At 70.7% G+C, this 55,037-nt stretch carries 57 protein-coding genes and 1 pseudogene (2 of these 58 cut by a window edge); 20 read left to right on the top strand and 38 right to left on the bottom strand.

The window, feature by feature from the left end; translation table 11 throughout:
* From EIZ45_RS09775 to EIZ45_RS09785, 3 genes and pseudogenes are all read left to right on the top strand, one after another.
* Nucleotides 1-737, top strand: partial view of an aldehyde dehydrogenase gene (locus EIZ45_RS09775; protein WP_134662326.1) — the 3' portion only. Its footprint begins 634 nt before the window's first position; the window shows 737 of its 1,371 coding nt (coding positions 635-1,371); its start codon lies beyond the left edge, outside the window; the stop codon is at nt 735-737.
* A complete protein-coding gene (locus EIZ45_RS09780; RefSeq protein WP_134662327.1) occupies nt 734-1,810 on the top strand; it encodes an aromatic acid exporter family protein in 1,077 nt (358 codons plus the stop codon). Before EIZ45_RS09775 ends, EIZ45_RS09780 begins: the two co-directional genes overlap by 4 nt.
* 202 nt (nt 1,811-2,012) lie before the next feature.
* A pseudogene (locus EIZ45_RS09785) lies at nt 2,013-3,063 on the top strand (NAD-dependent epimerase/dehydratase family protein).
* A 76-nt stretch (nt 3,064-3,139) separates the two neighbouring features.
* Here EIZ45_RS09785 and EIZ45_RS09790 read toward each other — a convergent pair.
* The 8 genes from EIZ45_RS09790 to EIZ45_RS09825 all read right to left on the bottom strand — a co-directional run bounded on the left by EIZ45_RS09790 (nt 3,140) and on the right by EIZ45_RS09825 (nt 11,327).
* Nucleotides 3,140-3,679: a flavodoxin family protein gene (locus EIZ45_RS09790; RefSeq protein WP_240690575.1), complete on the bottom strand. Its 540-nt coding sequence runs from the start codon at nt 3,677-3,679 to the stop codon at nt 3,140-3,142.
* Entirely contained in the window at nt 3,603-5,039 is a 1,437-nt protein-coding gene (locus EIZ45_RS09795) for a UDP-glucose/GDP-mannose dehydrogenase family protein (RefSeq protein WP_134662328.1), read from the bottom strand. The genes EIZ45_RS09790 and EIZ45_RS09795 overlap by 77 nt, the downstream gene beginning before the upstream one ends.
* A complete protein-coding gene (locus EIZ45_RS09800) occupies nt 5,032-5,970 on the bottom strand; it encodes a glycosyltransferase family 9 protein (RefSeq protein WP_134662329.1) in 939 nt (312 codons plus the stop codon). Before EIZ45_RS09800 ends, EIZ45_RS09795 begins: the two co-directional genes overlap by 8 nt.
* The gene (locus EIZ45_RS09805; protein ID WP_037813133.1) at nt 5,967-6,653 is read right to left on the bottom strand and encodes an SDR family oxidoreductase; all 687 of its coding nucleotides are present in this window, start codon (nt 6,651-6,653) and stop codon (nt 5,967-5,969) included. Before EIZ45_RS09805 ends, EIZ45_RS09800 begins: the two co-directional genes overlap by 4 nt.
* 17 nt (nt 6,654-6,670) lie before the next feature.
* Nucleotides 6,671-8,038: a D-glycero-beta-D-manno-heptose 1-phosphate adenylyltransferase gene (rfaE2, locus tag EIZ45_RS09810; RefSeq protein ID WP_134662330.1), complete on the bottom strand. Its 1,368-nt coding sequence runs from the start codon at nt 8,036-8,038 to the stop codon at nt 6,671-6,673.
* Complete coding sequence (locus EIZ45_RS09815; RefSeq protein WP_134662331.1) at nt 8,035-8,595, bottom strand: SIS domain-containing protein; 561 nt, start codon at nt 8,593-8,595, stop codon at nt 8,035-8,037. The genes rfaE2 and EIZ45_RS09815 overlap by 4 nt, the downstream gene beginning before the upstream one ends.
* Before the next feature lie 20 nt (nt 8,596-8,615).
* On the bottom strand, nt 8,616-10,250 hold the full coding sequence (locus tag EIZ45_RS09820; protein WP_134662332.1) for a carbamoyltransferase C-terminal domain-containing protein: 1,635 nt from the start codon (nt 10,248-10,250) through the stop codon (nt 8,616-8,618).
* A 132-nt stretch (nt 10,251-10,382) separates the two neighbouring features.
* Nucleotides 10,383-11,327: an NAD-dependent epimerase/dehydratase family protein gene (locus tag EIZ45_RS09825; RefSeq protein ID WP_134662333.1), complete on the bottom strand. Its 945-nt coding sequence runs from the start codon at nt 11,325-11,327 to the stop codon at nt 10,383-10,385.
* A 62-nt stretch (nt 11,328-11,389) separates the two neighbouring features.
* Between EIZ45_RS09825 and EIZ45_RS09830 the strand changes: the two genes are divergently transcribed.
* From EIZ45_RS09830 to EIZ45_RS09840, 3 genes are read left to right on the top strand one after another with little or no spacing between them, the layout of a single operon-like run.
* Entirely contained in the window at nt 11,390-12,259 is an 870-nt protein-coding gene (locus tag EIZ45_RS09830) for a polysaccharide pyruvyl transferase family protein (protein WP_134662334.1), read from the top strand.
* Nucleotides 12,256-13,110 carry a glycosyltransferase family 2 protein gene (locus EIZ45_RS09835; protein ID WP_134662335.1) on the top strand — a complete coding sequence of 285 codons (855 nt, stop codon included), beginning with the start codon at nt 12,256-12,258 and terminating at the stop codon, nt 13,108-13,110. The genes EIZ45_RS09830 and EIZ45_RS09835 overlap by 4 nt, the downstream gene beginning before the upstream one ends.
* Before the next feature lie 2 nt (nt 13,111-13,112).
* Nucleotides 13,113-14,003, top strand: a complete 891-nt coding sequence (locus EIZ45_RS09840) for a glycosyltransferase family 2 protein (protein ID WP_134662336.1) — start codon at nt 13,113-13,115, stop codon at nt 14,001-14,003.
* Between the two features lie 62 nt (nt 14,004-14,065).
* Here the strand turns inward: EIZ45_RS09840 and EIZ45_RS09845 are convergent, their stop codons facing one another.
* The 4 genes from EIZ45_RS09845 to EIZ45_RS09855 form a co-directional block, all read right to left on the bottom strand.
* Nucleotides 14,066-15,277, bottom strand: a complete 1,212-nt coding sequence (locus tag EIZ45_RS09845) for a glycosyltransferase (protein ID WP_134662337.1) — start codon at nt 15,275-15,277, stop codon at nt 14,066-14,068.
* Entirely contained in the window at nt 15,277-16,209 is a 933-nt protein-coding gene (locus tag EIZ45_RS09850; RefSeq protein WP_134662338.1) for a glycosyltransferase, read from the bottom strand. Before EIZ45_RS09850 ends, EIZ45_RS09845 begins: the two co-directional genes overlap by 1 nt.
* A 60-nt stretch (nt 16,210-16,269) precedes the next feature.
* Nucleotides 16,270-16,446: a hypothetical protein gene (locus EIZ45_RS46050; RefSeq protein ID WP_158714487.1), complete on the bottom strand. Its 177-nt coding sequence runs from the start codon at nt 16,444-16,446 to the stop codon at nt 16,270-16,272.
* A gap of 82 nt (nt 16,447-16,528) precedes the next feature.
* Entirely contained in the window at nt 16,529-16,978 is a 450-nt protein-coding gene (locus EIZ45_RS09855; protein WP_134662339.1) for a hypothetical protein, read from the bottom strand.
* A gap of 107 nt (nt 16,979-17,085) precedes the next feature.
* On the opposite strand from EIZ45_RS09855, the gene EIZ45_RS09860 reads away from it, so the two are divergent.
* Nucleotides 17,086-19,470 carry a molybdopterin oxidoreductase family protein gene (locus tag EIZ45_RS09860; protein WP_134662340.1) on the top strand — a complete coding sequence of 795 codons (2,385 nt, stop codon included), beginning with the start codon at nt 17,086-17,088 and terminating at the stop codon, nt 19,468-19,470.
* A 4-nt stretch (nt 19,471-19,474) separates the two neighbouring features.
* Here EIZ45_RS09860 and EIZ45_RS09865 read toward each other — a convergent pair whose 3' ends face one another.
* The gene (locus EIZ45_RS09865) at nt 19,475-21,505 is read right to left on the bottom strand and encodes a CocE/NonD family hydrolase (protein ID WP_134662341.1); all 2,031 of its coding nucleotides are present in this window, start codon (nt 21,503-21,505) and stop codon (nt 19,475-19,477) included.
* Nucleotides 21,506-21,577: 72 nt separating this feature from the next.
* Here EIZ45_RS09865 and EIZ45_RS09870 point away from each other — a divergent pair, with 72 nt between their 5' ends.
* On the top strand, nt 21,578-22,468 hold the full coding sequence (locus EIZ45_RS09870; protein ID WP_134662342.1) for an alpha/beta hydrolase fold domain-containing protein: 891 nt from the start codon (nt 21,578-21,580) through the stop codon (nt 22,466-22,468).
* 85 nt (nt 22,469-22,553) lie between these two features.
* On the opposite strand, the gene EIZ45_RS09875 is transcribed toward EIZ45_RS09870, so the two are convergent.
* From EIZ45_RS09875 to EIZ45_RS09955, 17 genes are all read right to left on the bottom strand, one after another.
* The gene (locus EIZ45_RS09875) at nt 22,554-22,784 is read right to left on the bottom strand and encodes a DUF2188 domain-containing protein (RefSeq protein ID WP_134662343.1); all 231 of its coding nucleotides are present in this window, start codon (nt 22,782-22,784) and stop codon (nt 22,554-22,556) included.
* A gap of 15 nt (nt 22,785-22,799) precedes the next feature.
* Nucleotides 22,800-24,071, bottom strand: a complete 1,272-nt coding sequence (locus EIZ45_RS09880) for an acetyl-CoA carboxylase biotin carboxylase subunit family protein (RefSeq protein WP_134662344.1) — start codon at nt 24,069-24,071, stop codon at nt 22,800-22,802.
* A gap of 3 nt (nt 24,072-24,074) precedes the next feature.
* On the bottom strand, nt 24,075-24,635 hold the full coding sequence (locus EIZ45_RS09885) for a hemerythrin domain-containing protein (protein WP_134662345.1): 561 nt from the start codon (nt 24,633-24,635) through the stop codon (nt 24,075-24,077).
* Between the two features lie 157 nt (nt 24,636-24,792).
* Complete coding sequence (locus EIZ45_RS09890) at nt 24,793-25,563, bottom strand: aspartate/glutamate racemase family protein (protein WP_134662346.1); 771 nt, start codon at nt 25,561-25,563, stop codon at nt 24,793-24,795.
* Complete coding sequence (locus EIZ45_RS09895; protein ID WP_037813170.1) at nt 25,560-26,606, bottom strand: leucyl aminopeptidase; 1,047 nt, start codon at nt 26,604-26,606, stop codon at nt 25,560-25,562. The genes EIZ45_RS09890 and EIZ45_RS09895 overlap by 4 nt, the downstream gene beginning before the upstream one ends.
* Nucleotides 26,607-26,663: 57 nt before the next feature.
* Nucleotides 26,664-27,506 (bottom strand): alpha/beta fold hydrolase, encoded by an 843-nt coding sequence (locus EIZ45_RS09900; protein WP_134662347.1) that lies wholly within the window; start codon nt 27,504-27,506, stop codon nt 26,664-26,666.
* Between the two features lie 10 nt (nt 27,507-27,516).
* Nucleotides 27,517-28,176, bottom strand: a complete 660-nt coding sequence (locus EIZ45_RS09905) for an isochorismatase family protein (protein WP_134662348.1) — start codon at nt 28,174-28,176, stop codon at nt 27,517-27,519.
* Complete coding sequence (locus EIZ45_RS09910; protein WP_037813173.1) at nt 28,163-28,816, bottom strand: SRPBCC family protein; 654 nt, start codon at nt 28,814-28,816, stop codon at nt 28,163-28,165. The genes EIZ45_RS09905 and EIZ45_RS09910 overlap by 14 nt, the downstream gene beginning before the upstream one ends.
* A complete protein-coding gene (locus EIZ45_RS09915; RefSeq protein ID WP_037813174.1) occupies nt 28,813-29,319 on the bottom strand; it encodes a (2Fe-2S)-binding protein in 507 nt (168 codons plus the stop codon). Before EIZ45_RS09915 ends, EIZ45_RS09910 begins: the two co-directional genes overlap by 4 nt.
* A complete protein-coding gene (locus tag EIZ45_RS09920; RefSeq protein ID WP_037813175.1) occupies nt 29,316-31,706 on the bottom strand; it encodes a xanthine dehydrogenase family protein molybdopterin-binding subunit in 2,391 nt (796 codons plus the stop codon). Before EIZ45_RS09920 ends, EIZ45_RS09915 begins: the two co-directional genes overlap by 4 nt.
* Entirely contained in the window at nt 31,703-32,581 is an 879-nt protein-coding gene (locus EIZ45_RS09925; protein ID WP_134662349.1) for a xanthine dehydrogenase family protein subunit M, read from the bottom strand. The genes EIZ45_RS09920 and EIZ45_RS09925 overlap by 4 nt, the downstream gene beginning before the upstream one ends.
* A gap of 25 nt (nt 32,582-32,606) precedes the next feature.
* Nucleotides 32,607-34,001, bottom strand: a complete 1,395-nt coding sequence (locus tag EIZ45_RS09930; RefSeq protein ID WP_037813179.1) for an MFS transporter — start codon at nt 33,999-34,001, stop codon at nt 32,607-32,609.
* A gap of 42 nt (nt 34,002-34,043) precedes the next feature.
* A complete protein-coding gene (locus EIZ45_RS09935; protein ID WP_037813181.1) occupies nt 34,044-35,312 on the bottom strand; it encodes an FAD-dependent monooxygenase in 1,269 nt (422 codons plus the stop codon).
* Between the two features lie 1,188 nt (nt 35,313-36,500).
* Nucleotides 36,501-36,887 carry a MarR family winged helix-turn-helix transcriptional regulator gene (locus tag EIZ45_RS09940; protein ID WP_235146808.1) on the bottom strand — a complete coding sequence of 129 codons (387 nt, stop codon included), beginning with the start codon at nt 36,885-36,887 and terminating at the stop codon, nt 36,501-36,503.
* A 228-nt stretch (nt 36,888-37,115) separates the two neighbouring features.
* Nucleotides 37,116-37,379, bottom strand: a complete 264-nt coding sequence (locus EIZ45_RS09945; RefSeq protein WP_167756393.1) for a DUF3703 domain-containing protein — start codon at nt 37,377-37,379, stop codon at nt 37,116-37,118.
* Between the two features lie 124 nt (nt 37,380-37,503).
* A complete protein-coding gene (locus EIZ45_RS09950) occupies nt 37,504-38,907 on the bottom strand; it encodes a CoA transferase (protein ID WP_240690571.1) in 1,404 nt (467 codons plus the stop codon).
* 11 nt (nt 38,908-38,918) lie between these two features.
* Nucleotides 38,919-39,917 carry an acryloyl-CoA reductase gene (locus EIZ45_RS09955; protein ID WP_205669849.1) on the bottom strand — a complete coding sequence of 333 codons (999 nt, stop codon included), beginning with the start codon at nt 39,915-39,917 and terminating at the stop codon, nt 38,919-38,921.
* 91 nt (nt 39,918-40,008) lie between these two features.
* Here EIZ45_RS09955 and EIZ45_RS09960 point away from each other — a divergent pair, with 91 nt between their 5' ends.
* Nucleotides 40,009-40,863: a LysR family transcriptional regulator gene (locus tag EIZ45_RS09960; protein ID WP_134662352.1), complete on the top strand. Its 855-nt coding sequence runs from the start codon at nt 40,009-40,011 to the stop codon at nt 40,861-40,863.
* On the opposite strand, the gene EIZ45_RS09965 is transcribed toward EIZ45_RS09960, so the two are convergent.
* Nucleotides 40,848-41,189: a helix-turn-helix domain-containing protein gene (locus EIZ45_RS09965; protein WP_037813190.1), complete on the bottom strand. Its 342-nt coding sequence runs from the start codon at nt 41,187-41,189 to the stop codon at nt 40,848-40,850. The genes EIZ45_RS09960 and EIZ45_RS09965 overlap by 16 nt on opposite strands.
* A gap of 126 nt (nt 41,190-41,315) precedes the next feature.
* Here EIZ45_RS09965 and EIZ45_RS09970 point away from each other — a divergent pair, with 126 nt between their 5' ends.
* Nucleotides 41,316-42,035: an alpha/beta fold hydrolase gene (locus tag EIZ45_RS09970; RefSeq protein WP_134662353.1), complete on the top strand. Its 720-nt coding sequence runs from the start codon at nt 41,316-41,318 to the stop codon at nt 42,033-42,035.
* A 94-nt stretch (nt 42,036-42,129) separates the two neighbouring features.
* On the top strand, nt 42,130-43,554 hold the full coding sequence (locus EIZ45_RS09975; protein WP_167756394.1) for an MFS transporter: 1,425 nt from the start codon (nt 42,130-42,132) through the stop codon (nt 43,552-43,554).
* Nucleotides 43,555-44,184: 630 nt separating this feature from the next.
* Here EIZ45_RS09975 and EIZ45_RS09980 read toward each other — a convergent pair.
* Nucleotides 44,185-44,757 carry a TetR/AcrR family transcriptional regulator gene (locus EIZ45_RS09980; protein WP_134662355.1) on the bottom strand — a complete coding sequence of 191 codons (573 nt, stop codon included), beginning with the start codon at nt 44,755-44,757 and terminating at the stop codon, nt 44,185-44,187.
* Between the two features lie 92 nt (nt 44,758-44,849).
* Here EIZ45_RS09980 and EIZ45_RS09985 point away from each other — a divergent pair, with 92 nt between their 5' ends.
* The 3 genes from EIZ45_RS09985 to EIZ45_RS09995 all read left to right on the top strand — a co-directional run bounded on the left by EIZ45_RS09985 (nt 44,850) and on the right by EIZ45_RS09995 (nt 47,699).
* On the top strand, nt 44,850-45,524 hold the full coding sequence (locus EIZ45_RS09985; protein WP_134662356.1) for a nitroreductase: 675 nt from the start codon (nt 44,850-44,852) through the stop codon (nt 45,522-45,524).
* Nucleotides 45,525-45,597: 73 nt separating this feature from the next.
* The gene (locus tag EIZ45_RS09990; RefSeq protein ID WP_134662357.1) at nt 45,598-46,716 is read left to right on the top strand and encodes a glutamate--cysteine ligase; all 1,119 of its coding nucleotides are present in this window, start codon (nt 45,598-45,600) and stop codon (nt 46,714-46,716) included.
* Nucleotides 46,713-47,699 carry an iron-containing redox enzyme family protein gene (locus EIZ45_RS09995; RefSeq protein WP_134662358.1) on the top strand — a complete coding sequence of 329 codons (987 nt, stop codon included), beginning with the start codon at nt 46,713-46,715 and terminating at the stop codon, nt 47,697-47,699. The genes EIZ45_RS09990 and EIZ45_RS09995 overlap by 4 nt, the downstream gene beginning before the upstream one ends.
* Nucleotides 47,700-47,743: 44 nt before the next feature.
* Here the strand turns inward: EIZ45_RS09995 and EIZ45_RS10000 are convergent, their stop codons facing one another.
* The 3 genes from EIZ45_RS10000 to EIZ45_RS10010 all read right to left on the bottom strand — a co-directional run bounded on the left by EIZ45_RS10000 (nt 47,744) and on the right by EIZ45_RS10010 (nt 48,930).
* Nucleotides 47,744-47,941 carry a CDGSH iron-sulfur domain-containing protein gene (locus tag EIZ45_RS10000; RefSeq protein WP_037813204.1) on the bottom strand — a complete coding sequence of 66 codons (198 nt, stop codon included), beginning with the start codon at nt 47,939-47,941 and terminating at the stop codon, nt 47,744-47,746.
* Nucleotides 47,928-48,611: a methyltransferase gene (locus tag EIZ45_RS10005; protein WP_134662359.1), complete on the bottom strand. Its 684-nt coding sequence runs from the start codon at nt 48,609-48,611 to the stop codon at nt 47,928-47,930. Before EIZ45_RS10005 ends, EIZ45_RS10000 begins: the two co-directional genes overlap by 14 nt.
* A 91-nt stretch (nt 48,612-48,702) precedes the next feature.
* Nucleotides 48,703-48,930 (bottom strand): DUF2188 domain-containing protein, encoded by a 228-nt coding sequence (locus tag EIZ45_RS10010; protein WP_037813210.1) that lies wholly within the window; start codon nt 48,928-48,930, stop codon nt 48,703-48,705.
* Between the two features lie 108 nt (nt 48,931-49,038).
* On the opposite strand from EIZ45_RS10010, the gene EIZ45_RS47335 reads away from it, so the two are divergent.
* The gene (locus EIZ45_RS47335) at nt 49,039-49,167 is read left to right on the top strand and encodes a hypothetical protein (protein WP_255443129.1); all 129 of its coding nucleotides are present in this window, start codon (nt 49,039-49,041) and stop codon (nt 49,165-49,167) included.
* A gap of 3 nt (nt 49,168-49,170) precedes the next feature.
* On the opposite strand, the gene EIZ45_RS10015 is transcribed toward EIZ45_RS47335, so the two are convergent.
* The gene (locus EIZ45_RS10015; RefSeq protein WP_037813213.1) at nt 49,171-49,608 is read right to left on the bottom strand and encodes an ATP-binding protein; all 438 of its coding nucleotides are present in this window, start codon (nt 49,606-49,608) and stop codon (nt 49,171-49,173) included.
* 251 nt (nt 49,609-49,859) lie between these two features.
* Here EIZ45_RS10015 and EIZ45_RS10020 point away from each other — a divergent pair, with 251 nt between their 5' ends.
* Nucleotides 49,860-51,080: a PP2C family protein-serine/threonine phosphatase gene (locus tag EIZ45_RS10020; protein ID WP_037813216.1), complete on the top strand. Its 1,221-nt coding sequence runs from the start codon at nt 49,860-49,862 to the stop codon at nt 51,078-51,080.
* Here EIZ45_RS10020 and EIZ45_RS10025 read toward each other — a convergent pair whose 3' ends face one another.
* Entirely contained in the window at nt 51,081-51,452 is a 372-nt protein-coding gene (locus EIZ45_RS10025) for an STAS domain-containing protein (RefSeq protein ID WP_051728972.1), read from the bottom strand.
* Between the two features lie 618 nt (nt 51,453-52,070).
* Nucleotides 52,071-52,682, bottom strand: coding sequence for a hypothetical protein (locus EIZ45_RS10030; RefSeq protein WP_037813219.1), 612 nt, complete (start codon nt 52,680-52,682; stop codon nt 52,071-52,073).
* Nucleotides 52,683-52,988: 306 nt separating this feature from the next.
* Between EIZ45_RS10030 and EIZ45_RS10035 the strand changes: the two genes are divergently transcribed.
* From EIZ45_RS10035 to EIZ45_RS10050, 4 genes are all read left to right on the top strand, one after another.
* On the top strand, nt 52,989-53,414 hold the full coding sequence (locus EIZ45_RS10035) for a DUF6292 family protein (RefSeq protein ID WP_240690577.1): 426 nt from the start codon (nt 52,989-52,991) through the stop codon (nt 53,412-53,414).
* Nucleotides 53,415-53,492: 78 nt separating this feature from the next.
* Complete coding sequence (locus tag EIZ45_RS10040) at nt 53,493-53,798, top strand: SRPBCC family protein (RefSeq protein WP_134662361.1); 306 nt, start codon at nt 53,493-53,495, stop codon at nt 53,796-53,798.
* 104 nt (nt 53,799-53,902) lie between these two features.
* Nucleotides 53,903-54,286: a DUF2267 domain-containing protein gene (locus tag EIZ45_RS10045; RefSeq protein WP_037813225.1), complete on the top strand. Its 384-nt coding sequence runs from the start codon at nt 53,903-53,905 to the stop codon at nt 54,284-54,286.
* Nucleotides 54,287-54,447: 161 nt separating this feature from the next.
* Nucleotides 54,448-55,037 carry the 5' portion of a bifunctional 2-polyprenyl-6-hydroxyphenol methylase/3-demethylubiquinol 3-O-methyltransferase UbiG gene (locus EIZ45_RS10050; RefSeq protein WP_134662362.1) on the top strand. Its footprint extends 7 nt past the window's final position, so only the first 590 of its 597 coding nucleotides appear in the window; its start codon is at nt 54,448-54,450; its stop codon lies off the right edge, out of view.

A 55,037-nucleotide genomic window follows, 5' to 3' on the forward strand; every position in this document is an offset into this window, starting at 1 on the left:
TCGGCAGCACCGCCACCGGCCGGTCGATCGCGGCGAGCGCGGCCGCGACCGGGGCGAAAGCGCTGCTGGAGAACGGCAGCAACGACCCGCTCGTGGTGGACGAGGACGTCGCCCCGCGGTGGGCCGCCGAGCAGGCCGCGCTCGGCGCGTTCGCGAACTCCGGGCAGATTTGCGTTGCGGTGGAACGGATTTACGTGCACCGTGCGATAGCCGAGAAGTTCACCGAAGCGCTCGTGGAGATCGCCCGCGGGCGGACACTCGCCCCGCTGGTGGACACCCGGCACCGCGATCACGTGCATTCTCACGTGGAGAACGCCGTATCGCTGGGTGCCGAAATCCGTACCGGCGGCCAGGTCCCGGACGGGCCGGGCGCGCATTACCCGGCAACCGTGCTCACCGGATGCACGAGCCAGATGCGGGTGCTGCGGGAGGAAACCTTTGGCCCGGTCGCGCCGGTGTGCGTGGTGGATTCCTTCGAACACGGGCTGGCCGAGGCCGCGAACGACGATTACGGGCTCGCCGCGACCGTGCTCACCGCGTCGATGGAACACGCGCAGCACGCGTGGCGGGAACTGGCTGTCGGAACGGTCAAGGTCAACGCCGTTTTCGGCGGCGCTCCCGGCGGAGCGGCGCACCCGCGCCGCGGCAGCGGTTCCGGCTATGGCTACGGGCCCGAACTGCTCGACGAGATGACGCAGACGAAGCTCGTCCACCTGGGCGCGCCCGTACGCGCGTGACGCCCAAACTCGACCGCACGCCGCTGGGCTGGGCGGCCCGTGCGATCCGCGTGCCCGGCAGCGAACGGCGTACTGCGTTGCAGGCCGCCAAGGCGACCGTCGCCGCGGTGGCTGCGTGGCTGCTGGCCACGGAGGTGATCGGCCTTTCCCAGCCGTTCCTCGCGCCCTACGCGGCGATTTTCCTGGTGGAAGCGACCGTTTACCGGAGCCTGCTCGGCTGGGCGCAGCAAGTCGGCTCGGTGACGCTCGGGGTGCTGCTCGCCGCCGGGGTCGCGCAAGTGGTGCCCGAACAGACGGTGACGCTGGCTATCGTCGTCTTCGTCGGGTTGCTGGTCGGTTCGTGGCGGCGGTTCGGCGCGTCCGGCGTGTGGGTCGGGGTGACCGGGATGCTGCTGGTCACCTACGGGACCGCGCGAAGTTCGGAGCTGCTCGGCGACCGGCTGCTGGAGACCGCCCTCGGTGCCGCGATCGGGCTGGTGGTGAACGTGGTGATTTTCCCGCCGCTGTACGGCGAACGCGTCGCCGCGGCCGCTGACCGGCTCGCTTCCGCGCTCGCCGGTTTGCTGGAAAACACCGCCGAACTCGTGCGGGCCGACGAGCTGCCGGAAGACCTGGACGAGTGGCTCGGCCAGGTCAGCGACGTGCGCAGTCTGGCGCGGGCGGCCGAGGACGCGTCCGGGCTCACCCGGGAAGGCCGGTTCCTCAACCTGCGCAAGCGAAGCCGGCATTCCGGAACGCAGCACGAGGCGTCGCTGCGGACGCTGGGAGCGTTGTGGCCGCCGGTCGAGCAGCTGGTCGAAGCGGTGCGCACGACGGCGGAGGGGCGGGAGCCGTTCGTCTACCCGTGGCCGAAAGCCCGCGACGCGCTCGCCGATTTGCTGCTCGAACTCGCTGCCGCGGTGCGGGATACCGCGGTCCCTGGGCGCAAGACGGATCTGGAACGCTGCCGGTCGCTGGTCTGCCAGGTCGAGGACCGGCTCGTCTCGTCAGACGACGGCGTGACAGCGACCCTCGGGCTCGGCGCGATGGCACTGCCGGTCCGCCGGTTGCTGCGGCAGCTCGACCAGCATTGATTGGCTCGGCCCGATGACCTCCCCGACGGGAACCGTTCGTCTACCCGTGGCCGAAAGCCCGCGACGCGCTCGCCGATTTGCTGCTGGAACTCGCCGCGGCGGTGCGGGACACCGCGGTCCCTGGGCGCAAGACGGATCTGAAGCGCTTGCGGCAGCTGGACCAGCATTGATTGACCCGGCCCGCTGCGGGTACCCGGCCCCGATGAGCTCCCGACGGATCGCCGTGACCGGCGCGACCGGCAATATCGGCACCGCGACAGTGCGCGCCCTGGCGGCCGACCCGGACGTCGAGGCGATCACCGGCCTCGAACGGCGTCCGGCGGGCATTCCGCCGCCCAAGACGGAGTACGTCGGGGTCGACGTGGCGCACGACGAGCTGGCTCCCGTGCTGCGCGACGCCGACACAGTCGTCCACCTGGCGTGGCTCTTCCAGCCGACCCATCGCCCGGACCTCACGTGGGAGACGAACGTCCGCGGCTCGCTCCGGCTGTTCGAGGCCGCCGCGGCAGCCGGGGTGTCGACGCTGGTCGTGGCGTCCTCGGTCGGGGCCTACTCCCCCGCCGCCGACGACCGCCCGGTCAGCGAGGACTACCCGACGCACGGCTGGCCAGGCGCGGCCTATCCGCGCGAAAAGGCGTACGTGGAAAGGCTTCTGGACTCCTTCGAACGCGAGCATCCGGACATCCGGGTGGTCCGCGTCCGGCCCGGGTTCGTCTTTCAGCGCACCGCGTCGACCGAGCAGCGGCGGTTGTTCGCCGGGCCGTTCGTGCCCGGCAGCCTGCTCCGGCCCGGTCTGGTGCCGATCGTGCCGGACATCCCGGGGCTGCGGTTCCAGGTCGTGCACGCGGACGACCTCGCCGACGCTATCCGGCGCTGCGTGCTGCGGCCGGTGTCGGGTGCGTTCAACATCGCGACCGATCCGGTGGTCGACCCGCGGCTGCTGGCCCGGCTGCTCCGCGCGCGGCGGGTGCCGGTCCCGGCCGGGCTGGTCAAGCCCGCGCTCGCGGCGGCTTGGCGGATGCATCTGGTGCCCGCGACGCCCGGTCTCTTCGACACGGTGCTCCGGCTGCCGGTGATGGACACGTCGCGAGCGCGGTCCGAACTGGAATGGCAGCCGGAGTGGTCGGCCGAGGAGACCGTAAGCGAGTTCCTGCACGGGTTACGCCGCGGGCAGGGCGGGGGGTACTCCGCCGCTGGCTCCGGACGAGCATCGGGGGCACGAGATCGCAACGGGCGTCGGGCAGCGGCCCTGAGTCGCGGGCGCCCGCACGTGAGGGGAACCCTCACGGAATCTGATTCCGTCAGGGTTCCCCTCACGTACCTCCAACGTCACGAAGCCGGATACTGCTGCTTCCCCAGCAGTTCAGCCAGATGCACCGCGTTCCGGACCAGCGTCGCGTTCGTCGACGCGACCGCTTCCGGCGTCTCGTCCAGGTCCTGGTAGTCGCCGCCCTTCATCGCCTCCCCGTTCCAGTACGTGCCGCCCTGGGCCGGGATCGTGAAGCCGATGTCGTTGAGCGACTGGAAAAGATCCGCGGTGATCTTGTGCGCCCCGTCCTCGTTGCCGACCACCGCGACGACCCCGACCTTGCCGAACATCCCCGGCCGGCCCTCGTCGTCGGTCTCGGACTGTTCGGCGTTCAGCCGTTCCACCACGCGCTGCGCGATGCTGGACATGTGCCCGACCCAGGTCGGCGTCGAGATCAGCACGATGTCCGCGGCCGCGACCTTGCGCCGGATTTCCGGCCATTCGTCGCCGTCGCCCATGTCCGCCTCGATGCCGGGGCGCACGTCATGGTCGGCCACCCGGACCAGTTCGCCGGTCACTCCCCGCTCCGCGAACAGGTCGAGCAGCTGCCGGGCGATCAGGTCGCTGCTGGAGCGGTCCGGCGAGCGCTTGAGGGTGCAGCCTAGGGCGAGAACACGCATCAGGAACCTCCACTGGGGTGCCGACGCCGATCCGGGCGAACCCGGCCTCGGCCAGCACGTCGGGATCGAGCACATTGCGGGTGTCGACCACGACCGGCCGGTCGGCCGCTTCGGCGAGCCGGGGCCAGTCGAGGTCGCGGAACTCCGGCCATTCGGTGAGAACGGCCAGCGCGGCCGCGTCTTTCGCGACCAGATAGGGATCGTCCACGACGGTCCCTCCGTCCATTTCGGACTGGACAGCCGGGTCGTACGCGGTGACCTCGGCGCCTTGCCGGACCAGCTCGGCCGCGACCGCGACCGCCGGCGAATCGCGCACGTCTCCGGTGCCCGCCTTGAACGCCAGCCCCAGCACGCCGATCCGGACGCCGTCCAGCGAACCGTCCGGACGCCCGGTCGCCGCCGTCCGGATCGTGCGGACCATGCGCGTGCGCTGCCGGGTGTTCACCCGCACCGCGTCGCGAAGCAGCCCGAATTCGACGCCTGCCGAATCCGCCGCCCGCAACAGCGCGCTGGCGTCCTTCGGCAGGCACGACCCGCCCCAGCCGGGGCCGGGGGCCAGGAAATGCGGGCCGATCCGCGGGTCGAGGCCCATCACCGCGGCCACGTCACGGACGTCCGCGCCGCACTGTTCGCACAGTTCGGCCAGCGTGTTCGCGTACGACGCCTTCACCGCGAGGAATCCGTTGCTTGCGTACTTGGCCAGCTCGGCGCTCGCGCTGCTCGTCCGCACGACTCTGGCTTCGGTCGGCGCGTAAAGCCGCGCAACCCGTTCCGCAGCGGGCGAATCCGGCGGATCGGCGCCGACGACCACCCGGTCCGGGCACCGGAAGTCGTGCACGACATGGCCTTCGCGCAGGAACTCGGGATTGCTGACCACGGGAAGGTCGGCACGGCCGAGATACTCCGGGACGAGCTGCGCGGTCCCGACCGGCACGGTCGATTTCGTCACCACGATCGTGCCCGGCGCGAGCACTCGGCCGAGGTCGCCGAGCGCGCTGCGGAGCGCGCTGAGGTCCGGGGTGCCGTTCTCGCCCGGTGGCGTCGGCAGGCACAAGAACACCACCGTCGACCCGGCGGCCGCGGCGAAATCTCCGGAGAAGGCGAGCGTGCCTTCCCTCAGTCCTTCGGCGACCAGCTCGGTCAGCCCCGGTTCGGCGAGGTCGACTTCTCCGGCCCGCAGCCGGGAAACCTTCGTCTCGTCAATGTCCACAACGGACACTTGATGCCCCATCGCGGCGAAGCAGGCCGCCGTCGTCAGCCCGACGTAGCCCGCTCCGAGGACGCCGATCCGCTCAGCCATGCGACACCCCTTGGCGCAGCACCGACTGAGCGGCCGCCAGCACGCGGTCCGTGCTCAGCAGCAGCAGTCCGGCGTCCGGTTCGGTGCCGTGCGGATCGCCGACGTCGCCTACCCACAGCACGACGTGCTGCGGAGCGTCCGGCGGCGGACCCCAGCACCGGGGCGGCGTCGGGCCGAAGAGCAGGACGGACGGCGTGCCGAAAGCGGTCGCGAGGTGACCGACACCGGTGTCCCCGCACACCACCAGCGCCGCTTCCGCCACGAGCGCGGCCAGCTCGGCCAGCCCGGTCGCTCCGGCGAGCACCGCTTCCGGACCCAGTCCGGCTCGGGTCGCGACTTCCTCCGCCAGTTCGCGTTCGGCCGCCGCGCCGGTGAGCACCACGCGGTGCCCGGCCGCGGCCAGGTCGCGCGCCACCTCGGCGAACCTCTCCGGCGGCCAGCGCCGGGCGGGAAACGCCGCCCCGGGGTGCACGACGACGGCCCCCGGCGCGGGACTCGGCCCGGGCGGCGGGGATATCCGCAGGTCCCGGCGGTCGGCGGAACACTGGCCGTACTCGATCAGCCGGCACCAGCGGTCGACCTCGTGGATGCCGGGCGTCCAGTCCAGGCCCGGGATCTCCGGAAGCGCCGGGTTCCGGTGGGTGAGCAGCGTGTCCGGCAGGACGGCCATCAGGTCGCGGATGCTCTCCGGGCCGTTGCCGTGCAGGTTCACCGCCAGCCGCGGCGGCGGGCCCGGCCAGTGCAGGGTGCCGAGGCCGGGCGTGGGGAGCAGTTCGTCCACGGCGTCGACCAGTGCGACCAGGTCGCGCAGCCATTCCGGCGCGGCCAGCACGAGGCGGTCTTCCGGGTACGCCTGGCGCAGCCCGCGCAGCGCCGGGACCGCGGTGAGCAGGTCGCCGATGCCGAGGGCGCGCAGAGCCAGCACGCTCATGGCCAGGAACCTTCCTCGGAAGCGCACACGACCAGCTCCCGCACCTCCGCGTCCGGCGGCTGGCCGAGGGCGAACACCACCGTCCCGGCGACGTGTTCCGGCCGGTTCAGCTTCGCGTCCGCGGGCGGCCGGTACTGCTCCGTCCGGTCGTCGAAGAAGCGGGTCCACATCCCGCCCGGCACGAGCAGCGTCACGCCGACCCGGCCCGCCAGCTCCGCGGCCAGCGCGCGGGTGAAACCGACGACGCCGAATTTCGAGGCGCAGTACGCGGTCGCGTCGCTGACTGCCTTGATGCCCAGCGTCGAGGAAACCGTGACGATCCGGCCGTGGGACTGCTCCAAATACGGCAGCGCGGCCCGCACCACGGCGACTGTGCCGAGGAGGTTCACGTGCACGACCCGCTCCCAGTCCTTCGCCGGGACCTCGCCGAGCGGACCGCACGCGTCGATCCCCGCGGCGGTCACCACCCCGTCGAGTCCGCCCGCCCGTTCGGCGACCTCGCGCACGGCTTCCTCGGCCGCCGCGGAGTCCGCGAGATCGACCTGCACGTAGTCCACCCCGTCGGCGGGCCGGGCGCGGTCGAGCACCCACGGGGTGCCGCCTTCCGCGCGGACCGCTTCGACCGTCGCGGCGCCGAGACCGGACGCGCCGCCGGTGATCAGGACATTGCCAAGAGAACGCATCAGACTCCCTCGAGGATTCACCGGCCGGCCGCGGCGGCGACCAGCGTCGTCGTCGAATAGCCGGGCAGGGTCGGCACCAGCACGACCTCGCCGCCGTACCGCTCGACCACCGCCCGTTCGGGCAGCTCCGCCTCGGCGTAATCGCCGCCCTTCACCCAGACGTCCGGCCGCAGCCGTTCCAGGATCGCCACCGGGGACGATTCGTCGAAGACCGCCACCGCGTCCACAACGGACAGTGCGGTCAGCAGACGGGCCCGGTCCTGCGCGGACAGCAGCGGACGTCCGGGGCCCTTCAACCGGCGCACGGAACTGTCCGAATTCACGCACACCACGAGTGCGTCGCCGAGAGCGCGCGCTTGGCGCAGCAGGCTGACGTGCCCGGGGTGCAGGAGATCGAAGCAGCCGCCGGTCGCGACGAGCCGCCCGCCAGCCGCGCGGACTCGTTCCGCTACCGAAAAGGCATTTCCGGCCGAGAAATCCGGAGAGTCCTCAATGGACATCCGCCCTTCCTCGACGGACAGTGCGCTAGCCCCGCCTGCGGCGACAAAGCGAGCTGCCGCCTCGACCGCGACGCGCACTGCCTCCGTAACCGAAGCACCGTCGAGCAATCCGGCCGCCACAGCCGCCGCGAACCGGTCGCCCGCGCCGCAGGTATCCGTCGCGCTGCCACTGACCTTCGCACCGTCCGGCACCGAAATCCGCCGCACCGACCTGCCGTCGTCCACCAACGCGCCCCGCGAACCGATCGTCACCGCGACCGCGTCGGCGTTCCAGCGTTCTCGCAGCAGCCCCGGCAACTCGAGCGCGTCCGGCACCACCGCGGTGGCCTCGCTGGCGTTCGGCGTGACCAGACGTGTTCCCGGCACCGGCTCCGCGCCGCGCGGATGCGGGTCCCACACCACCGGAATTTCGGCCGCCAGTTCGGTCAGCACCTCTCGCAGCCGCGGGTTCCGGGTGATGCCCCGGCCGTAGTCGGCCACCAGGATCGCCCCGGCACTGCGCAACGCGCGCTCCGCCCGATCCGGCAGGACGTCGGCGGATGCGGTGCCTTCGCCGGAATCCAGGCGCACCAACGATTGTCCCGCCGCGCGGATCCGGGTCTTCGACACGGTGCTGCCCTCCAGCGGGACCGGCACCAGCGTCACCTCCGGTTCGAGCAGGCCGGCAAGCGTGCGCGCGGAACGATCGTCGCCGAGCGCGGTCACGAGGACCACCTCGGCAGCCGACCGGGCCGCCAGCAGCGCGGCGAGACCCGCTCCGCCGGCGCGCAGCCACCGGCTGGTCACGTCGACGACCGGGACCGGCGCGTCCGGGCACAGCCGCTCGGCGACGCCCTCGGCATCGACGTCGAGGAACACGTCGCCGACCACCACCAGCGGCTTCACGCGGGCACCCCGAGCGCGTCGTCCAGGGCTTCGCACAGCGCGTGCACCAACGCCAGATGCAGTTCCTGCACGGTGGCCACGCTCGGCGCGTCAACCGCCACCGCGTCGTCGCACAGCGCGGCGAGCGGATTCGGAGCCGGTCCGGTGAACGCCCAGGTGGTCACGCCCAGCTCGTGCGCCGCCTTCGCCGCCGCGACGACGTTTTGGCTGCTGCCGCTGGTCGACAGGCAGACGAGCACGTCGCCGGGCCGTCCGTGTGCGCGGACCTGGCGGGCGAACAGTTCGGCTTCGTCGTAGTCGTTGCCGATCGCGGTCAGCGCCGAAGTGTCGGCGTGCAGCGCGATCGCCGACAACGGACGGCGCTCGCGTCGAAACCGGCCCACCAGCTCGCCGGTCAAGTGCTGGGCTTCGGCGGCGCTCCCGCCGTTGCCGCACGCGAGCAACCGCCCGCCGTTCTCGAAAACACTGGCCAGGTAAGCGCCCCATTCGGCAATGCGCGGGGTCGCGAAGCGCAATCGTTGCGCGGCCGAACACAAGTCGGCGAAGTGGTCTGCCATGACGGTGTCTCCTCGAAAAGTCAGCGGCTCCGGTGACGCCGGACCAGGAACGGTCCCAACGCCAGAACATCCACCGGAGCCGAACCGAAACACTCCAACGCGTCGCGCGGGGAATCGACCATCGGCCGCCCCGCGGTGTTCAGGCTCGTATTGACGACGACCGGAAGACCGGTCCGGTCCGCGAATCCGGAAAGCATTCGCGCGGTGCGCGGATCGTCGGCCGGGTCGACGGTCTGCACCCGGGCGGTGCCGTCCACATGGGTCACCGCGGGCAGCCGTTCGCGCCACGCGTCGGCGACGTCGTGCACGAAAAGCATGTAGGGACTGGGGAACGGGCCGCGCGAGAAGATCTCCTCCGCGCGGTCGGCGAGCACCATCGGGGCGACCGGACGGAATTGCTCGCGGCCCTTCACGTCGTTGAGCCGCTCCAGATTCCCGGCACGGCCGGGGTGCGCGAGCAGCGACCGGCACCCGAGCGCACGCGGGCCGAACTCGGCGCGGCCCTGGAACCAGGCCACGATCTGATCGCCCGCCAATGCCTCCGCTACCGCGTCCGAGACGTCGTCCGGACGTTCGTAATCCAGTTTCGCCTTCTGCAGAATGGCTTCCAGCTCGTCGTCCGTCCATTCGCGACCGAGCGCGGCGCCGGACATCAGTTCGATCCGCTCCCCCGCGTCGGCCGCCAGCTGGAGTGCCGCGCCGAGCGCGGTTCCCGCGTCCCCGGCGGCGGGCTGGATCCAGATCGACTCGAAGGGGCTTTCCGCATGCAGGCGGGTATTGGCCACGCAGTTGAGCGCGATGCCACCGGCCAGGGTCAACGTCCGTTGCCCGGTCCGGTCGTGCAGCCAGCGGGCGAGGTCGAGCAGCACTTCCTCCAGCACCTGCTGGACGCTGGACGCGAGATCCGCGTGCCGACGCGTCAGTTCGTCGCCAGGAGAACAGCGCGGCGCGAGGGCGGACCAGTCGATCAATTCAGTGCGAAATCCCCCGTCCCCGGTTACGTAAACGCGCTCGCGGAGATAGTCGAGATGGACCGGTCCGCCATAGGACGCCAGTGCCATCACTTTGTATTCGTCGCTCGACCGCGCGAATCCCAAGTGCTCGGTGAGGTCTTCGTAGAACAGACCGAGCGAATGCGGAAGCTTTTGCGCGGCAAGCTCTTTGAACCGTCCGTCGCGATACTCACCAGCCAGATATGACGTGCTTTCGCCTCGTCCGTCCGCGACCAAAACCGCCGAATCGCCCGGCGGTCCGGCGAGTGCCGCCGAAGCGGCGTGCGCGACGTGGTGCCGGACGAACCGGACCTTCCTCTGGTCGAGTCCGGGCAGTTCGCTGGCGAGGAATTTCGGGGCGCGGCGGGCGAATTCGGTACGCAGTTCCTCGCCGCTGGGGTCGTGTCCGGCGAGGCCGGGTTCGACCAGGTCCGGATCGTAGGAGAACCCGACCGCGTCGAGATCCGCCGCGGTGAGCCCGGCCCGCTCCAGACACCACCGGGCAGCCTGGCCCGGCTGTTCCCACGCCGAGAACGGCACCGCCTGCTTGCCGTGCTTGCGCCGGCTGAACCGCTCCTCCTCGGCTGCCGCGACGATCCGGCCGTCGACGACGAGCGCGGCGGCGGGATCGTGGAACACCGCGTTGATTCCCAGGAAACGCACCCGTTCACCCCTTCTCCGGCGGGGCGGACCCGGTGGCCCGCCGTCCCGGGAGCACTACCCGGCGAAGTCGGGGATAAACGAATCAGCCGCAAAAGCCCAGGACGTCGCTACTCCGCGAAGCGACGCACCCGGTTACGCGGCGGCGGCTTGCCCCCGGGAGAACCATTCGACGGTCCGCCGCAACCCTTCCCCCGCAACGACTCGCGGCTCCCAGCCGAGCACCCGACGCGCGAGCGCAATGTCCGGGCACCGCCGCCGCGGATCGTCCACCGCCGCGTCGACGTGCACGATCCGCGAAGACGACTGGGTGATCGCGATCACCTGCTCCGCGATTTCCCGCACCGAAAGCTCATGCGGGTTGCCGATGTTCACCGGTCCGGAATGGTCCGACCGCGCCAGCGCGAGCAGCCCGTCGACGGTGTCGTCCACAAAGCACAACGACCGCGTCTGCCGTCCGCTGCCTTCGACGGTCAGCGGTTCGCCCGCGAGCGCCTTGGTGATGAACGACGGAACCATCCGCCCGTCGTCCGCGCGCATGCCGGGGCCGTAGGTGTTGAAGATGCGCGCGATCCCGGTGTTCGCATCGGCAGTGCGCCGCATCGCGCTGGTCAGCGCTTCGGCGTAACGCTTGGCTTCGTCGTACACGCTGCGCGGGCCGATCGGATTCACGTTGCCCCAATAGGTTTCGCGCTGCGGATGCTCCAGCGGATCGCCGTACACCTCGCTGGTCGACGCGAGAACGAACCGCGCCCCGCGCGCCGCGGCGAGGGCGTTCTCGGTGCCTGCCGAACCCGCGCGCAACGTCTCGAGCGGCAGTCGCAGATAGTCCCGGGGCGACGCTGGCGAGGCCAGGTGGAACACGACGTCGACGGCCCCGGGAACCGGGAGCGGCTTGGTCACGTCGTGCTCCAGCAGGCGGAACCGCGGATGTCGGGCGACCGCGTCGAGCGAACCGGGACGGGCCGTGGCGAGATTGTCCACCGCGGTCACTCTCGCGCCTTCTTCGAGCAGTTTCGCGCACAGCCGCGCGCCTACGAATCCGGCTCCGCCGGTGACTACCGCGTGGGAGAAAGCCATGCCGCGGCGGATACCCGCGCAGCGCCGCGTTAACCCCGGCGACTCACGGGTAACCGCCGGGCATGCGAGTACTCCTGACCGGCTGGGCGAGTTTCCGGCACGGCGAGGCCACCGCGGGAGACGTGCTGAGCTTACGGGCGGTGAGCGACGTCCTGACCCGAGCAGGGGTCGACCACCTGACCGTGTGGAGCCCCGCGTTCCGCCCCGAAGGCCCGCACCTAGCCGACGCCGCGCCGGACGCGTTCACCCACGTCGTCTTCGCCTGCGGCCCGTTGCGCGGCACGCAACTCCAGGACCTCCACCGCCGTTACCCGCGGTGCCGTCGGCTGGCGATCGGCGTGTCCGTGCCCGATCCGGCCGACCCCGCCGTCGCCGGGTTCGACGTGGTCCTCGCCCGCGACGACGGCGACGCGTGCGCCGCCGACCTCTCGCTGGCCGCCCGGCTCGACTCGCCGCCGGTGGTCGGCGTGGTGCTCGCACCGGACCAGCCCGAATACGGCGCGGACCGGCGGCACGACGCGGTGCACGCGATCCTCGCCGAATGGCTTCGCGACCTCGACTGCGGCCGCGTCCCGCTCGACACCCGCCTCGCCACCGACGACTGGCGGCACTGCGCGACGCCGGACCAGTTCGTGAGCACAGTGTCCCGATTGGATGTCCTGGTCAGCACCCGGCTGCACGGCCTCGCCCTCGGCTTGAAGGCTGGCGTCCCGGTGCTCGCCGTCGACCCCGTCGCGCACGGCGGCAAAGTGACCGCCCAAGCACACGCGCTGCGCTGGCCCGCTGTCCTGCCTGCGGACGCCACCCGCGCCGACCTCGACGAGTGGTTCGAGTGGTGCTGCTCCGCCGAAGCACGCGCCCGCGCCGCCGCGGAACACCCGTTCCCCGGACCGCTGGCCGAACTCGTCGGCGAGCTGAAGGAAATACCGTGAGCCGGACGACCGTCGTCGTGGCCACCCGCAACCGCGCCGAAGAACTGGCGCGCACCCTTGCCCAACTGTCCACATTGGACCCGCTGCCGCCGGTGATCGTCCTGGACAACGGGTCGACGGATCACACGGCTGACGTCGCCGCTTCCTTCGAGCAGGTGCGGGTGATCCGAAGCCCGCACAATCACGGTGCCGCGGCACGCAACCAGGGCGTCATCGCCGCCCGGACGCCGTATGTCGCCTTCAGCGACGACGACTCCTGGTGGGCTCCCGACGCACTCCCCCGCGCCGAAAAGCTCTTCGCCACCCATCCCCGGCTCGGCCTCCTCACCGGACGCACCTTGGTCGGCCCGGAAGAACGCGAGGACCCCATCACCCCGGCCCTCGCACACAGCCCGCTAGGGACTCCGCCGGACGCACCCGGCCCGCTCGTGCTCGGGTTCCTGGCCTGCTCCGCGATCGTCCGGCGGTCGGCTTTCCTGCAGGTCGGCGGGTTCAGCCCGATGCTGCATTTCGGTGCCGAGGAACAGCTGCTGTCCTATGACCTCGCCGCGGCCGGTTGGCAGCTCTGCTACGCGGAGGACGTGGTGGCGCACCACCATCCGTCGCCAGCACGCCCGTCTCCTGGCTGGCGGCAGCGTGCCGAGGCCCGAAACCAACTGCTCATCGGCTGGCAACGACGTCCAGCCCACGTTTGCGCCACCCAACTCCGGCGGCTGCTCGCCCGCGCGCGGCGAGAACCGGCTCTGCTCGCCGCACTCCCCGCCGCAGCGCTCCGGCTCCCGCCCGCACTGGCCCGCCGCCGCGTGCTGCCCGCCGCCATCGAACACCAAGCCCGACTGACGGAAGGATAACCATGAACCGCACGTCCGTCGTGGTGATCACCCACAACCGCCGCGAACAACTGCGCGAAACCCTCCGACACCTGGCCGCGCTGCCGGAGCGGCCACCGATCCTCGTGGTGGACAACGCGTCGACCGACGGCACCGCCGACCTCGTCGCCCGCGACTTCCCCGAACTGCGGCTGATCAAGCTCGACCGGAATCTCGGCGCGGTCGGCCGCAACATCGCCGTCCGCGAGGTGACGACGCCGTACGTGGCGTTCTGCGACGACGACACCACCTGGCAGCCCGGCTCGCTCACCCGCGCCGCCGAGGTGCTGGACGCGCATCCCGGGCTCGGTTCGGTGACCGGGCGCTGCCTGGTCGAACCGGACCTGCGGGAGGACCCGATCACGCCGGAACTCCGGTTTTCGCCGGTGCCCGGCCCGGAGTGGCTGCCCGGTCCGGCGCTGCTCGGGGTGATGGCCGGGCTGACGATGTTCCGGGTGCGGGCCTTCCGCGACGTCGGCGGCTTCTCGCCGCGGATGTGGCTCGGCGGGGAGGAGGAACTGATCGCGCTCGACCTCGCCGCGCTCGGCTGGCGGATGTGCTGGCGGGAGGACGTCGTGATCCACCACGCCCCGTCGAAGCTGCGCGATCCGCGCCGGCGGCGGGGGCTGGGGATCCGGAACACCTTGTGGACGTTGATGTTGCGCCGCCCGTGGCGTTCGGTGTTCCGCCGGGGAGCCGCGGTGCTGGCTTCCGCGCCCCGGGACCGGACGACGGTCGCCGCGGTGGCGGAGTGCCTGCGCGGCCTCCCCTGGGTGCTCCGCGAGCGCGCCGTGGTCCCGGCCGAAGTCGAGCACGGTTTGCGGTTGCTGGAAGCGCCACAACGCAACTCAGCCGCGCGCCGATACACCGGTTAACCGTCCGTGAAGGGCTCCTTGAGGGAATCAGATTCCCTCAAGGAGCCCTTCACGGACAGTGGTCAACGCACGGCGGCCCAGTCGGACTCGCTGACTGGCATGGCTCTTTCGTACGCGCGCACGGTTTCCGCGGCGATCCGGTCCCACGAATACCGCGCCCGGACCCGCTCCTGTCCCGCGGTGCCCAGCGCCTCCAGCTCCGCGGGCTCGTCCAGCAACGCCCGCAACCGAGCCGCCAGCCGGGCCGGGTCGCGCGGCGGCACCAAGCGTCCGGTGATCCCGTCCACCACCGTGTCCGTCAGACCGCCGACCGCGGCGGCCACCACCGGCACCCCGCACGCCATCGCTTCCAGCGGGACGATCCCGAACGGCTCGTACCAAGGCGTGCACAGCACCGCGTCCGCCGAGCGCAGCAACGCTGGCATCTCAGCGCGGCTCACCTGACCCGCCAGCTGCACCCGGTCAGCCACCCCGAGCCGCTCCGCCAGTCGCCGCAGCCGCCGCGCCTCCGGGTCGCGGGAAAGCGCCCCGGACGCCGGTCCGCCCGCGATCACCAGCTCGGTTTCCGGCACCCGCGGCAACGCGGCGATCGCCAGGTCGAACCCCTTGCGCGGCACCAGCCTCCCGACCGAGACCAGCCGCTTCGGCGCGGTCCGCGGCACCACCGGGCCGCCGACCCCGAACCGGTCCAGGTCGACCCCGCACGGCACCACCGAAATCCGCTGCCGCGGCACCCCTTGCCGAGCCAGTTCGAACACCTCGTCCGAGCAGGTCGCGACGATCCGGTCGACCTGTTTGCCGACCATCCGCTCCAACCGCATCCGGTCCGGCGGGCTCGTGTCGGCATCCCCCTGGTGCCGCCGCTTCACCACGCCGAGCGCGTGAAACGTCTGCACCGTCGGCACCCCGGCCTCGCGCGCGGCGAGCACCGTGGCCACCCCGGACATCCAGAAGTGCGCGTGCGCCACGTCCGGCGGCTCCTCCGTCCACCGGTCGCGCAGCCAGCTGCCGAATTCCCCCATGTGCGGCAAAAGTTCGTCTTTCGGCAGGCGGCGCGCGGGACCGGCCGGAACGTGCACCACGCGGTAACCGGCCGGGGTCTCCACGGTCGCGGGCGCGTCCGGGTCGTCGCGTCGCGTGTAGACCGTCACCTCGTGGCCGCCGCGCACGAGTGCCGTGGAAAGGTCGGCCACGTGGACGTTCTGCCCGCCCGCGTCCTCCTCCCCCAGCGCGGCGAGCGGACTGGCATGTTCGGACACCATCGAGATCCTCATCAGACTCCTTCCGCAGCGGGGGCGGTTTCGGTGAGCAGGCGGTCCCAGCGCGCCAGGAACGCGTCGAGACCGAAGTGCGCCAGCGCGTGCTCGCGGGCCGCTTTCCCGGCCAGCACGGCAAAATCGGGTTCGTGCACGAGTTCGCGGAACCTCCGCGCGAGCACCTCGATGTCGGCGGAGCACACCCCTGCGTCCGGGGGCACGGCCGAAGGGGCTTCGGTGGAGGCGACCGCGACGATCGGCATGCCCAGGTGCATCGCTTCCAGCAGTGACAGGCCGAGCGACGTCCAGCGCGCGGTGTGCAGATACACGCGGTGCCGGGCGAGCTCGTCGTGCAGCCGCGGCGGACGCACGTCGCCCTGTCCGCCGGGCAGCCCGTCGGTGCCCATGCCGAACACGTTCACCGGCGCGATTTCGCGGAACGCGGGCAGCAGATCGGCCCCGGTCACCCGGGCGCGGCGGCGCGGTTCGTTGATCATCGCCGCGCCCGCGGGCAGCTCGCCGGTGTAGCGCTCGCCCGGGTCCGGGATGCCGTGCGGGATGACGACCACCGGCGCGATCCCGTTGTCCCACATGAGCGCGTTGTACGAGGTGACGTGCACGATCGGCACCTCGTCCTGTCCCGCCATCGGATGCCGGGACACCGCCGCGCCGTGCCGCGGCGCGTTGTGCTCGACGTACACCATCGGCACCCGCGAGCCCAGCTGCGGCCGGACGAACGCGGCTTCCTCCGGCCGCTGGAGCACGACCACGTCCGGCCGGGCGTCCGCGAGCCGGTCGACCGGGACCTCGGTCACCCCCGGCCAGTCCCGCCCCGCCAGACCCAGCCCCCACGGCGCGCCCTCGGGGCTCGCGGGGACGAAGTACTCGTGCCGCCCGCGGACGAACGCGTCGGTCCACGACCCGTGGACGTGCCAGAGCAAGATCCTCATGCGCCCTGGCTTATCCGCGCGGATTCGACGTTAAACGAGGGGATGCGCGGGGTACCCCGGTCAGCTCTCGCCGCGGAAATTGTCGCCCAGCTGGGGGTGGCCGCGCTTCGAGCGGCCTTCCTCGTCCTCCAGCGGGCTCTCCGGCTCCGGCCGGCGGGGCACCTGCTCCTCGTCGACTTCGGTGCGGCGCGGGTTCGCCGCCTCTTGTTCCGGTTCCCGGTGACGTTCGTCAGTCATGCCGCCTCCAGCACGGTCTTGAACCAGCCGTCCGTCGTTGCTGCGCGAGGCCTGGCTCGGCGCGTCGCCGGGCACCCACAGGTCACCAGTCCGGGCGGCGCACCGCGGGGAGCCGGTCCAGCGTCGCCGTCACCGCCGCGGCCACCCGCGGTTCGGTGAGCGGAGCGCCGGCCGGGCCGCGCGGGAGCACCTCGACCTCGACCCCGGCCTCGCGGGCCGAGGCGACGTGCGTGCCGTGCGCGGCGAACCACTCGCGGGACTCGCGGCCGTCGCCCTCCGGGTCCGGCCCGACGAGCAGGACCGACCGCACCGCCTCCGGGTACCGGTCCGCCAGCCGCAACGCGACCGGCACTAGCTGGCCGCCCGCCAGCACATCGGCCAGCGGTTTGGCGCCAGCGGCCTCTCTGAGCAGCACGGAAGCCCGGCCGGGAGGACAGGGCACGATCCGGTGGTCCGGTGCCGCCTGCCCCCAGCCGGGCGGGACCTCGGCCTTCGCGGCTTCGTCCAGGACTACGAGCATCCGTTCAGTCATCAGCGCCTCCTCCCGGTCGCGTACCCGAGGGGACGCGCGCGAAACCCGGGGGTTTGGCCGCCGCCTTCCGGGGTACCCGCGCGGGTCGGGCGAGAGAGGGAGACAGGGTGCGGGACGGAATCGCCGAACCATGGGGCACGCGCACGCCGTACGGTCCGGGCGAGGACTGGCCGGTGCGGGTCGACTGCCATCTCGCCGACGGGCTCGAGCCGGGCGACGTCGACCGCTGGGTCCGCACCGCCGCGGTCCTGCATTCCAACGGCGACGGTCTCGACATCGCGGTGAAGGACGGCCGGATCGCCGGCGTCCGCGGCCGGGCCGACGACCGCGTCAACCACGGCCGGCTCGACCCCAAGGACCTCTTCGGCTGGCAGGCCAACAACGCACCGGACCGGCTGCTTACTCCGCTGGTGCGGGACAACGGGGTGCTCCGCGAATCCACGTGGGACGAAGCGATGGACCGGATCGTCCAGCGCAGCCGCGCACTGCTCGACACCGAAGGCCCCACCTCGCTCGGCTTCTACACCAGCGGACAGCTTTTCGCCGAGGAGTACTACACGCTGGCCGCGATCGCCCGCGGCGCACTCGGCACGAACCACCTCGACGGCAACACCCGGTTGTGCACCGCGACCGCGGGCGAATCGCTGAAGGAAAGCTTCGGCTGCGACGGCCAGCCGTCCTCCTACACCGACGTCGACCACGCCGATGTCATCGCCCTGTTCGGACACAACGTCGCCGCGACGCAACCGGTGCTGTGGTCCCGCATCCTCGACCGGCTCGCCGGTCCGCGACCGCCGCGGCTGCTGTGCGTCGACCCGCGGCGGACGCCGGTCGCGGAAGCCGCCGAACTGCATCTGGCTCCGCTGCCCGGCACGAATGTCGCGCTGATGAACGGAATCCTGCACGAGGTCATCCTGCACGGCTGGTGCGACGAGGCGTGGATCGACGAGCACACTGTCGGCTACGACGATCTCCTCAAGGTCGTCCGCGACTATCCGCCCGAGCGCGCGGCGTCGATCTGCGGAGTGCCTGCCGACGAAATTCGTTCCGCAGCGAGACTGGTCGGCACGACTGACCGGTTGCTGTGCACTGTGCTGCAAGGGTTTTACCAATCGAACCAGGCGACCGCTGCCGCGGTGCAGGTGAACAACCTGGTGCTGCTGCGCGGAATGCTGGGCAAACCAGGCTGCGGCGTCTTGCAGATGAACGGCCAGCCGAGCGCGGAGAACACCCGCGAATGCGGCGCCAACGGCGATCTCACCGGGTTCCGGAACTGGAACAACGACGCGCACGTCGCTCAGCTGGCCGACCTGTGGAACGTGCCGATGGAGCAGATCCCGCACGACGGCCCGCCGACCCACCTGATGAAGATGCTCGACCTCGCCGAGAGCGGCGACCTGCGCTTCTGGTGGATCTCCGCGACCAACCCCGCGGTGTCGCTGCCCGAACTCGCGCGGGTCCGGAAGATCCTCGGCCAGGACAGCCTTTTCCTCGTCGTGCAGGACGCGTTCCGCACGGAAACCACGGAATTCGCCGACGTGGTGCTGCCCGCGGCGATGTGGGGCGAGAAAACCGGGACCTTCACGAACGCCGACCGCACCGTGCATCTGTCCGAGAAAGCGGTCGACCCGCCCGGACAAGCGCGCCCAGACCTCGACATCTTCCTCGACTACGCCCGCCGCATGAACCTGCGCGACCGCGACGGCGCGGCTTTCCCGCCCTGGCACGACTCGGATTCTGCCTACGCGGCTTGGCAAAAGGCGTCCGCCGGACGACCCTGTGACTACAGTGGACTGTCCTATGAGAAGCTCCGCGTAGTCAGCGGCGTCCAGTGGCCGGTCGACGAAGCCCATCCGGACGGCACCGAACGCCTTTACGCGGACGGCAAATTCTTCGCCGATCCCGACTACTGCGAGGAATACGGCAAAGACCTGCACACCGGCGAGCCGGTCAGCCCGGAGGAATACCGCGAGTACAACCCGGACGGCAAAGCCATGCTCAAGCCCGCCGAGTACCTGGTACCGGAGGAACCGCCGAGCACCGACTACCCGTTCGCGCTGATCACCGGGCGGACGCTGTACCACTTCCACACGCGCACGAAGACCGGCCGCGCACCGCAACTGGAGACCGCCGCCCCGGAAGTCTGGGCCGAACTGTCCCGCCAGGACGCCGAACGCGCCGGAATCACCGAGGGCGACCTGCTCGAGATCCGCACCCCGCGCGGCCGCGTCCGCGCCAAGGCGCGCCCGTGCGGGATCCGCGACGGAGTGCTGTTCCTGCCCTTCCATTACGGCTACTGGGACACCGCCGACCCGACCGGCGCGGACGGCGTCCGTGCGGCCAACGAACTGACCATCACGGCCTGGGATCCGGTGTCGAAGCAGCCGCTGTTCAAGACAGCCGCCGCGGCGCTGCGCAAGATCTCCGACGGGAACCCGAAGGAAACCATCGCGCTCGGCAACCGGACGGTGTCCGAACAGCTCGTCGACTAGCCGCTCACAGCAGATCCCGCGGCACCCGGCGATGCCAGTTCCGCGACACCAACCGCCGATCCCCCTCGTACCCGTCCAGCTGCGCGTCGATCACGAACTCCTCCGGCGTGCAACTGACCCGCGTATACGTCTCCGTCCGCACCAGCCACTCCCCCCGCTCGAACGTCACCGTCCACGACGTCTCCGCCACCGGAGAACAGAAATCATCCGCCACCCACGAGTAACACTCATGCACATCACGGGTGATCTCCAGATCGATGTCGTCGTACCGGATCGTGCCGGAGTTCTTCACCACGTCCAGCGCGGAGCGGTAGTCGACCAGGTCCCGCGACACCGTCCACTTCTGCTCCGGACGGCTCACCTGCGTGGTCGGCAGCGGCGGCGTCCCTTCCGGCTCGCCGAACTCGTCCGGGGCGACCTCGTCCGGTTCGCCGGTCGGCCGCACCGGCAGGGTCAGCGCGCTCGCGCCGGTCCGCACGGCGAGCGTCACCGGTTTCGGCGGCGGCCACGCGAGTGGCCAGTACGAAGTGGACAGTGCGAGCCGGATCCGATGCCCGGCCGGAAACGCTTGCGCCACCCCGTTCAGTTCAAAGTCCACTGTGTACTCTTCGCCCGGCGCAAGCGGTTCCGGTTCCTCGTGGCCGTCCCGGTGCGTGAGGTTCAGCAGGCCGTACGTCACCCGCGTCGCCCGGCCGTCCGGGGCGACGTCCGACAGCCGCGCAGCCACCATCGCCACCGGCTGATCCGCTGAGACTCGCAACCGTACCCGTGGCGCACCAAGGATTTCGCACCGCTCGGCGAGCACATCCGTGTCGAACACGAGCGAGCCGCCGTCCTCCTCGCGCTGGTCGTACGGCAGATCCGGCGGCGCGCTGTACGACGCCCATTTCCCGGCGAACTGCCCCACCGACAACGGCGACGCGACACTCAGCGACTCCTCGGCCACCGACTCTCCGGGCCGGGCGAGCCGGTGCGGCGCGAGGGCGTACTCCGTCGGCCGGACGTGCGGCGAAGGCCATTCCGCCTCCCCGACCCAGCGTCCGGGACGGTCCTCATAGGACGTCGACGGCGGCACGCTCTCCTGCATCCACGTGCGCAGGACCGGGCCGTCCATGACCCCGTTGTCGACGTCCTTCAGCCAGTGATCCCACCAGCGCACGACTTCCTGCAGGTAGCCGATCGCGGGGCCGGGCTCGCCGAGGTGCGGGTACTTGTGCGACCACGGCCCGATCAGCCCGCGGCACGGCACGTCGAGATGCGACAGCAGCCGGGTGACCGCGTTGGAGTAGCCGTCGGCCCAGCCGCTGGACGCGAGCACCGGGCACTGCACCCCGGAGTAGTCCTCGGAAACCGAAGCGTGCCGCCAGTAGCTGTCGCGGCGCTGATGCCGCAGCCACTGTTCGGCCCACAGGCTGCAGTTTTCCAGCCGTTCCCGCCACATGTCGCGCCAGCGGTCCCCCACCAGCGCCGGGTCGGGCGGCATCGTCGCCTCGCCGAACATCGTCCCGGACTCGGCGATGTTGTCCGACAGCAGGCAGCCGCCCATGTAGTGCATGTCGTCGGCGAACCGGTCGTCGGTGAACGAGGAGATGACGATCGCGCCGAGGCTCGGCGGTTTCCGCGCCGCGACCTGCAGCGCGGCGAACCCGCCCCAGGAAATGCCCATCATGCCGGTGCGCCCGTCGCACCACGGCCGGTCGGCGAGCCAGGCGAGCACGTCCTCGGCGTCCTGTTGTTCCTGCTCCAGGTACTCGTCCGCGAGCACGCCCTCCGATTCCCCGGAGCCGCGCAGGTCGACGCGCACGCAGGCGTAGCCGTGCCCGGCCAGGTAGGGATGGTGGATCGAGTCGCGGACGGAGGTCAGGTCTCGCTTGCGGTACGGGATGTACTCGACGATCCCCGGCACAGGCAGCGATTCCGATCCGGCGGGCCGCCAGATCCGCGCCGCCAGCCGGGTGCCGTCCGAAACCGGGATCCGGACGTCCTCGTCCTCCATGATCTCGTACGGCAGCGAGGGAAGAGCGCGCGTGATCATGCCTGCCGGGTACCCGGCCCGGCGCGCCCGAAACGGGGTTGCCCGCGGCGGGAAAACGGGTACCCGGTGCGCATGATCAGCATGAAAGCCCAGCTGTATCAGGCGTACCTGCGCGCGACGCGGCAGAAAGCCTTTTACGACAACGCCCGCGTGCTGCACCAGCGCCTGCACCGCCACCAGCGGCCGTCGCAAGCCCGGCCGCCGAGGAAGCTGCGCAAGCACTACGACCTCGAACACCGCGAGGTGCACGGCTTCGCGTGCTGGACCGTGCGGCCGCGCGCGAAGGCCGGGCTGCATGTCTTCCACCTGCACGGCGGCGGTTACGTCGAGGAAATCGAATCGCACCACTGGGAATTCGCCGCCGACCTGGTGCGCCGGCTCGGCTGCACGGTCACGCTGCCGATCTACCCGCTCGTCCCGAGGCACAGCAACGCCGAGACGATTCCCATGGTGCAGGCCGCGTTCGAGCAGACGCTCGGTGCGGAGCCGGCGGAAAACACCGTCCTGTCCGGGGATTCCGCCGGTGCCGCGCTCGCACTGGCGGTCGCGCAGCGGCTCCGGGACGAGGACCGCCCGCAGCCGAAACAGACGATCCTGATCTCGCCGTGGCTCGACGTGACCCTGGAAGACCCGATTTCGGTCGTACTGGACGAACACGACCCGATGCTCGGCATCACCGGCCTGCGCGAGGCGGGCGAGATGTACGCCGAAGGCACCGACCCGCACGATCCGCGGATCAGCCCGCTGTACGCGGACCTAACCGGACTCGGCCCGTTCAGCCTGTTCATCGGCACCCGCGACGTCCTCCTCCCGGACGCCCGCCGCTTCGCTTCCCGCGCCCGCGACGCCGGGATCGACGTCGACTATGCCGAGTACCCCGGCATGTTCCACAACTGGCTCATGCAGCAGATTCCCGAAGGCCGCCAGGCGCGCAACCACATCGAGCGCATCCTCCGTCGGTAGGGTCTCTCCGGCGGCAGCACCGGCCCGCGCGGACCACACCGGACTCGACCCGTTCAGCCTGCCCACCGGCACCCCGCCGCGAACCTCACTCCGGCGGCAGCGGCACGCCGCGACGACTCGTCCGGTAGTCGTCGCGGCTTGCCACCGTCCCGTCCTCCGCCCGGACAATGTGGACAGACCGCCGAGCCTGCGCCATATGCCGCCCCGTTTTCACCGCTTCCGCGCGGGACTTCGACGTGTTCGCCGCCCGCACGTGCCCCACCACGCGGTTCTTCCACAGCGAGCCCTCATACAGCGTCTCGACGTGCCCGTCCACCCGCTGCCCTCCTGTTCAGTCCTCGAACTCGAAGCGCAGCCGTTCTTCGCACTTCGCGTACTTCGCCTCGAGTTCGTCCTCGGTGTCCGCGCCGACGATCAGCTCCGCCAGTTCGAAGGAGTAGCTGTCCTGCTCCGGCAGTTCCGACAGCCGCTGGCCTTCCTCCGGCGTGATCGAGATCGTCGTGCCGCCGAGTTCCTGGCAGAGCCCGGAGATCTCGGCCTGCGTCGGAATCCGCGTGACGACCGCGTCGCCGTCGAAGCGGCGCAGGTAGCAGCGCCCGGCGATGTGGTACTGCCCGCGGCCGCGCGGGAACTGCGGTTCCTGGCCGAGTCCCAGCCGGAGCATGATTTCGTGGTTGGCCACGCCGTCGACCAGCTCGAACAGCTCCGCGTGCGACTGCGAGTGCCGCGGGTTGATCTCCAGCAGGCACACCTGGCCGGACTGCCGGTCGCAGAAGAACTCGATGCTGAACGTGCCGTTCTCGAAACCGACCTGGCGCATCACGCGCTCGGCGATGTCGAACATCCGCCGGACGGTCTCGTCCGGCAGCTGCGACGGGTACTGGTGTCGCAAAAACGAAGACCGGCCGGGGAAATCGACCGAATCCAGCGCGGCGTAGACGTGCACCTCGCCCTTCCAGACATACCCCTCGACCGCCGCCTGCACCCCGTGCAGTTCGGATTCGGCCAGGCACGCAGCCCCGCCGACCTCGGCGATTTCCGGCGGCAGATCGACCTGGCGCAACACGTCCTCGAACGGGTCCCCGACCCGTCCGACGCCCTCCCGCAGTTCCTCGACAGCGTCCGCGAAGCCCTGCATGTCCCGCACGTGAAACGCCAGTTCCGACGAGAACCCCTTGACCGGTTTCAACCACATCGGGAAGTCCACCCCCGCCGGCGGCCGCGGCTCCCCGTCCAGGTCGACGATGCCGAACGGCGGCAGTTCGTCGATCACCTTCCGCTGTTCGAGCCTGCTCCAGTACTTGTGCTCGCATTTGAGCACCGCGGGGAGCGGCACGTGCGGGAGGCCGCGCTCCTCGCACAGCAGCGGCGCCATGGTGGCGGCCGGGAAATCCCAGTAGGTCACGATCGCGGCGGGTTCGCCGTCGAAATCGTCCAGCTGCTGGCGGGCCTTCTCCATCAGGTCCGGGAAGTCGATCTCGCCGTGCTGCAGCTCGTCCGGGCTGAGCAACGGGCGGAACCGCAGCCCGGCCGCGGACGGGAGTCTTTTCAGGATGCGCTCGTTCTCCTCGTCAAGACCGAGCACGAACACGTCGTCAGCCATGGTTCAGCTCTTCCGTCCCGTCAGCGCGTCGCGGATCTTGTCGACGAACGCCGCTCCCGGCGCGAGGACCAGGTTCGCCGGCGGCTTGCTCGGCGCGTGCGGATGCGGCCTGGTCGGCGCGATCTTCTTCGCCGCCAGCACCCGCTCGCCCAGCTGGTCCAGCTCCTCGGCCGAACACGCCTCGCGCAGCCGCGGCAGCAGGTCCTGTTCCTCGTCCTTGATGTGGTGGCGGACGTCGGCGATGAGCTTGCCGAGCAGCTCCTCGTACTCCGGTTCGCCGGGGTTCTTGCGCTCGAGCTGCTTCATCACCTTCTCGGCCTCGGCGTGCTCCTCGATCTCGTGGTCGGCGATCTCGTCGCCGTCGTCGAGGTGCTTGCGCGCGGCCGGGTACATGAGCTGCTCTTCGGCGACCGAATGCCGGACCAGCTCGGCGATCACGTGGTCGACCACGTCTTTCCGGTTCCCCGCCTCGGGTTCGCTCTCGAGCTCGGCGAACACCCGCTCGACGTCGCGGTGGTCGTCGGTGATCACGGTGATCAGGTCGGTTCGGGTGGGTGCGGCCATGCTGCCTCCTCGGGTGTCGGGAACCCACCGGTTACCCGTTGCGCCGCACGGCAACCGCCCGAAGCCGAACTGCCCCGCCGACCGGCGGTACGCGAGGGACCCCTGAAGGAATCAGATTCCCTCAAGGGTCCCGTCGCGGACTGCCGAGCCAGCCGCGCTAAGCGGCCGGTGCCGCCGCCACCTTCCCGCTCAGCAAATGCCCCGCCCCCGGCACCTCCGGCCGCACCCCCAGTTCGCTGAGGATCCGGAACGTCGTGGCCGTGGCCGCCGACAGCACCGGGATCCCCACCGCGTCCTGGACCGGCTGGATCGACGGCAGCGAAGGCATCTGCACGCACGCCGACAGCACCAGCGCGTCCGCCCGGGACAGGTCCAGTTTCCGGTAGTGCGCCAGCAGATCCGCCGGGTCCAGCCGCGCCACCGCCAGGTTGTCCGGCACCTCCAGCGAGAGCGAGTCGACCACCTCGACGCCCGCGTCCTCCAGGTACTCGACAACAGCCTGCGTCAGCGGCTTCAGGTACGGCGTCACGATCGCGACCCGCTTCGCCTCCAGGGCGGCGATCCCGGACAACAGCGCGCCCGCCGACGAGACCACCGGCGCGTCCGAGCCTTCCGCGCGCAACGCCGAGGCGATCGAATCCTCAGCGGTGCAGTGATAACCCGGCCCCTGCGCCATGATCGCGACCAGGCAGGCAGTCGCGACGACGTCCGGTCGCGCGTCGGCCAGTTCAGTCGCCGCGCGCTCCGCTTGGGCGTTCATCGCGCGCAACTGCTCCGGCGTCACGTGCTGCATCCGCGCGCGGGCGGAGTGGAAGACGAACCGGTCCTCCGGGTACCGCTCCTCGCGGGCACGCAGCATCCGCGGCAGCTCGGTTTCCATCGTCAGGTTGGAGCTCGGGACGATCATCCCGATGTGGTGGTCGGTCATCGCTTCGCCGCCGGGCGCATGTCCTTCACGGTCAGCTCGCCCGCGTCGACGATCAGCTCGTCGTCGAGGTACAGGCTGTTGCCGCGCATCGGGATGTCGAAGTGACAGGCCGTGTCGTTCGGGCCGCCGAGTTCGTTGTTCGGGCCGATCGAGAACATCACGTTGCCGTAGAAGCTGCGCAGCTCCATGCCCATGCCGCCGGGGAACTGGGTCAGGCCGTGCCAGTGCGCCCGCTCGTCGAGGCCCCAGCCGACGTGCGACATGCCGTAGCCGCGCGGGTCGTGGAAGGACTCGATGTAGCTGCGCAGCAGGTCGGCGTCGAGGCCGGACGAGCCCGCGCCGCCGCGGATGTCCTGGATGAAGCCCTTTTCGATGGTCAGCTCGACCGGCGTCTGCACGTAGGTGTTGAACGGCAGCAGCACGTCGCCGGGCGCGAGCACGATCTTGCCGTCCACGCCGTCGTCGGAACCGCCGGTGAAGACGAACGCCGCGGGCCAGTGGTCCCAGCGGCCGGGCTGGTCGGTGTAGCCGTACTCGCTCATCGTCGGGTACACGCCCAGCTGGTAGGTGACGTCCGTGCCGTGCGGGCTGGTGATCCGCATGGTCTTGGCCTTGGCCAGCAGTTCCGCGCCGATCTCGACGCGCTCGCGCAGTTCCTTCGTCGGCATCAGCCGGGCGAGCAGCTCCGGCGGCTCGACCGCGGTGAGGATCCGGGTCCCGGCGGCCTGGATCGCGAACTGCTCCTCGCTGAACAGCAGGAACGTGCAGTCCACGACCATGTCCGCGGCCTTGAGCGCGTCCACCGCGAGCGGCAGCTGGTCAAGACCGGACTGCCCGACCGCCCACGCGCCGGACGCGTTCGCCGGCGACGGCAGCCGCATGTGATAGGTCGCCGCCCCGAGCTGCTGGGCGGCCCAGAGGAAGGCGTCCGCGTACTCGGCGCGCTCGGCGCCGCGGGTCAGCACGACGACCGTCTCGCCCTCGTGCACGCCGGAAAAAGTCAGCTGGCGCAAGCAGATGTCGTTGAACAGGTTCTGGTCCATGGCGACCTCCTTGATTGTCCGAATACGGATTATCCGAGTACGAAAAACACGCCGGGGTCAGCGGGCGCGCAGGTCTTTCAACGCCGAACGCAGCGCCTGCAGGGCGGGCCGCGGTTCGTCCCAGAAGATCATGTGCCCGGCGTTTTCGACGCCGGCGAGCGGATGCTTCGATTTCTCCAGCACCGCGACGTCCGCTGCGGTCACCACCGGGCTTTCCGCGCCGTACAGCAGCACGGCGGGTCCCGGGAGATTTTCCCACAGCGGAAGGAATTCCTCGGATTCGAAACCCGCGTGCGTCGCCGCGATCGCCGTCCGAGAGCACGACGCGAGCCAGCGGGCGCGCAGTTCCTGTTCCCGGCGCGGCCAGCGCGGCCACGAGGCGGCGACCTCGTCCGCGCTGGTCCCCCGCTGCGCTTGGTCCAATTGGGACTCGAAGACCGCCAGCGAGGTCGGGTACGGGCGGCCGGGGCCGCTCATCGGCGGGTCGGCGAGGACGGTGCCCGCGATCCCGCCGGACAGCGCGGCTTTGGCCGCGATCCGCGCGCCCATCGAGTGGCCGAACAGCAGCGGCGCGGACAGGTTCAGCTGGTCGACGACCGCTTCGACGTCGGCGGCGTACGCGTCGAGGGCATAGCTCGACCCGTCGTCGGACAGGCCGCGGCCGCGGACGTCGAGCACCAGCGGACGGACGAGGTCGGTCAGCTCGCGCGCGACGAAGTCCATGGTGATCGCCGGGCTGGTGATCCCGGGCAGCACCACGAGCGGGACGCCGTCGGCCGGGCCGTAGTCGAGGACGTGCAGCCGGACGGAACCGGACCGCACCCAGACGCTGGCCGCCGGGACGTCCGCCAGGTCGGCGAGCGCGGGCTGGGTCAGCACCCGGTCGGAAACAGAAGACATGCGGGAACTCCTAGCGGGCCTTGGCGAGCAGCTCGACGCCCTCGCCCAGGCCGATCACGTCGGCGTATTTGGCTTGCAGGTCAAAGAGAGCGGCGTCGTGCGGTCCCCGTGCGCGGTCGCCGCAGGCTTCGCGGACGACGAGGGTGTTGAAGCCGGATTGGACCGCGTCGACCGCGGTGGCCCGAACGCACCCCGAGGTCGTCGCGCCGCAGACCAGCACGGTGTCCGCGCCGAGGCCGGTGAGCAGCGCGGCGAGGCTCGTTCCGTGGAACGCGGACGCGCCCTTCTTGACGATCAGGTGGTCGGTGTCGTGCCGTTCCAGGCGGGGATCGAGCGCGACCTCGGCGCTTCCGTCGCGCAGGCTCCGCATGCCGGGAGCCTTGCGCAGCCACGCGATCGCGTCGCCGTCGGCCTCCGCGGGGGTGTAGCTGATCGCGGTGTAGACGACCGGGGCTCCGCTCTTGTGGGCGGCCCGGACCAGTGTGTCAGCGGCTTCGACTTCGGCGGAAAGGTCTGCGCCGGAAGGGAATTCCGGTTCGGTGAAACCGCGAGTCAGGTCGACCACGACCAGCACCGGCGCGGTTCCCCGCGGTACCGCGGCCCCGAACCCCGCGCGGGCGTAGGTCTGGTCGGTCTCGCTGCCGTGCAGTCCGTTCTCAGGCGCGTTCACGCAGCAGCTCCTTGATCAGTTTGTGCTGCGACCGGACCCGGCCGAGCAGCCAGCCCTGGAACAGCCCGAGTGCGCCCGCCGCGACGATCGGGAGATAGCGCTTAGCGTTGGGCGGCAACAGCATCGCCAGTCCGTCGAGCGAATCCGAGGCGGGCGCGGCGGCGGCCGCTGGTGTCGCCGGAGCCGGTGCGGTGCCGCCGTTCTCCAGCAGCGCGCCGAGATTCTGCGCGAACTGCTGCAGGATCCGATTCGACACTGTGCTGATCGCACCCTTTCCAAACTGCGCGATCTTGCCCCGCACCACCAGATCCGTGTGCAGGTTCAACGCCGAGCCCTTCGGACCGGGCACCAGGGTCAGCGTGACGTCCGCTTCGGCGTCGCCGTTGCCGTGGCTGTCCGCGCCCCGGGCCGACAGCCGCAGCCGGCGCTCGCCCTCGGCGATTTCGGTGAACCGGACCTTGCCCGCGTACGCGGCGCTGACCGGGCCGACCTTGAACTTGACCTTGCCGAGATACGACTCGCCGTCCCGGCCCTCCAGCACCGCGCCGGGCAGGCAGCCCGCGACCCGCTCGACGTCGTTGAGCAGCGCGAACACCGTGTCCGGATCGCCGGGAAGGTCAAGGGTGTTCTCGAGAATCATCGGACCGCGTCCTCTTTCCTGCCGGATCCGGCGCACCGCCGCGCGGCGGTCGCCTCGATCGCGTCCACAATGGTCTGGTATCCGGTGCAGCGGCACAGGTTCGACGACACCGTCTCCCGGATCTCCTCGCGCGTCGGCGACGGTTCCTGGGCGAGGAATCCCTCGGCGAGCATGAGGAAACCGGGCGTGCAGAAGCCGCACTGCAGGCCGTGGTGCTCCGAAAACGCCTGCTGCAGATCGTTCGGCTCCTCCGGGGTGCCGAGGTCCTCGACGGTCCGGATCGCGCAGCCTTCCGCCTGCACGGCGTACATCAGGCAGGCGCGCACCGGCTCGCCGTCGACCAGGATCGTGCACGCCCCGCACACGCCGTGCTCGCAGCCGACGTGCGTGCCGGTGAGGCCCACGTCGTGCCGGAGCACGTCGAGCAGCGTCCACCGCGGTTCGACGAGCAGTTCGTGCTCCTCGCCGTTGACGGTCAGGACGATCAGCTGTTTGTCGGTCATGCGCCGGTACCCGCTTTCTCCCGGTCGGCCGCGGCGAGCGCGGCGAGGACGGCCTCGGGGTGGACCGGGGTCTGCTCCAGCTGGACCCCGGTGTGCCAGAGAAGGTCGTTGACCGCGTTCAGCACGGCGGCGGGGGCGCCGATCGTGCCGCCCTCCCCGGCCCCCTTCGCGCCGCTTTCGGTGAAGGCGCACGGGGTTTCGAGGTGGTCGACGGTGATGTCGGGGATCTCCGCGGCGGTCGGGACGAGGTAGTCGATGAAGCTCGCCGCCGACGGTTCGCCGTTCTCGGCGTAGGTGACCTCCTCGAACAGCGCGCCGGCGATGCCCTGCGCGATGCCGCCGCGCGCCTGGCCGTCGACCACCTTCGGGTTGATCACCACGCCGCAGTCCTCGACACAGGCGTAACGGAGGATTTTCACCTGTCCGGTGCCCGGGTCGGCCTCGACCACCACCGCGTGGGTCGCGTTCGAGAACGTGCCGTCGCCGGGGACGTCGAACGCCGCGGTGGCGGTGAGCGTCGGCTCGGCTTCCTTGGGCAGCAGGTGGCTGCGCAGGTACGCGACGTCGGCGATCTCCTCGAACGAAAGCCGCTGGCCGGGGTCGTCTAGCTGGATGACTCCCCCGTCGCCGTCGAGGCCGACGTTCTCGACGCGGGTGTCCATCAGGTGCGCCGCGATGACGCAGAGCTGCTCGCCCAGCCGGGTCGCCGCCGTCGCCACCGCCGAACCGCCGATCGTCACCGATCGGGACGCGAAAGTGCCCCAGCCGTAGGAAATCCGTTCGGTGTCGCCTTGCCGCAGCTTGACCTTGGCGAGGTCGACGCCGAGCCGTTCCGCGACGATCTGCGCGAACGTCGTTTCGTGGGACTGCCCGTGGTTGATCGTGCCGCTCGTGACGACGACCGAACCGGTGAGGTCCATCCGGATCTCGCTCACGTCGAATCCGGGGACGACGGTCATCTTCCGCTTCGCGAACGCCTCGGAGCCGTAGCCGGTGCGCTCGGAAAAGCAGCTGTAGCCGATGCCGATGTGCGGATTCTTCTCGCGCAGGTCGTACCAGCCCTCGTCGCGGAGGATCTTCTCGCCCAGCTCCAGCGATTCGAGATAGCTGCCGGGGTCGTACGTCACCTTGTTGATGCCGGTGTACGGGAACTCGGTGATCACGTTGCGGCGGCGGATCTCCACCGGGTCGAGACCGAGCTTGCGCGCGGCCAGGTCCATGATCCGCTCCATCACCATGACGTACTGCGGACGGCTGACCCCGCGGTACGGCGCGGTCGGCGCTTTGTTGCTGGTGATCGCCCTCGCCCGCACCCGGTAGGCCGGAACCCGGTACACCGACGGCATTTCCGCCGCCGCCATCAACGGTTCGATGCCGACGGTGAACGGATAACACGAGTACGCGCCCATGTCGCACACGATGTCGGATTCCAGTGCGGTCAACTCGCCGTCCGGAGTGAACGCCGCACGCGTGCGGTATCGCTGTTCGCGGGCGAGGAACCCGGACGCGAGCGCTTCGCTGCGGTCCTCGATCCACTTGACCGGACGTCGCAAGCGCTTCGCCGCCGCCGCGACAGCGATTTCTTCGCGCCCCACAACGCATTTCTGCCCGAAGCCGCCGCCCATGTCCGGGACCACGACGCGCACCGAACGCTCCGGAATCCGCAGCGAACGCGCCAGCACGGTCCGGACCTGGTGCGGCACCTGACTGCAGGTCTGGACGAGAAGCTGCTCGTCGCGGTCGTCCCAGGACGCCACCGCGCCGCGCGTCTCCAGCGGCAACGCGTTCTGCCGGCCGCTGCGGGTGACAAGCTCGATCACGCACCCGTCCGCGAACGCTTCGTCGACGCCCGGGGTGTCGAACGCCGTGACGTCGAGCAGCACGTTGCTCGGCGCGTCCTCGTGCACCAGCGGCGCGTCCTCGGCGAGCGCGGTCTCCTCGGAAACGACGGCGTCGAGGACCTCGTAACTCACCTGCGCGGCCTCGATGCCGTCCTCGACCGCGTACGGATCCTTCGCGATGACCAGCGCGATCGGCTCGCCGACGAACCGCACCTTGCCGCGCGCGAGGATCGGCATCGTGGTCGGGGTGAACTCCTCGGGCGGACGGTCCAGCAGCGCGACCATGTCGCCGAGCTGGAGGTCTTCCGCCGAATACGCGGCTACGACACCGGCCACCTCGCGGGTGGCGCCGAGGTCGAGTTCGGTGATCTTGCCGTGCGCGACGGTCGCGCGCACGAACCCGGCGTGCAGCATTCCGTGGAGGTGAATGTCGTCCACGAACCGCCCCCGGCCGGTGACCAGCCGCGGATCCTCGCGACGGCGCACGGACGCGCCGATCCACTTGCCGCCCCGGCCGTCGAAGCGGGGTTCTTCGGATGCCCTCACCGGTCTCCCCTCTCCCATGCCTGCCCCAAACTCCGCGCCACCAACGTCCTCGTCAGCGCCCGCCGGTAATCCGCACTGCCTTGCGCGTCGCTGCGCGGATCGATCGCCTCCGCCGCCGCCCGGCCGCACTCAGCGAACAACTCCGGCCCCGGCTCGCCTCCAGCCAGCACCGCCTCGGCTTCCGGAACCCGCAACGGCGCGGGCGCGACCCCGCCGAGCACCACCCTTCCGCCTGCCAAGGAACCGTCCTGGCGAGGTTCGAGCGTCACCGCCGCCGCGACCGTCGCGAAATCCCCGGCACGGCGGGAAAACTCGGTCAACGCGGCCTTCGGAGCCGCCCGGGTGAACCGGACCTCGGTGACGACCTCGTCCGCCTCCACCGCGGTCGCGTAGAAGCCGTAGAACATCTCCCCGGCCGGGATCTCGCGGCGGCCGTGCGGTCCTTCGGCGACGATCACCGCGTCCAGCAGGAGCGCGAGCATGCACCACTCCGCGGTGGCGTCGCCGTGCACGAGACTCCCGCCGACCGTGCCGCGCGACCGGATCGGCAGGTGCCCGACGTACCGCATCGCCTCCGCCAGCACCGCGAACCCCGGGCTGAGCTGGGCCACCTCGACCTGGCGGTGCGTCGTCATCGCGCCGATGCGGAGCGTCGAACCCGCGTGGACGATGTCGGTCATCCCCGGCAGGTCCCGCAGCCGCCCGAGGTCGACCAGGTCGCTCGGGCGGGCCAGGCGGAAGCTCATCATCGGCATCAGGCTCTGCCCGCCCGCGATCGCTTTCGGCTCCCGCCCTTGCCCGGCGAGGTCGGAAAGCAGGCCGACGGCGTCGGCGACGTCGTGCGCCCGATGGTAGGCGAACGCGGCGGGCTTCATGCGATTCCCTTTCTGCTGCGGCGGATCAGACTGCGTCCAGTTCGGACTGGTGCGGCTCCGGCGCGGTCTCGTCGTCGATCCGGTCCAGCTCCCGGCCCCGGGTTTCCGGCGCGCAGAAGACCATGAACACCACGGCCCCGACGACGAGCAGTCCGAGCAGCGTGAACGTCAGCGGCAGCCCGAGCACCGGCCACAGCACGCTGCCGAACAGCAGCGGCGCGAACCCGGTGACCGCCCGGCTGGACGACGACGCCCAGCCGAAGCCCGAGGCGCGCAGTTCGGTCGGGTACAGCTCGGACACGAAGGCGTACATCACCGGGATGACGATGAGCGAGAACAGCCCGAACGCGCCGATCGCCACCACCGCGGCTCCGGCCGACCCGAGCACCAGCGAGAAAATCACCAGGGTGACCGCAGCGAGCGGCCCGGCCGCGGCGATGACCCGCTTGCGGCCGATGCGGTCCACGAGCAACACCGCCACCACGACGCCGACGATACCGAGCGCGTTCATCAAAGTGGTCGAAGCGAACGCGGCGATCTCCCCGAAGCCCTGTGCCTTGAGGATCGACGGCATCCAGCTCAGCGCGGCGTAGTACACCAGCATCACGGTGATGAACAGCGCCCACGCGACCCCGGTGACCTTCGGGTTGTATGCCCAGACCCGCCGCAGCTGGTCGACGGCCGCGAACACCCCGCCGCCGCGCTTGTCTTCCTGAACCGCCGGCGGAATCCGGTACGGCTCCTTCGGCGCGCCGGTGCGCTCGACGAGGTCGTCGATGACCAGCCGGGCTTCCGCCTCGCGCCCCTTGCGCACCAGGTACAACGGCGATTCCGGCACCCCGCGCCGCGCCCAGAACAACAGCACCGCCGGGAGAATCATCAGCACCAGCATCCACCGCCAGTTCCCGGAAACCGGCACCAGCAGCGTCGCGGACGCCCCCGCCAGCGTCGTGCCGACCGGCCACCACCCGTCCATCGCGGACAGCACCCGGCCGCGTTGCTTGCGCGGCGAAAACTCGCTGACAATGGCGTAGTCCACCGGAATGCAGCCGCCCAACCCGACTCCGGCGAGGAACCGCAGCAGCAGGAACACCTCGATGTTCGGCGACAACGCCGCGAACACCGAGAAGAACGCGAACAACAGCAAGGTAATGCTGAACGCCCGCTTCCGCCCGATCCGGTCCGCGACCGTCCCCCAGGCGACCGCCCCCACCGCCATGCCGATCAGATTGGCGGTGGCGACGAACCCCCGCTGCGTCGCCGACAGCCCGAATTCCGTGCCCACCAGCGGGGTGAGGAATCCGTTCAGCGCGACGTCCCAGGCGTCGAACATGTAGCCGAGCCCGCCGATGAGGAAGATCTTGCCCTGGACGCGCCAGCGCCACGGCAAGTCTTGGACCACCTGGTCTCCGGTACGCATAGCCTTTGCTCCTTTGCGAAGTCTGCGTGTGCCGTTTTCGTGCTATCGGGCGAACTGGTAGTGAATCGATTCGTTGTCGGGGTCGTTGAGCGGAGTTCCGTTCCACAGCCAGTCGTAGGACACATCGGACTCGCCGTCGAAACTCCGCAGTTTTTCGTCGCGCTCGCGTTGCGCCGGACCGTCCGGCATGTGGTAAAAACTCATATTCTGCAAAGAGGCGTCCTGCACCATCCCCGCGTGCTTGGCCCGCCGGTGCACATACCGGGTCAACGCGGTGTCGATCCCGTCGCGCGTCGCCTGCCCGAGCTCCTCGGCAAGGACTGCCCCGTCCTCCATCGCCTGCGACGCCCCTTGCGCCTGGTACGGAAGCATTGCGTGGCAAGCATCCCCGAGCAACGCGACGCGCCCGTCCACCCACACCGGATCGCGACGCCGCCGGTACATCGCCCAGACCGAGACGTCGTCCTTGGCCTTGGACAGCATCATCGGCACCCGGTCGTCCCAATCGGAATACTCGGCCGCAAGCTGCTCCGCACTGGCCGGCGCACTCCAGTTCTTCTCGACTTCCTCGGTGCACGGCACGATCGCCACCACGTTCAGATACTCGCCGCCGCGGATCATGTAATGCACGAGATGCTTGTCCGGCCCATACCAAATCGTAGAATGGTAACGATCGACCAGGAACCGAGTAGCCGGATCCGCCGCGATCGAATCCCCGGGAATCAACGCCCGGTACGCCATCTCGCCGGAAAACGCGAGCGTGTCGTCAAATCCCGCGAGATCCCTTACCGCAGAACGAATCCCGTCCGCCCCGACGACGACGTCCCCTTCAAACCGCCGCCCGTCCTCGGTAATCACCGCAGGCCGCTCCGGATTCCCCCGGTCAAGATCCACGACCTTCGCCGCGGTAGCCACCTTCACCACCGGCCCCGCCCCGTCCGGGTCGATGCACGCCCGCAGGAGAACGGAATGCAAATCCGCCCGATGGTAGTGCCAGTAAGGCGCCCCGTACTTGTCCACGACCCGCTGCCCGAGCGGCAACTGCGCGATAATGCTGCCGTCGGCCCACCGCCGCCGAACCTGATCCTGCGGCTCGCACCGAACCCGCTGCAGTTCGGCCCGCAACCCCAACCCGATCAGGATCCGGCTGGCATTGGGCGCAGTCTGAATCCCGGCCCCGATCTCCCCCAGCTGCGGCGCCGCTTCGACCACCGTGACCCGCAACCCGCGCTGCCGCAACGACAAGGCAGCACACAGCCCGCCCAACCCGCCGCCGGCGACCACTACCTCGAAAGACTGACTCGCCGCCACCTGCCGACCTCCTACCCGCTAGCCGCCTCCGGCTCACCTAGCCCCGGACGCGGTTAATCCGAACACGGATTATCCGAACACGCAATAGTCTGCGGGGAATTTGCTGGCAGGGAGGCGCTTTCAGCCGCGCAGGGTGGCGGGACAGTCACCGAACGAGGCGATGCTGCGGTTCCCGGGGCGGTGCGGCGGGGCGGGGCGGCGGGGCGGTACGTGAGGGCCACCCTCACGGCCGCTGATTCCCTCAGGGGTCCCCTCACGACCCTCTGCCGACCGCGAGAGGACCCTTCGCGGGCCCGGCTTGCCTGAAGGGACCCTTCACGACCCTCCGCCGACCGCAAGAGGTCCATTCGCAGGCTCGCCCGCCGGGGTCCTCTCCCGATCCGCCGCCACAATGCGCAACCAATGTGGCGTTCGGTGCGTCAGACGCACCCAATGCCACATTGGGGATTCCAGCAGCAGGCAAGGACTCTCACCCCACCGACGAAACCCCGCCACGCGAGGCCGCGGTCCGTGAAGGGCTCCTTGAGGGAATCTGATTCCCTCAAGGAGCCCTTCACAGACTTCCAGAGGAGAAAGCCACGCAGCCCGCCTCGCCGCCAGCACCGTGCCCGCCCTGACGAGCACCGTTGCAGCACCCCGCCTACCGCCCTACCGAGAAGACCTCATTGGGCCACAACCCACGCTGCGAGCCCAACGCGACCAACCACCCGGCCACGCGCATCTCCAACCGCAACGCGCGCACCCACCGCGCTACCGAGCAACCTCATTGGGCGAAGGCGCCACCCGCGCACCCAACGCGACCAACCACCCAAGCCACCCGCGCACCCAACCGCGACGCGCGAACCCAACCAGCCACGCGCAACCCAACCGCGACCCGCGAACCCAACCAGCCACGCGCACCCCAAACGCAACGCGCGCAACCAACCAGCCACGCGCACCCCCCAACTGCAGCCCGCGCACCCGACCAGCCACCCGCCACCAAACCGCAGCCAGCGCACCCAACGATCGAGGCACCCAGCCCTCCCCCGCACCCCGATACGAAGCCCATCTGCGGTTCGGGGGTGCTTGTCAAGGCATCTTTCCCGCCTTGACAAGCACCCCCGAACCGTCAGCACAATCAAGCTTCGGGGTGCCCCACGCAACCAGGGCGCGATGTCGCCGCCAGGCGACGAGCCGCCACGGAAGAACTCAAATCTCCGACCGCTCAGCAACCGCCTCCCACAGCGCACCCAGCTCGTTCAACATCCCCGCGATCTCCCCCCGCCGCTCCTCCGGACACCCCTCAAGCAACGCCTGATCCAGCTTCCGCGTCCGCCGAGTCACCTCGCGAAACGCAGCCAACCCGTCATCCGTCAACGTCAAAACCTTCGCCCGCGCATCATGCGGCGCAGGCCCCCGGGCAATGAGCCCCCGATTCTCCAACCGCCGGCACACATCAGCCATCGTCGACGTGTCCAGCGCGACCGCCTTGGCCAACGCGGTCTGATCGAACCCGGGATAAGCCCGCACCGCCGACAGCACCGCGAACTGCGGCCCCGTCAGCACCGAGTCGACATGCCGATTCCAAGCCGCCAAATACGCCTGGTACAGCCGTCGAGCCCCGTACCCTGGCGCGGCAGCGAGATCCGTCGGAGCCTCCAGGCTCACCCGCCGCCCCGCCCGCGAGCCGCCTTTCGCTGACCCACCCACTGCTGTCGACATCCCTCGACCTTAACTACGCACCCGCGCCCCAGCAGCCCGTCCGGCCCGCCGGAGCCTGTCCCCGCATCGCCCATAATAGTACGTCCTCGGACTAAGTGCGGTTCAGGCAACGCCGGACGGGTTCCGCGGATTCCGGTCGAACAGGGCAGCGCCGCCCATCAGAAAGAGCTGCGCGACCACCCGATCCCACCGCCGCTGCTTCCACGCGATAGCCAGCAGCCCGCGATGCGCCGCCAGGTGGTCAGCCAGCACGTCGTGACCGAGGTTGTGCGCCCGCCCGAAATGTCGGTAAGCCGCACGGAAATCCCGCACCGCCAGCGCGGCCCGCCCCCGGTCCATCTCGCCCTCGTACTCAGTGTCTGCCATCATCCCTCCCCGTTACAGCATAGACAAAAACGCGGATTGACGACGGAAAAGCAATTCGCACAAAGCCGCCACCAGAAACGGAGGAATACCCAGCAGCTGAATGGCTCACCGCGGAAACCGCAGGTCACCACTCCGGCCGCGAACTCCCCAGTTCAGGCGTAGTCCCCTCCCACCGCGGCGGGGTCTCGCTCATCCGGATCACCGGACCCAAGCTCTTCAAATCACCATAGATCGTCCCGTCGTCCACCACCGCGTAGCGCTCGAATTCGTCGCGCGAAAGACGACCGGGCGCATCCGCGTAGGAGGTCAGCAATCCCTGCCGCTGCAACAACATCGACGACTGGCACAGCGAAACCCGCACATGATAAGACCCGCCTTCCCTAGCCCGCCGCGCCAAAGCCAGCATCGCGCCGTAACTCCCCAGGAAACCGGTGAGGAAATCGCACAAATAAACAGGCGTCAACTGTGGACGGTCCCCTCCCTGAATCACACAAGCACCAGTCACAGCTTGCGCGACCTGATCCCATCCAGCACGCATCCCGAAAGGACCACCGGAACCGAAGCAGTCCACGCTCACATAAACGATCCCCGGACGCAGCGCCGCGAGATCCTCGGGACCGAACCCATGAGCCGACATCCGCCCCGGGCGATAACCCTCGACGAACACATCCGCGGTACTGGCCAAAGAACGCAACCGCGCAGCATCGTCCACTGTGGAGTAATCGAGATAAGTGCTTCGCTTGCCATGACTGGTATCCCGGACGAACGGAGCCACCTGAGGAAGATGCGGCGCAGTCACCATCAGCACATTCGCCCCGTGCTCCGCCAAACTCAACGCGGCAGTGGGCCCAGCCAGAATGCGAGTCAGGTCCAAGACCCGGACGTCCGACAGCGGCGAAGCACCCCCAGCGGGCAGCGGAGAAGGAGCGCTCTCCCCGATCTTGCTGATCTCGACCACCGGCCGGGAAGCCAGATACGCGCCATGCGGATGCGCGAGCCATTCCTCCGGCGTCCGCACGACTCCCCCACAAGCGCCAGCGGCGGCGATAGCGTCTTCCAGATCTTCGGCCTTCCACTTGGCGACAGCAGCGGCAACCGAGGAAGGCGTCGCCTCGCAATCGAGAACATCCAAAACCCGGCGTTCCAAGTGCGGCAGATTGAAATGCGGCAGAAACCACCGTCCATCGGCGGTCGGCCAAGGCTGGGTGAGCGCGACCATGTGCTCGACGGCGGGCGAAAGCGGCGCGGGGCGGTATTCGCCGGAAGCGGAACGGACGAGCGTCATGTCTTCACCGCCGAGAGCGGTGGCCGCGGCAGCGCGGACATCCACCGCGATCTTCTGCCGACGTCCGGTCCGCAGCTCCCACAGATCGTTCGCGGCGACGGCGCGGGCGGCGAGTGCGTCGGCGAGGGTTTCGCCGATCCGGAACGGCGACGCGAAAAGCGGGTCCGAGCCGGTGATCGTGACCTCGTCGGCGGCGGGACGAGGGGCGTCGCGCAAGGTCATCAGTTCGTCGAAGGCATCCATTGTCATTCCTTTCAGGCCGAAGCGACGTCGACCACGATGCGGCCGGTACCGGCACCGGCCAGGAGTGAAGCGGCGGCGTCCTTCGCGTCGGAGAGCGGGACGACCCGCGTCACGGAGTACAGGAGCGCCGGATCGAGCAACTGCGCCAACCGCTGCCAGGCGGCCTCGCGACGGAGCGGAGGCGTGCGGACCGAGTCGATCCCGAGCAGGGAGACGCCACGCAGAATGAACGGCAGGACATTGCCGGGGTACTCGGCACCTCCGGCGAGTCCGCACGTCGTCGCGACGCCGGAGTGTTGCAGCCCGGCAAGCGCACCGGCGAGGACGGAGCCGCCGACCGCGTCGAGCACGCCTGCCCAGCGTTGTTTGCCCAGCGGCTTGCCAGCAGCGGCGAGCTCGGCGCGGTCGAGGACCTGCGCGGCACCCAGTGCGGTGAGTTGCGAGGACAGCTCAGTCGGACGGCCAGTGGCGGCGATGACCTCGTACCGAGCCGCCGCGAGCAGCGCTATCGCGATCGAGCCGACGCCGCCGCCCGCGCCGGTGACCAGGATCGGGCCGGTTTCCGGGGCCAGGCCGTGGCGTTCCAGCGCGAGCAGGCTCAGCGCGGCGGTGAATCCGGCGGTGCCGATCGCCGCCGCGCGGAGCGGGCCGAGCTGCGCGGGAACGCGGACGAGGTCGTCGCCGTTGACCGCGGCGAGGCCAGCCAGCCCGCCGTGCAGGTCTTCGCCGAGGCCAGCGCCGTTGAGCGTGACCACGTCGCCTGCCTGCCAGCGCGGATGCCGCGACGCGAGCACCTCGCCGGTCAGGTCGATCCCGACGACGAGCGGATGCCGCCGGACGACGCCGGGGCGGCCGTGCAGCGCGAGCGCGTCCTTGTAGTTGATGCTCGAGCAGCGCACGCGAACGGTGGTGTCGAGGTCGTCCAGCATCGCCGGGTCGAGCCGGTCGAGCGTCGCTCCGGCGGAGTCGCGCGCGATCCAGCCGGGGAAGGCCGTCATCTCCTGGTCCATGCTTCCCACGCTAGAAATCCGGAACCTGACAGGGAAATGCCTGTCACAACGGCGCCATGCACGGCGGGCATAGCTGGGTAGGCTGCCCGGCATGGAGGTCGAACTGCGGCATCTGCGCGCGTTCGTGACGGTCGCGACGTGCGGCACGTTCACGGCCGCGAGCCGCGAACTGCTGATCACCCAGCCGGCGCTCACGCGCACGATCCAGCAGCTCGAGGAGTCGGTCGGCACGCGCCTGCTGGAGCGCACGCCGCACGGCGTCGAACCGACCGAGGCCGGCGGCGAACTGCTCGGGCGGCTGCGCGTCGTGCTGCGCGATCTCGACACCGCGCTCGCCGCGGCGGGCGGGAACGCCGGGCTGCGGATCGGGTTCCAGTGGGCACTGCCGGATCCGTGGGCGAGCGACCTGCTGACCGCCTTCGAAACCGCGACCGGCGCGACCGCCACCCTCCTGCGCCGCGACGACATCGTGGCCGCCCTGCATTCCGGCGACGTCGACGCGGCGCTGGTGCGCGGCGAGATCGACGCGTCCGGGATCAGCGGAACCTTGCTGTTCGAGGAAGACCGGCTCGCCGCGGTCGCCGCGAGTTCGGAACTGGCGGCGCGCGCGGAGCTGGACTGGACCGAGCTGGCCGCGCATCCGGTGGTCGTGAACACGGTCAGCGGCGCGACCAGCCCGCTCGACTGGCCGCCGGAAAACCGGCCCGCGCAGGTGGTCCAGTGCGGCAGCTACGACGAATGGCTCACGATCATCGCGTCCGGCCGGGCTGTCGGATCGACCACCACCTCGGCCGCGGAAGCGCACACCCACGCGCGCGTCGCGCACCTCCCGCTGCGGAACGCGCCCCGCGTGGCCCTGCGCCTGCTGTGGCCGACGCGCCGGTCAAGCGATCCGCTGCTGCGCCGGTTCAGCGAACTGGCGCATTCCGTTCAGCGAGCATCGTAGTCCGCGCGGGCTTTTTCGATCTTCGCCAAATGCTCGACGCTCCATTCCAGCAACGGCGCGGTCGCTTCGCGAAGGGTCCGGCCCATGACCGTCAGCTCATAGGAAACGTGCGGCGGCATGACATTGTGGACAGTCCGGGTGAGAATCCCGTCGCGCTCCAGATCCCGCAGCGTCACGGTGAGCATCCGCTGACTGATTCCTTCGATTTCCCTTTTGAGTTCAGTGAACCGCTTCGGCCCGTCGCGCAGCATGCGGACGATCAGCAGCGCCCACTTGTCGCCCACGATCTCCAGGACCACGCGGGTCCGGCACACCTCGTCGGCCATGGTTACCTCCGGAGAACCGGGGCACTAATTAGTGCCTTATTGCCCACCGCGCCGCACACGATCACGATGGTTCTCGAACAGTACTGGGTTACTTCCGGTAACCGCAAAACCCGAGGAATCCTGACTATGACTACGTTTGTGCTGGTGCACGGCGCGTGGCACAGCGGCCGCGCCTGGGACCGGGTCGTCCCGCTGCTGGAAGCGGCCGGGCACCGGGTGCTCGCGCCTTCGCTGACCGGCTACGGCGACAAGAAGCACCTGCTCAGCCCCGAAATCGGGCTCGACACCCACGTCCAGGACATCGTGGACCTGCTCCGCGGCGAAGAGGACGTGGTCCTGGTCGGGCACAGTTATGCCGGGCTGGTCATCTCGTCGGCCGCGAACGAGATGCCGGACCGGGTCGCGGAGCTGGTCTACCTCGACGCGATGGTGCCCGAGGACGGCGAAACCGCGGTCGACGTCCAGCCGGTGAGCCAGCGCCTGATCGAACTCGCCCAGCAGCACGGCGACGGCTGGCGCGTCCCGCCGCTGCCGGAGCGGCCCGCGCCGTTCGGGCTGTTCGGCGTCACCGACCCGGACGACGTCGCCTGGGTGCGCGGAATGCTCTCCGACCAGCCGGTCCGCTGCCTGCAGCAACCAGTGCGGCTCGACAATCCGGCCGCGCGAGCGATCCCGCGCACGCACATCCACTGCGTCGGCACGACCCCGGAGGGCATCATCCGCCGCCCGGTCCCCGCGATCCAGCCGAACGGGACGCCCGCCCAGGTGTGGGAGCTGCCGACCGGGCACGACTGCATGGTGACGATGCCGGTCGACCTGAGCGAGCTGCTGCTGAAGCTCGCCTAGTCCGGACGGTCGAGTGCCCACCGGGCAAACTTGCCCAGTGGGCACTTTTATGGCTACCTTGGGAGCACAGCACCCGGGGGAAGGACATCCAGCCATGCCGAAAACCGCCGTGCCGGAAGAAACGAGCCCGTTCACCCGGCGCGTCAAGATCGGCATCGCCGGGGCGTTGTCCGGCATGGCGCTGGGCATGCTCGACAGCTACATCGTCGCCACCGCGCTGCCGAGCATCGCCGCGGACCTCGGCGGACCAGGGTCGATGACCTGGATCATCACCGCCTACGCGCTGGCGATCGCCGCGTCGACTCAGATGTGGGGCAAGCTCAGCGACCAGTTCGACCGCAAGGCGATGTTCCTGCTTTCGGTCGCCGTCTTCCTGGCCGGATCCATGCTGTGCGGGCTGGCCCCGACCATGGGCGCGCTGATCGGTTTCCGTGCGCTGCAAGGCATCGGGGCCGGCGGACTGCTCGTCGGGGCGATGGCGATGGTTCAGGTTCTGGTGCCGCCCAAGGAATCCACGCGGATCTCCAGCTGGACCGGTCTGCTCCTGGGCCTCTCCCTCGTCGGCGGCCCGCTGGCCGGTGGCTTCCTCACCGACGCGCTCAGCTGGCGCTGGATCTTCTACGTCAACGTCCCGTTCGGACTGTTGTGTCTCATCGGGACAGTCGTCGGGGTCCAGCTTCCGGCGAAAAGCGGGAAAGCACGCATCGATTACGGCGGAACGGTTTTACTGGTCGCCGCGGTCGTCTGCCTCACCTTGGCGACCAGCTGGGTCGGCACCCGCTACGCCTGGAACTCGCCGACGATCCTCGGCCTGTGCGCGGCCGCGGTCGCCGCGCTGACCGCGTTCGTGTTGGCGGCACGCCGCTGTCTCGAGCCGCTCGTCCCGTTCCGGATGTTCCGCACTCGCAACTTCGCGCTCGCGCAGGTGCTCGGCTTCGCCTTCAACGTCACCATGGTCGCCACAGTCACTTTTCTCCCGTTGTACTTCCAGAACGCGCGCGACGTGCCGCCGTCGCTCAGCGGGCTGCTGCTGATCCCGATGACCGCCGGGATGGTCGTGGTGATGAACGCGAGTTCGAGATATCTCCGCCGCACCGGCCGTTTCCGGATCCTGCCGATCGTCGGCAGCGCCTGCGTCGCCGTCGGGATGGCCGGGGTGTGCCTCCTGGGACCGGACACCGATCCGCTGCTCGCGTCGCTGACCGGACTGCCGCTCGGGGCCGGGCTCGGCTGCCTGATCCAGAACACAATCCTGATCATCCGGCTGAGCGTCGAACCCCGAGACCTCGGCGCGGCGCTCGGCCTGGGCTCGCTGACCCGAACCCTCGGCAGCGGCATCGGCGCGGCTCTGTTCGGCTCGCTGTACGTCGGCGCGCTGACCCGAGGCACCACACCGACCGCGGTCGCCGACGGCCTGCACGCGGTCGCCGGTGCGACGCTCGTCGTCGCGCTGCTCTCCCTGGCGGCCGCGTGCTTCGTCCGCGAAGTCCCGCTCACGGACCGCCTTGCACCGCACTGACCTGCGGATTCCAGCGGCGCTCCAGCCCCGTTCCATACCTTCCCGGCAGCGTCCTCCACGGTGCGTCGCGTCCGCCGGGAGGGTGGGACCGAGGCCAAGGGGGACGAACCGGCCGGGCCAGACCCTCCCGGCCGGTTCGGGCAAGGGCGGTCGCAACCCCAGGCTCCGCCCTTGCCCGCTCTTCACCGCTCGCGGCGGGTGCGATTTCGGCCGCCGCACCGCCTCGAGCGCTGCGATTCCCATCGCCGCACGGCCCGCGAGGCCGCGATTCCGCTCGCCGCACGCCCGCTTGCCGCCCCCGATCGCCGCGTTTCACTCGTTGCACCGCCTTGATTCGCCACGATCCCGATCGCAGCGCCGCCCGCAACGCCGCACTTCCGCTCGCGACATTGCCCCGAGTGCCGCACCGCCCCGATCACCATTCCGATCGCCGTGCCACCCCGGCTGCCTCGATCCCGATCGCCGCATCGCCCGATCACCGCGCCGCGGCGTGGCGGCGTGGCGGCGTGGCGGGCCGGAGTAGTCGGAGCGACCGAGACGGGGCCGAGCCAGCCACGGCCGCCACGACGTGCTCCCCCGAGCAGTTCCCGTCCGCCGCACCCACCGATCCGCCTCGGCCGCCACCGGTGGTCAGCCGATCGCGCGCTCCAGCAACACCTCCGCCGCCGCACGCGCATGACGGCCGTAGCCTGGATCGCCGAGAACCATCGCTCGGCTCGCGGCTCCGTCGGCCAGCGTCACCAGTTGCTCGGCGAGCGCGGCGGGATCGGCGGCCCCCAGCTCCGAAACCAGGTCGGTGACCAGCCGGAGCATCAGCAGTTTCTGCTCCCGCGCGTACGCGTGCACCGCGCTGGCCGGGTCGGGATACTCCGCCGCCGCGTCCACGAACAGGCAGCCGCGCACCGGTTCGGCGTCCGGCAGGTCGAACATCGCCAGAAGCCGTTGCCGCACAGGGAGATCCGCGCGGGTCAGCACGTCGTGCAGAGTGTCGCCGGAGCGGACGAGGTCGCGCAGATAGGCGACGACCAGATCGTCCTTGACCGGGAAATGCAGGTACAGCGTCCGCTTCGACACCGGGGCCGCGGCGGCGACCTGCTCCATCGTCGTGCCGGTGATGCCCTGGCGGGCGAACAGGTCCGCGGCGGCCGCCAGCACGCGTTCGCGGCCGCCGCGACCGGCCCGGCGGGCCTTCTCCTCGACCATGCGGCCAAGTGTACAGAAACGTTTACTTAAGCCTCCGCAGCCTGCTACCGTGCTTAGGTACACGAGAACGTTTACCTAAGGAGGCACTCCCGATGCCCGACCTCGCCGACGCCGCCGCGACCCTGATCCGCGGGCGGCGCGCGACCCGGTCGTTCCGGCCCGATCCCGTTCCGGACCGCACCCTGCGCGAGATCTTCGACCTCGCCGCCTCCGCGCCGTCCAATTCCAACGCGCAGCCGTGGCAGGTCGAGGTCGTCAGCGGCGCCAAGCGGGACGAACTCGCCGACGCGCTGGTCGCCGCACACCAGCAGGGCCGCCGGTCGGTCGATTTCCCGTACAGCGAAGCCATTTACGAAGCCGTGCACCAAAAGCGCCGAGCAGCGGCGGGCGGCGCGTTGTACGGCGCGCTGCGGATCGGTTTCGACGACCACGACGCGCGCGCCGCCTACGACGCCGAAAGCCTGCGCTTCTACGGCGCCCCGCACGTCGCGCTGCTGTTCGCCCCGGACACCGCCGAAGCCAGGCTCGCGGCGGACGTCGGGATGTACGGGCAGACCTTGCTGCTGGCCATGCAGGCGCACGGAGTTTCCAGCTGCCCGCAAGGATTGCTGAGCTTCTACGCGGACACGGTCCGGGAAACGCTCGGCCTCGACCGCGGGAAGCTGCTGTTCGGGATCTCGTTCGGGTACGCCGACCGCGCCGCGCCCGTGAACCGGTTCGCCGTCGGTCGCGCCCCGCTCGCCGAGACCACCCGCTTCCACGCCTGATCTCGTCTCGACCGGAATCTCCCGAAAAGATTGCCGGGCCGCCGCGCGGGTACTCCGGCCCGGGGAGGTGCCGATGGACGTACCGACAGTCGGTGTCGAGGAAGAATTCCTGCTCGCCGCGCCGGACGACGGCCGTCCGATGCCCGTCGCGGCCGAGGTTCTCGGGAAAGTCGGGCGGCTCGCGGACGGGGCGGCCGTCCACCGGGAACTGCGCGCGACCCAGGTGGAACACGCCACCGGCGTCTGCACGACCGCGGCGCAGCTTCGCGACCAGCTGTGCCGCGGCCGGCTGGCGTTGTCCCGCGCCGCGACCGACGCCGGCTGCGCGATCCTGGCCACCGGCAGCCCGGTCGGCCCCCTCCGCTCCCCCGCCGAGCCGCTGCCGCCGGACCGGTACGCGCGGATCGACGCGCACTACGGCGATCTGGCCGCCGATTACGAAGCCTGCGGCTGCCACGTGCACGTCGGAGTCCCGGACCCGGACACCGCGGTAGCAGTCGTGAATCACCTCGCGCGATGGCTGCCGACGCTGCTCGCGCTGTCGGCCAACTCACCGTTCGACCGCGGCCGGGACACCGGGCTCCACAGCTGGAGAATGGCGCTGCAGACCCGTTTTCCCGGCTCGGGCCTCTCCCCGCACGCGAGGTCCCACGCCGAGCATTCGCGGCTCGTCGACTCGCTCGTGGAGTGCGGAGCGCTGGTGGATCGCGAGCAGACGTTCTGGCTCGCCCGGCCTTCGCCGCGCTATCCGACAGTGGAGCTGCGGGTCGCCGACGTGCTGCTGACCGTCGACGGCGCGCTCGTTCAGGCAGTCCTCTCGCGGGCACTGGTCGCGACCGCACTCGCTGACCTGGAACGCGGCATCGAAGCAGCCCCGCTCGACCCGCAGATCGGTTCGGCGGCGGTGTGGGCGGCGACGCGACACAGGCTCACCGGCGCCCTCGTCGACCCGGTCCGCGAGAGACCGCTGCCCGCCGCCAAAGCCGTCGCCGATCTGCTCCGCCATGCCGGACCCGCCCTCCGAGCGGCCGGAGACCACGACCTCGCCCACCGGCTCGTCCAAGCCGTGCTGCGAGACGGCACCGGCTCGGCCGCGCAACGGAAAGCCGGGCCGGACGGAGTCGTCGCGATGCTCGCCGCGCGCACTGTCCCACGCGTGACCTCGCTCCAGACGGGTACCCGGGGACAATGACGACCTCCCTCACCGCACTGCCGACCGCGCGCGGACCGGTCTCCGCGGCACTGCTGGAAATCCTGCGGGATCCGGCCGTCCAGACCGCGGTCGACCTCCGCGACGCCGACCCGTTCGGCGACGATCTCCACCTCGCCCTGCACCTCTGCTACGAACTGCACTACCGCGGGCTGCCCGGCGTCGACGCGGACCGCGAGTGGGACACCGCGCTGCTGAAAATCCGGGCAGAGCTGGAGAACACGTTCCGTTCCGCGTTGCGCGACGCGGTTCCCGGCGGCTCCGACGTGGACGCCGAACTCGACGAACTGCTGACCGAACGCGACGCCGACGGAGCGGTCGGTTTCCTGCTGGCCGAGGGCGAATGGTGGCATGTCAAGGAACTGTTCGCGCACCGGTCGATCTACCACCTCAAGGAAGCCGATCCGCACGCGTGGGTCATCCCGCGGCTGTCCGGTCCGGCGAAGGCCGGGCTGGTGGCAGTGGAGTTCGACGAGTTCGGCGGCGGCCGCGCCGACCGGGTGCACGCGAAGCTGTTCGCGGACCTGCTCGCGGCGGCGGACCTGCCCGACGGGTACCTGGCGCTGCTGGAGCACGTTCCGGGGCCGATGCTCGCGCTGGTCAACATGATGTCGATGTTCGGCCTGCACCGGGCGTCGCGCGGGGCGCTGGTCGGGCACTTCGCCGCCGCGGAGATCACCACCGCCCCGGGCGCGCAGCGGATGGACCGGATCCTGCGCCGCCTCGGCGCGCCCGAAGCCTGCCGGTTCTTCTACACCGAACACATCGAGGCCGACGCGGTGCACGAACAGGTCATGCGGCACGACGTCGTGGGCGGATTGCTCGCCGCGGAACCGGAACCGGAACTGGCGGCGGACGTCGTGTTCGGGATCCAGGCCACCGGGTTCCTGGAAGCACAACTCGACCAGCACCTGCTCGGCTGCTGGCAGGACGGACTGTCCTCGCTGCGCCAGCCGCTGCCTTGAGGACAACGGCCTGGTCGCGCACCCGCGACCAGGCCGCCGCAGGGTCAGCCAGTGCCGCGGACCCGCTTCCGATGACTCGCGTCGCACCACGGAAACCTCTTGCTGCGCCGGCAAGCGCACACCGCGACGACGAACCGGTCCGACCGCGCCGTGCCCCCGTCCGGAGTGGACACCTCGACCGGTCCCTCCACCAGGACCGGCCCGCCCGGCACCACCCGGACCCGGCGTTCATCGCGCGGCACGGAGCACCACCAGTTCCTCCGTGCGGTCGCCGGGCCGCACGAAACCGCGTTCGATCAAGAACTCAAGGCGTCCGGAGACCACCGGTCCGAACGGCACTTCCGCCCGCGCCAGCACCTCGCTGCGCAACCCTCCGGCAGCCAGCGCGAACCGGGTTTTGTCCACATCGGACATCGTCGACTGCACCAGGTACAGCGCACCAGTACGGGTCAGCAGCGAAGGAGCGGCAGCGCACAGCGGGCCCAGCATCGCGCGACCATCCGGCCCCGCGTCCCAAGCGCGAGTCGAGCGGACGGTCGGCGTCGGCGAAGGCACATACGGAGGATTGGCGACCACGACGTCGTACGGTCCGGCTTCGACGGTTTCCTCAAGCCCGCCGCGGAGCAGTCCGATCGGGAGCGCGCCCAGCACGGTGTTCATCCACGCGGAAGCCAAGGCCCGCATGGAGATGTCCGCCGCGACGACCGCGGCTCCGGTCCGGGCCAAGGCGATGGCCAGCGCACCGCTGCCGGTTCCCACGTCCGCGCACCGCATTCCGCACCCGATGCGCGTGTCCGCCAACAACACGCTCGAAAGCAAGGCGGTGTCCTCTTGCGGACGGTAGACCCCCGGCAGCCGGAATACTCTGCCCAGCGGCCGGGCCTCCGTTTCAGTGCGCACAGACGTCGTCATGGCGGTCCTCCATCTCGGTCGGGCCGCCGGGATACCCCCGTCCGGTCTGGCCAAACCGCGATTTCCGCCGCACCGCCCCGAAAACGGCCGGTCACCCGGGCGCGTGCCGGTAGCAGCACTGCTCGACGATCTCCCCGTCGCCGTTGGCCTTGGGCTCGCCGTGGACGTAATGGCCGACCCCGCGCGCCCGCGCCATTTCCCGGCCCACCGACACCGCGTCCGCGCGGCGCGCCGCGGTGTTCGCCACCCGCCGGATCCCCTCGATCCGGTTCTTCCACAGCCCGCCCTCGCGACTGGTGTGAATGTCCCCTTCGGCCATCCCGCGCCTCCTTCCGCCTCGCCCGCCGGGTACCCGATGCCCCCGCGGGCAACCGGGTTGCCGGGGCCGCCACCGGGTACCCGAACCGGGAACGGAAGGAGCGAAACCATGACCGAACCGCGCGAATCCGACGACGTCTACGGCGACACCCCGGAAGAAGAACGCGAGACCATCCGCGGCGAACAGGGCACGTCGCGCGACGAACACGACGACTCCGACCCGCAACAGGGACGATGAGCCTCAGCGGGACGATTCGCAGGCTTCCCGCGCCGGCACCCCGCAGCCGAGCCGGGCCCAGACCGTCTTGCCGACGGAATGCTCGTGCACTCCCCAGTCGTCGGCGAGCCGGTCGACGAGCAGCATCCCCCGGCCGCGCGCCCGGTCGAAGTCCGGCGGGCGGACCTTCGGGCGGCCGCGCTCGGGGTCGTCCACTTCGATCACCACTACGCAGGGCCGGGACAGCACGGTCAGCCGCGCATACGACGGGCCCGAGGTGTGCTCGTAGGCGTTCGACGCGAGTTCCTCGATCACCATCAGGACGTCCGCGAGATGGTCCGGGGACAGATGCCCCAGCGACTTGCCCGCCCAGGCGCGCAGGCTCGGCAGCGTCGCGACCCCGGTGCCCCGCAGGTCCAGTGCCCAGGGTGCGTCGCCCTCCCCGGAGCCCGGGCCGGTCACCGCCGGTCCCTCGTTTGGACAGGACAACAGAACCACTCTCCCGCCGACTGCGCGACGGCGCGCGGGCTCGCGCCGGAAAACGCCGCGGCGTTTCGCCGCCCCTCGCCGCAGCCGCTTGACCTCACGTGGGGAAGTCCCTTTCTCGTGCTCGACTTCGCCGGTGCCCAATCGGGCGTACCCGGACGGGGCAGACTTCACACCTGCTGGCGCGCATCTCCGGTTCCCGGGGCCGGTTCGGCTACTGTCGCTGCATGCCGTCTCACGCGCCGGAGCCCGAATCGCGGGCTCGCCTCGCCGAAATCCTCGGCCCCGGGGCGAGCAACGCCGCGCTCGGCGAGGAGCTCACCAAGATCCTCACCCGGGCTTGCGCCGTCCTCGACGTCGACACCGCCACCGTGCTGCGGCACGATGCCCGGTGGCAGCGCCTGGTCGCCGTCGCGGCCGCCGGACTCGAGGAGGAGATCTACCAGGGAGTCCAGGTGCCGGTCGGCGCGGGGTTCGCCGGCGCCGTCGCCGCGCGCCGGGAGCCGGTCGTCATCGACCAGGTCGACCGGACCACGGTGCTGAACGCGCTGCTGGCCGAGCGCGGCCTGCACACCATGCTCGGCGTCCCGATGCTGGCCGGGACCGAACTGGTCGGCGTGCTGCACATCGGAGCCGCCCGGGACCGCCGGTTCACCACCACCGACATCGAAACCCTGCGGCTGCTGGCCGACCGGCTGGCCGCCGTGCTGCAGGCGGAGATCATGCACCAGAACCAGGCCGCGACCATCGCGCTGCAGCGCAGCCTCCTGCCGGGCGTGCTTCCGGTCGTCAAGGGCCTGCGCCTGGCCGCGCGCTACGTGCCGGGCGCGGAGGCCGGGCTCGGCGGCGACTGGTACGACGTGTTCCGGCTTCCCGGGGACCAGACCGGCATCGTGATGGGCGACGTGTCCGGGCACGGCCTCGAAGCCGCGGTCATCATGGGACGGCTCCGCAGCGCGCTGCGGGCCTACGCGCTCGACTGCGACGATCCCGCGACCGTCCTCGCCAAACTCGACCGCAAAGCGAACCACTTCGAACACGGAGTGATGGCGACGGTCGCGTACGGCATCCTCCGGCCCGGCCACGGCAGCATGGCGCTGTCGCTCGCCGGGCACCTGCCGCCGGTCGTCGCGGCGCCGGGCGAACCGGCGCGGCTCGTGCCCGCCCCGCCGGACCCGCCGGTCGGCCTGACCGTCGGGGCCACCGTCGAACGGCGCACCACCACGGTGGAGCTGGTGCCGGGAGCCGTCGCCGCGTTCTACACCGACGGTCTCGTGGAGCGCCGCGACCGGCTCGTCGACACCGGCATGGACCAGCTCGCCGAGCTGGTCCGGCCGGAGGACCCGGAACTGGCCTGCGCCCGGATCATGGCCGCGATGGTGGGATCGCGGCCCCCGCAGGACGACGTCGCACTTGTGGTGCTCCAGCGCACTGCGGGGGCGCACTGATCACTCCGCGGCCAGCGCCTCGTCGAGCGTGCGGTACAGCGGGAGACTCTGCTCCAGCCCGGTGAGCTGGATCGGCCGCAACGTCGCACGGCCGGACGCCACGATCCGCACCTGCGTCCCCTCCGGCGCCTCCCGGCACGCGGCCAGCAGGACGGTCAGTCCCGCCGAGGCGAGGAAATCGACCCCTGTCAGGTCCAGTACCAGCACCGGGGGCTTCCCGGTGAGGGTCTCGGCGACCGCGGCCGTCAATTTCGGGGCGGTCCCGAGGTCCAGGTCCCCGTTCAGGGCCAGCACCGCCGCGGGCGAGCGGTCGGCCCGTTCGATCGACAGCGAACCCGGCGGGTCGATCACCGGGTCGGTCAGCTCACTCATCGCTCTTTCCCTCCTCAGGAAGCCCGGAACGCCTGCGTCCGGGCAGGAAAAGTACGCGGCTGGCTGCTCAACCGCGAATAGCATGCCTTACGGACGGCGGCTCGCACGAATGCCGCCGCGGGAAATGATCTCGGATCCCGGGAACGTCGGCAGCGCGGGGCCCCCGGGAAGAGACGTTCGGCTCATTGCGCGCGGTTTTCGCCCTTCGCGGACGGGGCTGTTCGGGTGCTGGCTTGCCCGCCCCGGGGACGCGGCAGGCCACGGTCCGGGCGGTTCGCGCCGATCCTCCAGCGGGAGACCTTTCGCGGCTGAATGCGCATGGATGTGCTGTTGGCCGCCGCCCGCGCGGACCGGCCCGCCACCGAACGCCTCGAACACCACGCCCGCTCAACGCACGCCGAGCCACCATCGGCCGCTGCCCATGCGACCTGATCCGCAACCCCGCAGCCTGGACTCCCCACTCGTTCACCGCGCACCGAGACACCATCGGCCGCCGCAGTTCACGGAGCCGGATGCGCAACGTCGCGATCCGGACACCGCTCCCGCTCCCCGCGCGAGGAGACAGCACCCGCCGACCACGCGAACCGGCTCGCAACGAGACCGGAACACCACTCCCCCTCATCGCGCACGACCGCGCCGCTGCCCGGCCGCGTTCTCGCGCAGCCGGTTCGCGTGTTCGCCGATCTCCCCGACGCGGTCGGCCAGCGCCGCGTGCCGCGGTTCGAGATGCGCGCGCACGTCGGCCAGCGGCGGCAGCAGATTAGTGACGTCGTCGTCGCCCAGCGCGACGCTGAGCCGGTCGGCGCTTTCCTGTCCGGCGGGGTCCAAGCCGGGCGCGGCACTCGCCTCCGCGGCCAGCCGGCGCAGCACCGCGGCGTTGCGCCGGGCCCAGTCCGCGACTGCCCGGTCTCCCGCGCGGCGGCCGCGTTCGGCGTCGACGCGGGCTTCGCCGGTGGCCTCTCCGGTCGCCGACGGCCGCAGCCGCAGGTACCGGCGTTCGGCCGCCTGCCTGCTCGCCACGCCCAGCGCCGGGGCCAGCGCCGCCCAGCTCGCGCCCGCCGCGCGCGCGGCCGCGATCAGTTCCGGTTCCCATGCGCCGAGCTGGTCGCGCAGCGCCCGCAGCGCGGAAAGCGCGGCCATCGACCGGTCGGCCGCCGCTCCGCCGTCCCGGGCGGCCAGCACCGCGTCGCGGACGCCCTGGATCAGCAGGCCGGGGTCCACCTCCGCCATCGCGTCATCCTCTCGACGACTTGGCAGTTGTCATCGTTTCGATGACATGCTAGAAGAAAAGAGCGTCCCCTGTCGAGCGGCGGAGGTGAGTCCGATGTCCTGCCGAGCACGCGGGCCGATTCCCCGCGTTCCGCAGGTTTCCCGTGCCCCTTCACCGGGAATCACGTCCGGACCGCCCGCAAGGGCGCGTTCCGGCCGCTAGCCGGAAAACCCCGCCGCGCCGCCGGATGCGGCCCGTGGCGCGGAGCAGGCCACCCCCTGGTCCGCGCCAGTCCTTCGCGCGAGAAAGGCGTTGTCCCCGTGTCCCTGCCGCTGCACACCGCCCAGACCGGCCCGTCGCACCCCGCTTCGGTGCGCTTGTGGAACTACCTCGCCGACGTCACCGCCGCACTGGGCATCGGCCTCGAGTCCTGCACCGTCGACCACGACACCCCGGTGTCGGCCTACGTCGCGCTCGACGGCCACCTGCCCGCCTACCCCGGCCGCGACGTCGCCCTGCTGTGGGACGAGATCCGCGGCTGGGCCGCCGCCGTGGAAACGCACTCCGGCGAGGACCTGATCGTCATCCGCTACCTGGCCGGGCCCACGGTCGCGCCGCCCGCGTCCCGCGTCGCCGAGTTCGCGGCCGCGGTCCGCGACGACGACCACCGGATCGGCTGCCTCGCGCCGCCCGAAATCCGGACGCTGGGCACGCCCGCCGAACTCGACGCCGTCCTGCGCGCCGCGGGGTGAACCGGGCGGCGCACCGTCCGTGAGCGTCCACTGTGGACTCCCCCGTTTCGCGCCGCCGCGTGACGGGTAGCCAAGATCATGAGCGAGTTCGAAGCGCAGCGAAGGATGCCCGCGCCCGCGGAACGGGTGTACGCCGTCGCGTCCGATGCCGCGCACCAGGACGAATGGCTGCCGGAGCCGGTCGCCGCGCCCCTGGCCGGGCGCCGTGACCGGCTGCGGCTCGAATGGGACGGCGGCTGGCTCCAGGTCGAGTCCGGCGCGGCAGGCACGAGCCACGCGACGCTGCACCTGTCGGTCCCGGCCGGACCCGGCCGCGACGATGTCCCGGCGCGCATCCGCGAGTCCCTCGACCGCCTCGCCGTTTTGTCCGGCTCGCCCGGCTGACACCGTCCACAAGGGACTCGGCCCGGATCGTTTTCCGTCGCACGGAACAGGAACGGCACCGCGCGCTTCAAATCGGCTACTCTGCGGCCAGGAGTTGATGGTCCATGGTGGTGCGGAAGGAAATTCTGCCCGGGCCTCGCCTGCCCCGCACGGAACGGAACCGGTTCGCGGTCGACTGCGTCGTCGACAGCCTGCTGCGCTGCCTTCCGCTGGCCGAGCAAACCCGGCTGGGCGTCGTCGCGGCGAGCCGCGGGCGCACGTGCGACCGCGAGGCCCTCCTGATGGAGATCTCGTTGCGCACCAGGCGTTCCCCGCTCGCGGCGAGGTTCCTGGTGCGCGCGGTCTACTCGGCACTGGGGCAGACGTCGCCGGAACTCGCGTCCCGGGTGCGCGCGGGCGTGAGCCCGGACGTGCTGGTCCTGCTGGGCGGGACGCGGCAGCCGAGCACGTGGTCGCGGGAAACCCCGCCCCGGTGCCACAGCGGGTAAACCCTGCTCAGGCTCGAGTCCGGCCGCGATCCGCTGCCGCCGCGGGCCGGTCCGCATCGCACCTGCCTCCCCACTCGGGGAGTTGCCGTTCCGGCAAGATCGCGTGCGCTCCGGGCCCGGCTGCGGCGACGCTGGACGCACCCGACCCGAGGAGCCGACCGATGACCACCGACGCGACCCTGTTCTGGGACGAAGTGCACGCCGCCCGGCCGCCCGCGGACCCGAAGCCGAACGCCCGGCTCGTGGAAACCGTCTCCGGCCTTCCCCCTGGCGCCGCGCTCGACCTGGGCTGCGGCAACGGCGGCGACACCCGCTGGCTCGCCGGCCGCGGCTGGACCGTGACCGCCACCGACATCTCCGCCGTCGCCGTCAACCGCCTCTCCGGCCCGAGGATCACCGCGGTGCGGCACGACCTGCGGGTCAGCTTCCCGGCAGGCGAATTCGACCTCGTGACGGCGCACTACCTGCAGACCCCCTTCGAACTGGACCGGTCGGCGGTCCTGCGCACTGCCGCGCACGCACTGCGGCCGGGCGGCCGGTTGCTGGTCGTGGACCACGGCTCGATCGCGCCGTGGTCGTGGAACCAGGACCCGGACGCGCATTTCCCCAGCCCGGCCGAGATCGCCGAAGACCTCGCCCTCGACCCGGCGCGGTGGGCCGTCGAGCGAGCCGACTCCCCCACCCGTCTCGCGACCGGACCGAACGGCCAGACCGCCGAGGTCGTCGACCACGTCCTGCTGATCCGCCTGAA

This window comes from Amycolatopsis sp. CFH S0740 (assembly GCF_004522315.1).
Lineage (GTDB): Bacteria > Actinomycetota > Actinomycetes > Mycobacteriales > Pseudonocardiaceae > Amycolatopsis > Amycolatopsis nivea.

Excerpts from the sequence above, each read along its gene's own strand:
- EIZ45_RS10040 (WP_134662361.1), top strand. The coding sequence starts at position 53,493 with ATGAGCGAGTTCGAAGCGCAGCGAAGGATGCCCGCGCCCGCGGAACGG.
- EIZ45_RS09885 (WP_134662345.1), bottom strand. The coding sequence starts at position 24,635 with ATGGCCGCACCCACCCGAACCGACCTGATCACCGTGATCACCGACGAC.
- EIZ45_RS09945 (WP_167756393.1), bottom strand. The coding sequence starts at position 37,379 with ATGGCAGACACTGAGTACGAGGGCGAGATGGACCGGGGGCGGGCCGCG.
- EIZ45_RS09830 (WP_134662334.1), top strand. The coding sequence starts at position 11,390 with ATGCGAGTACTCCTGACCGGCTGGGCGAGTTTCCGGCACGGCGAGGCC.
- EIZ45_RS09965 (WP_037813190.1), bottom strand. The coding sequence starts at position 41,189 with ATGGCCGACGAGGTGTGCCGGACCCGCGTGGTCCTGGAGATCGTGGGC.
- EIZ45_RS09990 (WP_134662357.1), top strand. The coding sequence starts at position 45,598 with ATGGACGTACCGACAGTCGGTGTCGAGGAAGAATTCCTGCTCGCCGCG.
- EIZ45_RS09930 (WP_037813179.1), bottom strand. The coding sequence starts at position 34,001 with ATGCGTACCGGAGACCAGGTGGTCCAAGACTTGCCGTGGCGCTGGCGC.
- EIZ45_RS10020 (WP_037813216.1), top strand. The coding sequence starts at position 49,860 with ATGCCGTCTCACGCGCCGGAGCCCGAATCGCGGGCTCGCCTCGCCGAA.
- EIZ45_RS09955 (WP_205669849.1), bottom strand. The coding sequence starts at position 39,917 with ATGGACCAGGAGATGACGGCCTTCCCCGGCTGGATCGCGCGCGACTCC.
- EIZ45_RS09960 (WP_134662352.1), top strand. The coding sequence starts at position 40,009 with ATGGAGGTCGAACTGCGGCATCTGCGCGCGTTCGTGACGGTCGCGACG.
- EIZ45_RS10010 (WP_037813210.1), bottom strand. The coding sequence starts at position 48,930 with ATGGCCGAAGGGGACATTCACACCAGTCGCGAGGGCGGGCTGTGGAAG.
- EIZ45_RS09800 (WP_134662329.1), bottom strand. The coding sequence starts at position 5,970 with ATGAGCGTGCTGGCTCTGCGCGCCCTCGGCATCGGCGACCTGCTCACC.
- EIZ45_RS10005 (WP_134662359.1), bottom strand. The coding sequence starts at position 48,611 with ATGACGACGTCTGTGCGCACTGAAACGGAGGCCCGGCCGCTGGGCAGA.
- EIZ45_RS09840 (WP_134662336.1), top strand. The coding sequence starts at position 13,113 with ATGAACCGCACGTCCGTCGTGGTGATCACCCACAACCGCCGCGAACAA.
- EIZ45_RS10045 (WP_037813225.1), top strand. The coding sequence starts at position 53,903 with ATGGTGGTGCGGAAGGAAATTCTGCCCGGGCCTCGCCTGCCCCGCACG.
- EIZ45_RS09855 (WP_134662339.1), bottom strand. The coding sequence starts at position 16,978 with ATGACTGAACGGATGCTCGTAGTCCTGGACGAAGCCGCGAAGGCCGAG.
- EIZ45_RS09805 (WP_037813133.1), bottom strand. The coding sequence starts at position 6,653 with ATGCGTTCTCTTGGCAATGTCCTGATCACCGGCGGCGCGTCCGGTCTC.
- EIZ45_RS46050 (WP_158714487.1), bottom strand. The coding sequence starts at position 16,446 with ATGACTGACGAACGTCACCGGGAACCGGAACAAGAGGCGGCGAACCCG.
- EIZ45_RS09825 (WP_134662333.1), bottom strand. The coding sequence starts at position 11,327 with ATGGCTTTCTCCCACGCGGTAGTCACCGGCGGAGCCGGATTCGTAGGC.
- EIZ45_RS47335 (WP_255443129.1), top strand. The coding sequence starts at position 49,039 with ATGACCGAACCGCGCGAATCCGACGACGTCTACGGCGACACCCCGGAA.
- EIZ45_RS09870 (WP_134662342.1), top strand. The coding sequence starts at position 21,578 with ATGATCAGCATGAAAGCCCAGCTGTATCAGGCGTACCTGCGCGCGACG.
- EIZ45_RS10025 (WP_051728972.1), bottom strand. The coding sequence starts at position 51,452 with ATGAGTGAGCTGACCGACCCGGTGATCGACCCGCCGGGTTCGCTGTCG.
- EIZ45_RS09970 (WP_134662353.1), top strand. The coding sequence starts at position 41,316 with ATGACTACGTTTGTGCTGGTGCACGGCGCGTGGCACAGCGGCCGCGCC.
- EIZ45_RS09850 (WP_134662338.1), bottom strand. The coding sequence starts at position 16,209 with ATGAGGATCTTGCTCTGGCACGTCCACGGGTCGTGGACCGACGCGTTC.
- EIZ45_RS09900 (WP_134662347.1), bottom strand. The coding sequence starts at position 27,506 with ATGTCTTCTGTTTCCGACCGGGTGCTGACCCAGCCCGCGCTCGCCGAC.
- EIZ45_RS10030 (WP_037813219.1), bottom strand. The coding sequence starts at position 52,682 with ATGGCGGAGGTGGACCCCGGCCTGCTGATCCAGGGCGTCCGCGACGCG.
- EIZ45_RS09880 (WP_134662344.1), bottom strand. The coding sequence starts at position 24,071 with ATGGCTGACGACGTGTTCGTGCTCGGTCTTGACGAGGAGAACGAGCGC.
- EIZ45_RS09995 (WP_134662358.1), top strand. The coding sequence starts at position 46,713 with ATGACGACCTCCCTCACCGCACTGCCGACCGCGCGCGGACCGGTCTCC.
- EIZ45_RS09975 (WP_167756394.1), top strand. The coding sequence starts at position 42,130 with ATGCCGAAAACCGCCGTGCCGGAAGAAACGAGCCCGTTCACCCGGCGC.
- EIZ45_RS09925 (WP_134662349.1), bottom strand. The coding sequence starts at position 32,581 with ATGAAGCCCGCCGCGTTCGCCTACCATCGGGCGCACGACGTCGCCGAC.
- EIZ45_RS09795 (WP_134662328.1), bottom strand. The coding sequence starts at position 5,039 with ATGGCTGAGCGGATCGGCGTCCTCGGAGCGGGCTACGTCGGGCTGACG.
- EIZ45_RS09815 (WP_134662331.1), bottom strand. The coding sequence starts at position 8,595 with ATGGCAGACCACTTCGCCGACTTGTGTTCGGCCGCGCAACGATTGCGC.
- EIZ45_RS09985 (WP_134662356.1), top strand. The coding sequence starts at position 44,850 with ATGCCCGACCTCGCCGACGCCGCCGCGACCCTGATCCGCGGGCGGCGC.
- EIZ45_RS09980 (WP_134662355.1), bottom strand. The coding sequence starts at position 44,757 with ATGGTCGAGGAGAAGGCCCGCCGGGCCGGTCGCGGCGGCCGCGAACGC.
- EIZ45_RS09865 (WP_134662341.1), bottom strand. The coding sequence starts at position 21,505 with ATGATCACGCGCGCTCTTCCCTCGCTGCCGTACGAGATCATGGAGGAC.
- EIZ45_RS09890 (WP_134662346.1), bottom strand. The coding sequence starts at position 25,563 with ATGACCGACCACCACATCGGGATGATCGTCCCGAGCTCCAACCTGACG.
- EIZ45_RS09895 (WP_037813170.1), bottom strand. The coding sequence starts at position 26,606 with ATGGACCAGAACCTGTTCAACGACATCTGCTTGCGCCAGCTGACTTTT.
- EIZ45_RS09845 (WP_134662337.1), bottom strand. The coding sequence starts at position 15,277 with ATGAGGATCTCGATGGTGTCCGAACATGCCAGTCCGCTCGCCGCGCTG.
- EIZ45_RS09910 (WP_037813173.1), bottom strand. The coding sequence starts at position 28,816 with ATGATTCTCGAGAACACCCTTGACCTTCCCGGCGATCCGGACACGGTG.
- EIZ45_RS09950 (WP_240690571.1), bottom strand. The coding sequence starts at position 38,907 with ATGGATGCCTTCGACGAACTGATGACCTTGCGCGACGCCCCTCGTCCC.
- EIZ45_RS09915 (WP_037813174.1), bottom strand. The coding sequence starts at position 29,319 with ATGACCGACAAACAGCTGATCGTCCTGACCGTCAACGGCGAGGAGCAC.